The 57671-nt window shown below is 41.1% G+C and carries 48 protein-coding genes and 1 pseudogene (1 of these 49 running past the window's edge); 18 read left to right on the top strand and 31 right to left on the bottom strand.

The window, feature by feature from the left end; all coding sequences use genetic code 11:
* Together V7K32_RS13085 and V7K32_RS13080 are read right to left on the bottom strand one after the other, a co-directional pair.
* Positions 1-150: the beginning of an EcsC family protein gene (locus tag V7K32_RS13085; protein WP_334993796.1), read on the bottom strand. It extends 1017 nt beyond the left edge of the window; only the first 150 of its 1167 coding nucleotides appear in the window; it begins with the start codon at positions 148-150; its stop codon lies beyond the left edge, outside the window.
* A gap of 156 nt (positions 151-306) precedes the next feature.
* Positions 307-489 (bottom strand): type II toxin-antitoxin system PemK/MazF family toxin, encoded by a 183-nt coding sequence (locus V7K32_RS13080; RefSeq protein ID WP_334993794.1) that lies wholly within the window; start codon positions 487-489, stop codon positions 307-309.
* A 290-nt stretch (positions 490-779) separates the two neighbouring features.
* Between V7K32_RS13080 and V7K32_RS13075 the strand changes: the two genes are divergently transcribed.
* The 4 genes from V7K32_RS13075 to V7K32_RS13060 all read left to right on the top strand — a co-directional run bounded on the left by V7K32_RS13075 (position 780) and on the right by V7K32_RS13060 (position 5794).
* Positions 780-1028 carry a helix-turn-helix domain-containing protein gene (locus V7K32_RS13075; protein ID WP_334993792.1) on the top strand — a complete coding sequence of 83 codons (249 nt, stop codon included), beginning with the start codon at positions 780-782 and terminating at the stop codon, positions 1026-1028.
* Between the two features lie 104 nt (positions 1029-1132).
* Positions 1133-3115, top strand: coding sequence for a tubulin-like doman-containing protein (locus V7K32_RS13070; RefSeq protein ID WP_334993790.1), 1983 nt, complete (start codon positions 1133-1135; stop codon positions 3113-3115).
* A gap of 605 nt (positions 3116-3720) precedes the next feature.
* The gene (locus V7K32_RS13065) at positions 3721-4665 is read left to right on the top strand and encodes a hypothetical protein (protein WP_334993789.1); all 945 of its coding nucleotides are present in this window, start codon (positions 3721-3723) and stop codon (positions 4663-4665) included.
* A gap of 10 nt (positions 4666-4675) precedes the next feature.
* Positions 4676-5794, top strand: coding sequence for a substrate-binding domain-containing protein (locus V7K32_RS13060; RefSeq protein ID WP_334993788.1), 1119 nt, complete (start codon positions 4676-4678; stop codon positions 5792-5794).
* A gap of 66 nt (positions 5795-5860) precedes the next feature.
* Here V7K32_RS13060 and V7K32_RS13055 read toward each other — a convergent pair whose 3' ends face one another.
* Positions 5861-6682: an alpha/beta fold hydrolase gene (locus tag V7K32_RS13055; RefSeq protein ID WP_334993950.1), complete on the bottom strand. Its 822-nt coding sequence runs from the start codon at positions 6680-6682 to the stop codon at positions 5861-5863.
* Positions 6683-6847: 165 nt separating this feature from the next.
* Positions 6848-7573 carry a lysophospholipid acyltransferase family protein gene (locus V7K32_RS13050; protein ID WP_334993787.1) on the bottom strand — a complete coding sequence of 242 codons (726 nt, stop codon included), beginning with the start codon at positions 7571-7573 and terminating at the stop codon, positions 6848-6850.
* Between the two features lie 374 nt (positions 7574-7947).
* On the opposite strand from V7K32_RS13050, the gene metG reads away from it, so the two are divergent.
* From metG to menH, 5 genes are all read left to right on the top strand, one after another.
* Entirely contained in the window at positions 7948-9552 is a 1605-nt protein-coding gene (gene metG, locus V7K32_RS13045) for a methionine--tRNA ligase (protein ID WP_334993786.1), read from the top strand.
* A gap of 166 nt (positions 9553-9718) precedes the next feature.
* Positions 9719-10348: a LabA-like NYN domain-containing protein gene (locus V7K32_RS13040; protein WP_041565095.1), complete on the top strand. Its 630-nt coding sequence runs from the start codon at positions 9719-9721 to the stop codon at positions 10346-10348.
* Complete coding sequence (gene lptC / locus V7K32_RS13035; protein ID WP_334993784.1) at positions 10348-11559, top strand: LPS export ABC transporter periplasmic protein LptC; 1212 nt, start codon at positions 10348-10350, stop codon at positions 11557-11559. Before V7K32_RS13040 ends, lptC begins: the two co-directional genes overlap by 1 nt.
* 276 nt (positions 11560-11835) lie before the next feature.
* Positions 11836-12237 carry a metal-sensing transcriptional repressor gene (locus V7K32_RS13030; protein WP_334878485.1) on the top strand — a complete coding sequence of 134 codons (402 nt, stop codon included), beginning with the start codon at positions 11836-11838 and terminating at the stop codon, positions 12235-12237.
* A 137-nt stretch (positions 12238-12374) separates the two neighbouring features.
* Positions 12375-13181, top strand: a complete 807-nt coding sequence (gene menH, locus V7K32_RS13025) for a 2-succinyl-6-hydroxy-2,4-cyclohexadiene-1-carboxylate synthase (protein WP_334993782.1) — start codon at positions 12375-12377, stop codon at positions 13179-13181.
* A 14-nt stretch (positions 13182-13195) separates the two neighbouring features.
* Here the strand turns inward: menH and V7K32_RS13020 are convergent, their stop codons facing one another.
* The gene (locus V7K32_RS13020) at positions 13196-13849 is read right to left on the bottom strand and encodes a glycoside hydrolase family 24 protein (RefSeq protein WP_334993780.1); all 654 of its coding nucleotides are present in this window, start codon (positions 13847-13849) and stop codon (positions 13196-13198) included.
* Positions 13850-14379: 530 nt separating this feature from the next.
* On the opposite strand from V7K32_RS13020, the gene V7K32_RS13015 reads away from it, so the two are divergent.
* Positions 14380-14844 (top strand): DUF29 domain-containing protein, encoded by a 465-nt coding sequence (locus V7K32_RS13015; RefSeq protein WP_334993778.1) that lies wholly within the window; start codon positions 14380-14382, stop codon positions 14842-14844.
* A gap of 319 nt (positions 14845-15163) precedes the next feature.
* Here V7K32_RS13015 and V7K32_RS13010 read toward each other — a convergent pair whose 3' ends face one another.
* Positions 15164-15820, bottom strand: a complete 657-nt coding sequence (locus V7K32_RS13010; protein WP_334993776.1) for an NAD(P)H-binding protein — start codon at positions 15818-15820, stop codon at positions 15164-15166.
* Between the two features lie 178 nt (positions 15821-15998).
* Here V7K32_RS13010 and V7K32_RS13005 point away from each other — a divergent pair, with 178 nt between their 5' ends.
* Complete coding sequence (locus V7K32_RS13005) at positions 15999-16673, top strand: DUF1997 domain-containing protein (protein WP_334993774.1); 675 nt, start codon at positions 15999-16001, stop codon at positions 16671-16673.
* Between the two features lie 58 nt (positions 16674-16731).
* On the opposite strand, the gene V7K32_RS13000 is transcribed toward V7K32_RS13005, so the two are convergent.
* Complete coding sequence (locus tag V7K32_RS13000) at positions 16732-17202, bottom strand: DUF4079 domain-containing protein (protein WP_334993772.1); 471 nt, start codon at positions 17200-17202, stop codon at positions 16732-16734.
* Between the two features lie 267 nt (positions 17203-17469).
* Here V7K32_RS13000 and V7K32_RS12995 point away from each other — a divergent pair, with 267 nt between their 5' ends.
* Complete coding sequence (locus V7K32_RS12995; RefSeq protein ID WP_334993770.1) at positions 17470-18750, top strand: ankyrin repeat domain-containing protein; 1281 nt, start codon at positions 17470-17472, stop codon at positions 18748-18750.
* A gap of 471 nt (positions 18751-19221) precedes the next feature.
* Here the strand turns inward: V7K32_RS12995 and V7K32_RS12990 are convergent, their stop codons facing one another.
* Together V7K32_RS12990 and ftsY are read right to left on the bottom strand one after the other, a co-directional pair.
* Positions 19222-20613 carry a PP2C family protein-serine/threonine phosphatase gene (locus V7K32_RS12990; protein ID WP_334993768.1) on the bottom strand — a complete coding sequence of 464 codons (1392 nt, stop codon included), beginning with the start codon at positions 20611-20613 and terminating at the stop codon, positions 19222-19224.
* Positions 20614-21474: 861 nt separating this feature from the next.
* Positions 21475-23127 (bottom strand): signal recognition particle-docking protein FtsY, encoded by a 1653-nt coding sequence (gene ftsY / locus V7K32_RS12985; protein WP_334993766.1) that lies wholly within the window; start codon positions 23125-23127, stop codon positions 21475-21477.
* Between the two features lie 18 nt (positions 23128-23145).
* Between ftsY and V7K32_RS12980 the strand changes: the two genes are divergently transcribed.
* On the top strand, positions 23146-23310 hold the full coding sequence (locus V7K32_RS12980) for a hypothetical protein (RefSeq protein ID WP_334993764.1): 165 nt from the start codon (positions 23146-23148) through the stop codon (positions 23308-23310).
* Between the two features lie 93 nt (positions 23311-23403).
* Here V7K32_RS12980 and nusB read toward each other — a convergent pair whose 3' ends face one another.
* The 16 genes and pseudogenes from nusB to metH form a co-directional block, all read right to left on the bottom strand.
* Entirely contained in the window at positions 23404-24045 is a 642-nt protein-coding gene (nusB, locus tag V7K32_RS12975; RefSeq protein ID WP_324985420.1) for a transcription antitermination factor NusB, read from the bottom strand.
* Positions 24046-24251: 206 nt separating this feature from the next.
* Positions 24252-25016, bottom strand: coding sequence for a DUF502 domain-containing protein (locus tag V7K32_RS12970; protein ID WP_334993757.1), 765 nt, complete (start codon positions 25014-25016; stop codon positions 24252-24254).
* 304 nt (positions 25017-25320) lie between these two features.
* A complete protein-coding gene (locus tag V7K32_RS12965; protein ID WP_334993755.1) occupies positions 25321-26229 on the bottom strand; it encodes a glycosyltransferase family 2 protein in 909 nt (302 codons plus the stop codon).
* Positions 26230-26355: 126 nt separating this feature from the next.
* Complete coding sequence (gene hpsJ-B / locus V7K32_RS12960; protein ID WP_334993753.1) at positions 26356-27198, bottom strand: hormogonium polysaccharide biosynthesis protein HpsJ; 843 nt, start codon at positions 27196-27198, stop codon at positions 26356-26358.
* A 421-nt stretch (positions 27199-27619) separates the two neighbouring features.
* Positions 27620-28267 carry a TIGR04282 family arsenosugar biosynthesis glycosyltransferase gene (locus V7K32_RS12955; protein ID WP_334993751.1) on the bottom strand — a complete coding sequence of 216 codons (648 nt, stop codon included), beginning with the start codon at positions 28265-28267 and terminating at the stop codon, positions 27620-27622.
* Positions 28268-28299: 32 nt separating this feature from the next.
* Entirely contained in the window at positions 28300-28542 is a 243-nt protein-coding gene (locus V7K32_RS12950; RefSeq protein ID WP_442938731.1) for a hypothetical protein, read from the bottom strand.
* 170 nt (positions 28543-28712) lie between these two features.
* Positions 28713-29048: pseudogene (locus V7K32_RS12945) on the bottom strand (prepilin-type N-terminal cleavage/methylation domain-containing protein); the annotation flags it as partial.
* Complete coding sequence (locus V7K32_RS12940; RefSeq protein WP_334993749.1) at positions 29014-30093, bottom strand: glycosyltransferase; 1080 nt, start codon at positions 30091-30093, stop codon at positions 29014-29016. The pseudogene V7K32_RS12945 and the gene V7K32_RS12940, both read right to left, overlap by 35 nt.
* Positions 30094-30095: 2 nt before the next feature.
* Positions 30096-31088 (bottom strand): hormogonium polysaccharide biosynthesis glycosyltransferase HpsE, encoded by a 993-nt coding sequence (hpsE, locus tag V7K32_RS12935; protein WP_334993747.1) that lies wholly within the window; start codon positions 31086-31088, stop codon positions 30096-30098.
* Between the two features lie 24 nt (positions 31089-31112).
* On the bottom strand, positions 31113-32072 hold the full coding sequence (gene hpsE / locus V7K32_RS12930; protein ID WP_334993745.1) for a hormogonium polysaccharide biosynthesis glycosyltransferase HpsE: 960 nt from the start codon (positions 32070-32072) through the stop codon (positions 31113-31115).
* 185 nt (positions 32073-32257) lie between these two features.
* Positions 32258-32944, bottom strand: a complete 687-nt coding sequence (locus V7K32_RS12925) for a pilus assembly FimT family protein (RefSeq protein WP_334993743.1) — start codon at positions 32942-32944, stop codon at positions 32258-32260.
* Positions 32945-32981: 37 nt separating this feature from the next.
* Positions 32982-34004: a hormogonium polysaccharide secretion pseudopilin HpsC gene (hpsC, locus tag V7K32_RS12920; RefSeq protein WP_334993741.1), complete on the bottom strand. Its 1023-nt coding sequence runs from the start codon at positions 34002-34004 to the stop codon at positions 32982-32984.
* A gap of 462 nt (positions 34005-34466) precedes the next feature.
* Positions 34467-35219, bottom strand: coding sequence for a hormogonium polysaccharide secretion pseudopilin HpsB (gene hpsB, locus V7K32_RS12915; RefSeq protein ID WP_334993739.1), 753 nt, complete (start codon positions 35217-35219; stop codon positions 34467-34469).
* A 30-nt stretch (positions 35220-35249) separates the two neighbouring features.
* On the bottom strand, positions 35250-39914 hold the full coding sequence (gene hpsA, locus V7K32_RS12910; RefSeq protein WP_334993737.1) for a hormogonium polysaccharide biosynthesis protein HpsA: 4665 nt from the start codon (positions 39912-39914) through the stop codon (positions 35250-35252).
* 713 nt (positions 39915-40627) lie between these two features.
* Entirely contained in the window at positions 40628-40996 is a 369-nt protein-coding gene (locus tag V7K32_RS12905; protein ID WP_334993735.1) for an endonuclease domain-containing protein, read from the bottom strand.
* 186 nt (positions 40997-41182) lie between these two features.
* On the bottom strand, positions 41183-44710 hold the full coding sequence (metH, locus tag V7K32_RS12900) for a methionine synthase (RefSeq protein ID WP_334993733.1): 3528 nt from the start codon (positions 44708-44710) through the stop codon (positions 41183-41185).
* 735 nt (positions 44711-45445) lie between these two features.
* Between metH and V7K32_RS12895 the strand changes: the two genes are divergently transcribed.
* The gene (locus V7K32_RS12895) at positions 45446-46075 is read left to right on the top strand and encodes a DUF4126 domain-containing protein (RefSeq protein ID WP_334993731.1); all 630 of its coding nucleotides are present in this window, start codon (positions 45446-45448) and stop codon (positions 46073-46075) included.
* Between the two features lie 425 nt (positions 46076-46500).
* On the opposite strand, the gene V7K32_RS12890 is transcribed toward V7K32_RS12895, so the two are convergent.
* The gene (locus tag V7K32_RS12890; RefSeq protein WP_334993728.1) at positions 46501-46707 is read right to left on the bottom strand and encodes a hypothetical protein; all 207 of its coding nucleotides are present in this window, start codon (positions 46705-46707) and stop codon (positions 46501-46503) included.
* A 468-nt stretch (positions 46708-47175) separates the two neighbouring features.
* Between V7K32_RS12890 and V7K32_RS12885 the strand changes: the two genes are divergently transcribed.
* The gene (locus tag V7K32_RS12885) at positions 47176-48054 is read left to right on the top strand and encodes a peptidoglycan recognition protein family protein (RefSeq protein WP_334993726.1); all 879 of its coding nucleotides are present in this window, start codon (positions 47176-47178) and stop codon (positions 48052-48054) included.
* Positions 48055-48115: 61 nt separating this feature from the next.
* On the opposite strand, the gene ribBA is transcribed toward V7K32_RS12885, so the two are convergent.
* A complete protein-coding gene (ribBA, locus tag V7K32_RS12880) occupies positions 48116-49789 on the bottom strand; it encodes a bifunctional 3,4-dihydroxy-2-butanone-4-phosphate synthase/GTP cyclohydrolase II (protein ID WP_334993724.1) in 1674 nt (557 codons plus the stop codon).
* Between the two features lie 240 nt (positions 49790-50029).
* Here ribBA and argC point away from each other — a divergent pair, with 240 nt between their 5' ends.
* Complete coding sequence (gene argC / locus V7K32_RS12875; RefSeq protein ID WP_334993722.1) at positions 50030-51088, top strand: N-acetyl-gamma-glutamyl-phosphate reductase; 1059 nt, start codon at positions 50030-50032, stop codon at positions 51086-51088.
* Positions 51089-51155: 67 nt separating this feature from the next.
* Here argC and eno read toward each other — a convergent pair whose 3' ends face one another.
* Positions 51156-52445 (bottom strand): phosphopyruvate hydratase, encoded by a 1290-nt coding sequence (eno, locus tag V7K32_RS12870; protein ID WP_334993720.1) that lies wholly within the window; start codon positions 52443-52445, stop codon positions 51156-51158.
* Between the two features lie 238 nt (positions 52446-52683).
* On the opposite strand from eno, the gene gloA reads away from it, so the two are divergent.
* Both gloA and clpB read left to right on the top strand, forming a co-directional pair.
* A complete protein-coding gene (gene gloA, locus V7K32_RS12865) occupies positions 52684-53118 on the top strand; it encodes a lactoylglutathione lyase (protein WP_334993718.1) in 435 nt (144 codons plus the stop codon).
* A 468-nt stretch (positions 53119-53586) separates the two neighbouring features.
* Positions 53587-56229, top strand: coding sequence for an ATP-dependent chaperone ClpB (clpB, locus tag V7K32_RS12860; RefSeq protein ID WP_334993716.1), 2643 nt, complete (start codon positions 53587-53589; stop codon positions 56227-56229).
* 26 nt (positions 56230-56255) lie between these two features.
* Here clpB and V7K32_RS12855 read toward each other — a convergent pair whose 3' ends face one another.
* From V7K32_RS12855 to V7K32_RS12845, 3 genes are all read right to left on the bottom strand, one after another.
* Positions 56256-56411 (bottom strand): hypothetical protein, encoded by a 156-nt coding sequence (locus V7K32_RS12855; RefSeq protein WP_334993714.1) that lies wholly within the window; start codon positions 56409-56411, stop codon positions 56256-56258.
* A 238-nt stretch (positions 56412-56649) separates the two neighbouring features.
* Positions 56650-56871: a hypothetical protein gene (locus tag V7K32_RS12850; protein ID WP_334993712.1), complete on the bottom strand. Its 222-nt coding sequence runs from the start codon at positions 56869-56871 to the stop codon at positions 56650-56652.
* Between the two features lie 189 nt (positions 56872-57060).
* On the bottom strand, positions 57061-57671 hold a 611-nt coding region (locus V7K32_RS12845; RefSeq protein ID WP_334993710.1), incomplete at its 5' end, for a tetratricopeptide repeat protein.

The raw sequence follows: 57671 nt of genomic DNA, 5'->3' as shown, positions 1-57671 counted from the left end.
TTTGCCAGTTTCAGCAACAGTTTTGATAAAAGACTCTACTATAGACGGTTGATTTTCTACTGATGATTGAGCCTGGATTTTTACTTCTGAAGTTTCTCTGGGTGAATTAACTGATTTATTCACCTCTATTTTTTGGGATTTGTCTGTCATAGCTTGATACCATCTTGCTTGTAAAGCCTCTCTCTTTTAGTTGTAGCGAAAGTATGAGTGGCTTGACATCTGCCGACAAGTACAACTTTTCAGAGCTAATAGGAATTATTCTGAGCCTTAACTATAGACATGCGAATGGTGACATAGGTTCTAATTTTAGAACTGATAACCTAATGTCAACAATACTTTACCTTCTAAAATAGTGAGTTTTTCTAAAGTCAGAACGCCCAATTTTATTTGTAATCTTGTTTTATCAATTACCCGCAATTGGTGGCAAAGAGCAACTGAATCTCGTTCTAATCCACCTTCACCAGTTTCAATTAATAAACAGGTTGGCAAAGACGCACGACGTAAATTTGTTGTTAGAGGAATGGTGATGATAGTGGTGGAAAATTCCGTGCGATCGCACTTCAGTTATGGGAGAAGCTGAAGCAATGCCTACGGCGGTAAACTACGCTGTTTCCCAATTTTGACTCGCTTCAATTCAAATTTAACATCACTTAAAATTTTTACTATAAAAATAGCTTTTCAGTATATTAACTGATGAAATCTGCAATTTTGCATTGTTAGTATGTAACAAATAATATAGCATCAGCTATTTAAACTAGAAGGTAAAGATTCAAATCTAAATGACTATAAAAAAACCCTTGGCTATCAATCAGCCAGAGGTAGGGCAAATCATTCGTGATCTGCGACTTTTGGCTGGGCTAACGCAAGAACAGTTTGCAGCCACTCTAGGTGTTACTTATACTACAATTAACCGTTGGGAAAATGGACGTTCTAAACCCTCGCCGCTAGCGATGGGAAAAATTGAGGAGATGTTGGAGAAAATGGGCGCTCAAGGGCAGGATTTGTTGGCGAAATATTTGCCCTATTAGGTCAATAAAATACTTATTTTGTGCAATTTAAACGCAAAACAATACATAACACAATCAGGTTATTGATTGCTGAGATAACAAAAAATTATTACTAATTAAAGATTATGGCAGATTATGTAGGTATGACACCGACTGTAGTCATAGGACTAGGTGGAACTGGAAAAGAAATATTAATAAAAATTCGTCGGATGATTGTGGAGTCTTATGGCTCTTTAGATGCTTTGCCTATTGTATCTTTTTTACATATAGATACAGAGCAGAATGCCAAAGTTTCAGAAGCGCAAACTGTTCTCAAGCAAAATGTTTCTCTCAGACCTTCTGAGCAAGTCTGGGCTAAGGTAGAGAATGCTAAGGCAATGCTAAATCAACTTTCTTCCTATGATTATTTAGCAGAATGGTTCCCCAGCCAGTTAAGAGGCACAGATTCGATTTTGGCAGGAGCAGGGCAAATTCGATCTTTGGGCAAATTTGCCTTTTCTGTTAATTATCAAACTATCAAAAATAGTTTTAACAATGCTTTAGGAAGGATTGTTGGACATGAAAAATTTTTGTTAGATAAACTCGGATTACAGCTTGATAAAGGAGTGAACATTTTTATCGTTTGTTCCCTATCAGGTGGTACTGGTTCAGGAATGGTACTTGATCTAGCTTATAACTTGCGTGATTGGGTTCCACCTTCAGCCATGCCCCAAACATCAGCTTATCTAGTCTTACCTGGAGCATTTTCAGGATTAGGCGATCGCGTCATTGCAAACGCCTATGCTGCTTTGATGGAACTCAACCATTATTCTCGTAATGATACTCGTTTTGAATGCCAATATAGTAGTAACGCATCAGATCGGATCACCTCCCAAAGTAGCCAGGATGTACCTTTCAACTTCTGTTATCTTGTTGGTAATAGTAATGATAAAGTCACCCTACCTAGTTTAAATTCCGTATTGGAAATGGTGGCTCAAAATGTATTCTTAGATTTTAGTTCAGGATTTAGCCAGTACAAAAAATTGGTACGAGATAATATCCGTAAACAATGGGCAAGTCCTGACTCTCTTGGTTATCCCCAGAGTTTTATCGCTTTCGGATTAGCTAGTATTCAGTTTCCTATTCAACGAGTACTTCAAGCTTGTGCATCCCGTTTAGCAAGGCGTGTTGTCACATGGTTGCAAAATCCCACACCAGCCCCAGGAGCTATGCGGGATTTAATTCAAACAGAAATTCTGCCTAGTCTTAATTTATCTGAATCAGACAGCCAGCACCAACTTCTTGATAGCATTAGTCTAGGTAATAACATGAAACCCTACACTAAAGAAGTTGCTGATTGGGTAGCTGGTTTACGCAAACGTCGTAACGATTTAAATATTCCTTTTGAGAATTTACAACGCTTTGTCTCGGTTGAACAAGAAAAATACAGCCCTCACTTTAATGATGGCGATACCGATCCCAGGCGTTGGAGTGATTACTTTCAAAAGATGTGGGACAATCTGAATCACCTAAAAACTCAAAAGAGGCAAGAGCTTCGCCAGCTTGTGCGTCAGATGATTGAAGACCGTTTTCGAGGCCCTAAATTTGTTCGTCAATTTCTAGAAGTTCTGTTAAAAGTATTTAATAGTTATCGGAATCAGTTTGACCAAGAACGACAAAAAACTTTCCTTCCTAAAGAAGAGTCTGCGGCTAATGCATTACAAGTTTTATTGAAACAAATAGACAATCATGCTAAACAGTTTAATCCCCTGAATAAAAAGACAGCGATCGAAGAAGATTTCAACGGAATTATGCAAGCACTTCAATCTATATACACTTCTAAAGTAGAAATAAAATCCCGAACTTTAGGAGTTTTATTATTAGATGCTATGAAGGAAGAGATTAATAGCTTACTTGTAGATTTAACTGCTTTTGATCAGGTATTGGAAACACTGGAAAATAAACTAACTGATCGAGAACAAACTTATATAGGGGAAACTGGTACACTAACTGTTAATGGAATATTACTTTATAATCCTAAAGACGTAATTCAGGCATTTAACCAAGTCTTAGAACCCACATTCCGCACTTCAAAATGTATTATCTATCTTTTCAATAAAAATTCCTAATAATGTTCAAATTATTAAGTATTAATATTGAATACCATTGGCGATTTATGTTGTTGATTTAACCATTTTTTTCCACCTATGGGAAATCTACGCATATTACACGATGAAGTGCGGAAAGTCGGTTAGAAGGAAAAATAGAGACAATATTCCAGACAGTTTCTCAAGATGTATTACAAGATTTAGGGATTCACTTATTTGATTTATACTCATTCGACCCACTGAAAGTTAAAGATATATTTGAAAGACTTTTAAATCGTTCTGTTGATGAGTTTATTGATCAATCAGAATTACAAGTTTCAACTGCTCGAAAATTTTTAGAACACTATCCGACATTAGAACAGCAAGAAGCCCAGATAAAAACTACCTTTGAAAAAAGTGAGCCTTTCTTACGTTTTAGCCAAGAACAGGTAAATCTGGGATGGGAGAATAAGATAGAAAAACGTCAAACTCTAATTGGTATTCAAGGTGGTAATAAGCCAACTGATGTAGCTGTTGCTGCAATTTTACCTCAAATTCGTAAGTCTAGTACCCTTACTGATAAAGATATTAGACCTCTAAATGATCCCCATCATATTTTCTTTGTTCAAGAAGTTGGCGCTTTTCCCTTGCGATTAATTGAAGGGATGGAAAAGATGCGAGTTATTTATCGAACTATTTCCCAAGCTGATAAAAATCCTTTGCATACTCATCAAGATTACCGTCAGTTTCAAGACATTATGCCCTCAAGCCAAGAAGAGGTGCAAGTTAAGCAAAATCTGCTTTTAGCCAAAGCATTAGGATTAATAATCCAACATGAAAATAAAGTTACAGGATTTGATGAAATCCGTTTTTCTTATCAGGATAAACAAACAGGTATCGATAAAGTACAAGTTTTAGGGGAAACTTGGCAAAAAGCTGAGGAAAACCTTTTAAATGATCAAAATCGGAAAGTAAGAGATATTTTAGCCGATTCTCTGAAAAAAATTGGCGAAAATGCCACGACTAAACCACAAAAGCAGCAGTTATATCAAAAGTTAATCGGTTGTTTGAAAGAAATAGAAAATACGTTTATTGGTGGTAAAGATAATCCTGATTATTATAAGGGTGAAGTAGCACTTGAGGAATATATCAAGCAATATAATCTGATGATTATTTCTCCCTCACTGAATTCCTCAGTAGTAACGGAAACTAATACAATTTCAGCGATTCCCCAAAATAATGAAAAACTAGAGAAGTTTAGAAAGCTAGTTATAACTTGTTATAAAAGCGGTACTCCTTCTTCTACAGAATTACAGATTGTAGAGAAATTCCGTCAAAAATATGATATTTCTCAAACTATTTCCGAGCAAATTATTGCTGAATATACTCCTAAAAAAGATATAGAAAATGCAATTCAAGAATATAGTTTAATGTATCAAGCTTTCTTAGAAAATGATCATCAAATAGACTTAGAGGAGCAAGCACATTTACTTGATCTGCAAGAGGAATTAGGATTAAGTAATGAGCAAATTGCCAAGATTGAAGCAGGTATTAAAGCAGAATCTAATGTATTAAATAATCGTCAAAATTGAAGAGGTATTTATGACTCAAAACTATAGCTATAACAATGTTAAATGTTCTAAGTGTGGACACGATCAGAATGCTTCAACTGCTCGTAAATGTGAGATTTGTGGCAACCCATTGAAAAAATCATCAGTTCCTCCGTTTGTTTTTGTAGCTTTGGCAGGACTGATAGTTGTAGCAGGTGGATATTTTGTTTTTCAAATAATACCTAAAACTCCTTCCGTATCTACTATTGCTGTACCTAATCGTCCAGTTTCAGAGCCTTCTAAACCACAGGAAATAACTAATCAACCTAGCCCTCAGGAACCTCAATCAACTCCTACAAATACTATTGAATCTACTGCTGCGCCTATTGATATATCACTACCTAATCCAACTGTATTAACTATGGACGGTAGCACAACTATGGTTACTTTAATGCAGAAGTTGCGTAATGCTTATGCTCAAATTAATCCTAATATTCCTACTATTTATGGGCAACCTGATGGTTTTCCAAAAGGCTCAACTAAAGGTATTGAAGCCTTAATGAATAACTCTGTAATTATGGCAGCAACTTCTCGTCCTTTAAAGCCAAAAGAAGCACAAGCTGGAATTCAAGTAGTGGCGATCGCTCGTGATGCAGTAGCAGTTGTAGTAGGTGTTAACAATCCTTTTAAAGGCGGTCTTACTCAAGAGCAATTAGGTCAAATCTATCAAGGTAAAATTAATAACTGGTCACAACTTGGTGGTGCAGATGCTCCGATCAAAGTAATTAATCGTGGGGCTAGTAGTGGTACTAGAGACTTCTTTCAGAGTGTGGTATTGTTAGGTCAGCCTTTCGCAGTTGATAGTGCTAATTTCATTACATTTCCTAATGATGAAACTACAGGAATACTTCGGTTACTAGGCAACGATGGAATTGGCTATGCTACGGTTTCGCAGGTTGAAAACCAACAACTGGTAAGAGTTGTACCCCTTAATGGGGTTTCACCTGTGGACAAAACTGCAATTCAAGATGGCAAGTACCCCATTAGTCGCAATGTTTACTTAGCAATTCGGAAACAGAATAGTCCTGCGATCAAACAGTTTGTAGATTTAGCATTATCTTCTCAAGGACAAAAAATTGCACAGCAATCAGATTTCATCCCTTTGAAGTGACCTTTTTGGCGATTTGCACTCGTATAAATGCGTAGTCCCAGCCCACCGTAGGCATCGCGCCTCATCCTATCCTCTCACCTCTAGCCCTTTACCTATATCAGTATTACTTTCTAAAAAGTCGTTATCCTTAAGAATTTCATAGAGATTAATATCTTGCTCAAGCAAGCAAGCATGTCCACAATGGGGCAACACCACAATCTTGGTATTTGGTAAGATATTCCCTATCCGCTTCACTTCAGTTACAGAAGGTAAAAGGCGATCGCTACCACCGGCAATCAACAAAACTGATTGAGTCAAGCGACCTAACTGTTCGTTATCAATATCAAATTCTCGCAGTAAAGACAACCGCCAATGAACGGTTTCTGGCGGTACAGAACGCATAGTTTTTAGCAGTTCATGGCGATCGCTTTGAGAAATGCGTGGCAAAGATGCTAGAAACGGCAACAACCCCAGTGCGCCAACATCATACAACTCTGATGGCACCAAGTAAGTCAGTTGAGATGCCCAATTCAACCAGGGGCGAAGGCGAAAGGAGGAAGCTGGGTTAATTAAGATAATTCGCTTAAATAAATCCGGCGTTTGGATCGCTACTTTCATTGCCAAGCAACCACCAAAGGACTCACCACACAGATAAACTGGCCTCTGGGAGCTTTTTTCTAATTCGGCGTAGATTAAGTCCAATACACTCTTCGCTAGCACATCCCAACTGTTAAGGTCTTTGCGTGGGATCGCTAAACAACGGACATCAAAGCCAGTTTCTAATCCAGCCGTTTGCGATCGCAACAATTGACCAGTTCCATCCATTCCTGGCAAATATACCAACAAGGGATACTCTGGCTTTACTCTTTTAGGAGTCAGAAAACAAGGATTTAGCTCAACTTCTTCGATAGTCATTGGTCATTAGTCATTAGTCAATGGTATAAAAGTTTTGGATTGCTGATTGTTGCTGTTACGAGCTTCGGTACTTTTGAGCAAAAATAAAAAAGGTTTCAGAACAAGCTAACTGTTAGTCGTGCAGAGAATCCAAAATTAAAAATCCAAAATCGAATGGCTCTAATAGCAACCTTGACGCAGTAAATTGCTAATTTCACCATGACAGTGTTCTGTCAGTTCAGCCACAACAGTTCTGGCTTGCTTGCCATGATATTTTTGATGATGTTGGGGCGTAATCCAATAAGGGCGACCGATTAACACTGCAACCCGACGATAAAGTACCAACGGATGCCAACCGCCTTGGTTAAATAAAGGTTCTGAAGGGTCAAATAGACTCAAAAGCCTTAAGGGGAAGCCAGAAGTGTTTACTTCTTCTAAGGAGGCGATCGCGATCGGCAAAATTGCTAAATCCTGCACATCAGCCCGTAATGCCAAATGGGCAAATCCCCGTTGAAACTCACCTAGCATGTTTGGCACAGTAAATTTCACCATTGGTACAGTTCCTTCTGGAAATACTCCCACCATCTGTTTCGACTGCAATAGCGCCTGCGACTGCGAAAAAAAGCTTTGCTGACGGTTTTGAGTTTCTTCCAAAGGAAAACACCCCAATTGACCGGTGACAATCTCCCGCATTACTGGCACTTGTCCCATGTAGTGATGGCAAGCAAAGCGAATCGGACTCGATAACGCCGCCATCAAAATTAGTGCATCCATAAAGCTGCGGTGATTGCTAACTACCAAAACGCTGGCATCCTGGGGAATGCGATCTTCGTAATAACGAAACATTTGGGTTGAAAGGGCCGCCACCAAAGCGCGAGAAATCTCCAGTGGGCTATTTCGACTCATACCTAATCAATATATTTTTCCGGTGAATATGGCAGTTTATCTTAAATTAATTTTTACATTTCTTTACTACTGCCATGACCGTCTTAAGATAGAAATATCTAATCCACATAACTAGATAGATTTTCCGGATTCGGGATTATGTATTCTCAATCACAATAATTTCTAATATAAAGTATTCAAAAAAATTATAATTAGTTAATTTCGCTCTTGTAAGCAAAAATGAGTTGAATTGATGCATATTACAAAACAATTTTTGATTTGAAAAGTTTGCTACTATTAAGGTATTATTGGAAAAAATAGAAAAAATATTGTATAATTGCTTGGTTTTTACGACAAAAAAAGTAATCCGTTTTATAAGTTAATTTTTATTTTGTATGGATCTAGTGAATAAAAAAGAATTGACATTTGCACTAACAACACCCCTATATTATGTAAACGATGTGCCGCATATAGGCAGTGCTTATACGACGATCGCAGCAGATGTAGTAGCGCGATTTCACAGGCTCTTGGGGGATCAGGTATTACTAATTACAGGTACAGATGAACACGGGCAAAAAATTCAGCGATCGGCAGAAAGTTTAGGGAAAGCACCACAAGAGTTTTGCGATGAAATTGTCCCTAGCTTCGTTAATTTGTGGCAATTATTGGATATTCAATACGATCGCTTTAGTCGGACTACTGCACCTCGTCATGAAGCGATCGTTAAAGAATTCTTTGAGCGAGTCTGGGAATCTGGTGATATCTACCAAGGACAACAAAAAGGCTGGTACTGCGTATCCTGCGAAGAATTTAAAGAAGAACGGGATCTGCTAGAAGGACACCGTTGCGCGATTCATATTAACAAAGAAGTGGAGTGGCGAGACGAGCAAAACTATTTTTTCCGCTTATCCAAATATCAAACCAAGCTGACAGAATTTTATCAATCTAGACCGGATTTTATTCAACCAGAAAGTCGGCGCAACGAAGTTCTCAGCTTTGTAAATCAGGGGCTGCAAGACTTTTCAATTTCGCGCGTAAATCTAGATTGGGGTTTTCCCGTACCAGTTGATCCCAAGCACACCCTTTATGTCTGGTTTGACGCGCTGTTAGGTTATGTAACCGCATTACTCGAACCAGATGCAGAACCGACTTTAGCAAATGCTTTAGAAACATGGTGGCCAATCAACCTGCACCTAATTGGTAAGGATATTCTGCGCTTCCATGCAGTTTACTGGCCAGCAATGCTGTTGTCGGCCGGCTTACCTTTGCCAAATCGAGTATTTGGGCATGGTTTTTTGACCAAAGATGGTCAAAAGATGGGCAAAAGTCTGGGCAATACCCTTGATCCTGTGGCGTTAGTTCAGCGCTATGGTAGTGATGCCGTTCGTTATTACTTCCTTAAGGAAATCCAATTTGGCAAGGATGGAGATTTTAATGAAGTAAGGTTCATTAATGTTCTGAATGCAGATTTGGCAAATGATTTAGGTAATTTGGTTAATCGCACCTTGAGCATGGTGAAGAAATACTGCGCCCAGAATAATGTCCCATCAATCGGCAATGAAGGAATTCCTGACGAAAATCCTTTGAAAGCAATTGGTTTACGTCTAGGGGAACAGGTAAAACAAGCATACCAAGAGCTAGTTTTCAGTGAAGCCTGTGAGGCTATCCTTTCACTGGCGCAAGCCAGTAATAAGTTTATTGATGAACAAGCTCCTTGGTCATTATATAAACAGGGACAGCAGGAATCGGTGGAAAAAGTTCTGTACGCAGTTCTAGAATCGGTTAGACTAGCAGCTTATCTGCTTTCCCCAATTATTCCCAACATCAGTAGCGATATTTATCAGCAACTGGGCTTTGGAATAAACTTTAACGATCAAATACAAAGTTCAATTACCGCTCCTTTTACCACCCATGCAACATGGGGGATACTATCTAGTAAACAACAGTTGGGTACAGCCCAGCCGATTTTTAAAAAAATAGAACCCCCGAAAAACGATTAATCCTTATCAAACTCTGATTTTGTTCAATTTCTTATTTTCTCAAAAAATTTATCGGGGCTGAACTTAAATTAGTCCCGGAACATTATCATAAGCCGCTGTGACTAGCATCTAAAAGTTGGTAATTTGTATCAAAAATAACAGGGATAATAATTGAGGTATCACAATGATGTTGAATAATTTTGAAACCGATTCAATCTTTACGCCAGAACAGGTTTTGGAGAATCGGGGCCGAGTCGCTATATTTATTGATGGCTCAAATCTATTTTACGCTGCACTGCAACTAGGGATTGAAATCGATTACACGAAGCTGTTGTGTCGATTAACTGGAGGTTCTAGACTACTACGGTCTTTTTTCTACACTGGTGTAGACCGGACAAACGAGAAACAACAGGGGTTTCTCTTGTGGATGCGTCGCAATGGCTATCGAGTCATTGCTAAGGATTTAGTGCAGCTACCAGATGGCTCTAAAAAAGCTAACCTGGATGTAGAAATAGCAGTCGATATGATGGCGCTAGTAGATTCTTATGATACCGCAGTTTTAGTTAGCGGTGATGGGGATTTAGCTTATGCGGTAAATTCAGTCAGCTATCGCGGCGTGCGGGTAGAAGTGGTGAGCTTGCGTTCGATGACCAGCGACAGCTTAATTAATGTAAGCGATCGCTACATTGATTTAGAAGCAATTAAAGAAGATATTCAAAAAACCCCTCGCCAAAGCTATCCATACCGCCCGTTATCTGGTATCGGTTTTTTGGAAGACCCAAGAACTAGTGATGGACATCTAGAAATTCAAGAATAATGGCGTATCAATTTCATCAAAGGGGGAGACAGGGCGAGAGAAAAATTAAAAATTTCTCCTCTACTCCTCCCTTTCTTATTTTACCTTTAATTTTTTTCTTGATATTTGGTTTAGTAAGCTGTGGGGGGAAATCTCCCACAGCTTCTCAACAAAATACTGCGGCTTCATCTAACAAAGATAGCAATTTGACTTTCTTTGATGTCACCTTAGAACAAGCAGATGAAGTAGGACGACCGATTTGGAAAGTCAGGGCTAAAACCGCACAATACACCAAAGAAAAACAAATCGGTCAAGCTCAAAGTCCTTATGGTGAACTATATCAAGATGGCAAAGTAGTTTACCAAATTAAGGCAGATGTCGCAGATATTGAACAAAATGGGAAGCAGTTATTTCTGAAAGGTAAGATATTTGCCATAGATCCCAGTAATGGAATTGTATTGCAAGGTAATGAATTAGAATGGCGACCCCAAGAAGATTTGTTGATTGTCCGCAAGCAGATTAACGGTAGTCATAAACAACTACAAGCTGTGGCGCAGGAAGCGCGAGTCAAAACCCGCGAACAGCGCATGGAATTTTCTGGAGGGGTAATAGCAAATTCCATTGATCCCCAGTTACAACTAAGAACCGAACATTTAATCTGGAATATTAAACAACAAAAACTGATTGGCGATCGCCCTTTACAAATCGACCGTTACAAAGATAATAAAATTAGCGATCGCGGCAAAGGAAATTCTGGCGTAGTCAACTTAAAAACGAAAATTGCCACTATTCAACAAAATGCTCAATTAGATTTACTAGACCCACCAGTGCAAATAACTAGTAACTCTATGACCTGGAACATGAACGCAGAAAGTGTCACTACCAATTCCCCCGTGCGGATGTTCCAGCGTGCCGAAAATCTTACCGTCACCGCCAATCAAGGTGAAATGAAAATACCGCAAAAAACGGTTTATTTAACAGGTAACGTCAACGCCATTGGTCAGCGTCGCCAGTCTTTGAAATCTAATACATTAACTTGGTATTTAGACAATAAGTTAGTTGAAGCTCAGGGAAATGTAGTTTATCGACAAGTTGACCCCCCGTTAAATTTTACAGGTGAAACAGCCGTTGGTAATCTCCAAACAGAAAATATTGTTGTTAAAGGCGGCACTTCTAGCGGTAGGGTAGTAACAGAAATCATTCCCCAAGAAAGAGCCAATCGTCAGCAGTAGAGTTAGGGGAGTGGGGAGTGGGGGGATGAGGGGGATGAGGGAGTAGAGGGAGATGAGGGAGTGAGGGAGAAGAATTAATAATCAATAGACCTCTTGCAAAATTCCTTAATACCCCACCCCCAACCCTTCCCCAAAGCATCGGGGAGGGGAGACAAAGGTACGCTTTGTCGGGGTGAGGTTCTTATTTTTGATTTATGCAAGAGGTCTAATGCCCGATTCCCCACTCCCCACAACCACTAGGCTAGGATTTTAGTAATACATGTCTTTTGATAACCCATGAATGGATCAAAGCGATTAGGCAAGGAATCCTTGCCAATATCCCAACAAGCAGAACATTTGCACCATCACGATACAGACCACGAGCATACAGATCATACTCATGACGCTGGAGAATCGGCTCATGCTCACGTCCATAGCGAAGAGTCATTACGGCGAATTGCCAATCGATTATCGCGGATAGAAGGACATGTTCGTGGCATAAAAACAATGGTGCAGCAAAATAGCCCTTGTCCTGATGTTCTACTGCAAATTGCGGCAGTGCGAGGCGCATTAGATAAGGTAGCGCGAATTGTTTTGGATGAACATTTAACTGAGTGTATTGCTAGAGCTGCACAAGAGGGTAATATTGACGTTGAAATTAAACAGTTAAAAGCTGCTTTAGATCGATTTTTACCTTAAGAATTAGAAAAATAAAAAATTAACTAGCACCACTACGCATTTTGTAAAGATGCGAAATTTGGTGTATTGACTTAGGCAGAGGTTTATTTATGCCAAAATGAACATAAGTATCTTCCGTGTATTAGAAAGGCGACGTTTTGGCATTATCTAAGTTTAACTATTCTTTAAATGTCAATATAAACAAACCTCTAATTCTTTTATTGCACGGCTTCATGGGAAACATTAATGAATTTGATGAAGCTCTAAAAGTGCTAGATGAAGATTTTTCTTATCTCACCCTTGATTTACCCGGACATGGTAAAACCAAACTTTTAGGAAGTGATGAATACTATAAAATACAACCTACTGCTCAAGCAATAATTAATTTATTAGATGAATTAAAAATAGATAAATGCTACTTAATTGGTTATTCAATGGGCGGAAGATTGGCTTTATATCTAACTCTAGATTTTCCAGAACGTTTTATTAAAGTTGTATTAGAATCAGCTTCCCCAGGTTTAGCAACAGAAGCAGAACGATTAGAACGAGTTAGACGTGATGCTCAAATAGCTAGAAAATTAAGCAGAAGTATTATTCAAACTGATTTTGCTGCTTTTCTTTCAAATTGGTACAATCAACCAATTTTTGGTTATATAAAAAATCATCCAGAATACGATCGCATGATAGAAAGTCGGTTGCAGAATAATCCGTACGAATTAGATAAATCATTGCGCTTCATGGGAACTGGATATCAACCTTCTTTGTGGCAAAAGCTACAAGAAAATAAAATTCCTCTGCTCTTACTAGTGGGTGAATATGATAAAAAATTTATATCTATTAATACAGAAATGGCTCAACTCTGTGAAGCCCAAATAAAAATAATTAGTAATGCTGGACATAATATTCACTTTGAAAATACCTTGGCATTTGTGGATAATATCAAAGATTTTTTCTATGCAGCTTAAAAATTAGGATAACCTCACTGTGGCAACTTCTTTACTGCCTTACTAGAAGGAGTTGGCGATGGTGTTACCCTGGCTGTTGGATGATTAGCTGCGGTCAATTCCTCTTGCAGCATTTTCTGATAAAGTTTAGGTAAAGAGCTACTAACAGAATTATTTTCTATACCATATCCTAGACTTGTCCAGGTGGGAGAGAGCCGCCGCAAAACATCATTTAACTTTCCCTGACGCAACAGTTGAGAAATATCAGTTCCCCAAACTTTAGAATCATTTAACCAACGGTAAACTACTATATCTTGATATTCTGCTTCAAAACTATAGGCAGTCCAAAACATCATCTGCATCGGTTTTGGATGATAACGGGAAGCTAAACGATACCAAGTAACGTTAATAATTTGATACCTACCAGCAGCAGTGGAACAATTACCTGTGTTGGGGCCTGTGACAATTGTGACGCATATCTCAGGATGTCGGCTCAGGTCGTTGACTTGCTGTCCACCATACAACAGCGAATAGGGACGATTACCACTAGCTTCACTCGCCGAGATGGTTCGCATTAAAGCGCGGATATAGGGGTCGCCCTTTTTCATGACTAGAGGCGGTTGTTGAACTGCAAAGATGGGATCAGAAGGCGATCGCAAGTCTCCAATATACCATTGCAACAAATACACAAAGCCAAGAAGCGCGGCTATTGGCCCAATAAGTTTTTCAACACCTTTGAATTCAAAGCCTTTCAGAATCCAACTCCTTAAAATTTGCTCTTTTTGCTAACAAAAATCATCGACGAACTTATTCCAGTAAAGTTCACACCTGATTGTTAGTTATTATTCCCGATTTGCTCCAGATTTTTAAAATTAGGAAAAATGACCATAAATAAGTATAAAAAGCGAGATACTTATAACAATACCAACTAAGTCAGGACTTACGCACAGATAACGTAAAATCGAACCGCAGAGGACGCAGAGCGCACGGAGAAATAAGAGTTTCAGAGAGTTATTGCGTAAATCTTATAAGTATAAACTCAATTGCTTCTTATAGCATCCTACCTCCGGTAATAAATCGCTTCCTCGCTCAAATCGTGCTGTTTTCTAGTCGCACTTCTAAAACTGGTGCATTGCTAAATCCCTGCATTTTGAGTGTGGGATAGTGCGATCGCTGACCTATGTTATAATTAAATAATTAATTTTCTGAGTAATTAGCTATGACAACAGGAATATTAAAATCTGTTGAACCTACCCTTTACGAGGAAGATTATTATTTATGGGTAGAAACAACACTTAAACAATTAGAAAATAAAGATATTGGTAATCTGGATTGGCAACATCTAGCAGAAGAAATTGAAGCTTTGGGAATTGAACAAAGACGAAAAGTAGAAAGTTACTTAAAACAATTATTAATTCATCTTTTACTTTATCGTTATTGGGAAACGGAAAAAGAAGATTGTCAGCGAGGCTGGCAAATAGAAATAACTAATTTCCGTGATGAGCTAGAATTTTCTTTTCGTTCCAAAACACTTTATAATTATTCTCTTAACTGCTTAGATGCAGTTTATATTAAAGCCAGAAGACAAGCAATTCAAAAAACAGCTTTACAGCCTGAAGTTTTTCCAGAAAAATGCCCTTTTACTCCTGAAGATATTTTCAATAATGAGTACTTTCCAGAATAAAAGTGATTTTGTATCGCTTTTTATGAAGATAAAAGTAATAGACATCTCCAAAAAATAATCTCAAACCCTTATCCTGTCTAGGTGAAAACCTAATTTTTGGAGATGTTTAATAACAGAGCGATCGTCTATCATAAATCAGTGTAGGGGTTTAGCATTGCTAAACCCTTTTGCCTGTGGGATGGGATTAAGCCTTGCAGTTGAATCAAGGGGCGGTCAATTTAAATGAAGCAAAGCTATTTGACAAAGCGCGTAGGCATAGGCATCGCTTTTCCATGAAGATTTGAGCCGATAATTTTGAGGAGTAGAATCCTGTGGAATATCAGCATTGTTGAAATAATTCCCCAAAAGTTTTGGAAGTAGCTTCCGGTTTGGCAACAATTTCGACAATTTTATTGCGTGCATCTGCTTCAAATAACGCCTCAACAGCAACTTGGGCGACTTTTTGCCTGGGTATACTACCGTCAAACAGTGTATCAGCACTCTGCATCACGATCGCGTCGAGGTTATCTTCATTCTTCAACCCACCAGGTCGCACAATCGTATACGTAAGACCACTTTTTTGGATATACTCTTCAGCTTGCTTTTTCCACACTAAAATCAACCAAAACAAGTTCAGTGGATGGAATAACTGCGAAGTACACAAAGAAGAAACTAAGACAAAATGCTCAATTCCCTTTGCTTTAGCAGCTTCTACTAAATTTTTAGTCCCTTCAAAATCCACTTTATAGGGGCCAGTGGGATCAAAACTAGGTTTTGCACCAGTAGCAACCAACAGAACTGTGCTATCTCCCAACGCAGCAGTTAAACTTTCTGGTTGTAATACGTCGCCTACAACTAATTCCGCTTCAAGAGAGAGAATACCCCTAGCTTTCTCTATATCCCGCACCAAAGCGCGGACGGGAATATTCCGCGCTATCAATTCTTGCACAATCCGGCGACCTGTTTCACCCGTTGCCCCTGCTACAAATGCTTTCATGAGAAATGCTATCCTGGGAAACTATTGTGTGCTTGTTCAGTTCTTTATTTTAGTAATTCTATGGAGTTGATGGTAGATTAATGAGGTTTCGGTAAAAATGGAATATTAGTGTGAAATGACCCAGGAACATGGGGAATTATTAATATAGACGAACGCTAAAATATACATTAATCCATTTATGCTTTCAACAAACAGCGAATATAAATCCTGGGAAATAACAGAAGCAGTTTTACCTGTAGCCTCCAGCCAAGAAGCAGCCGAGGACAAATTAACAGAAGGAAATGTAGCACCGGTCACAAAATTTTCCGGACGTTATCAAGATTTTATGGAAATGCTTGCCCCAGCAGAGAAGGTTGCCCAGTATCTTAATAATCACGCCTCATGGTTTTCGCGTTGCGCTGAACCCATGAAGGTGCAATCACTTGGGGAAAATGGCTACGCTTTAGTAATTGGTCGTTTTGGTGCTTTTGGTTATGATGTAGAACCTAAAATTGGTTTGGAATTGTTGCCTCCAGACGAGGGTATTTACCGCATCCGTACAATCCCCATTCCTGATTACCAACCGCCTGGTTATGACGTAGACTATTGGGCATCTCTACAGTTAATAGAAACCGATGCTTCCAGTAGTATTGGTGAAATTACCAGAGTTGAATGGGAATTGGATTTAATAGTTGATTTGCACTTTCCCAGGTTTATTCAGCGATTACCCAAGTCTATAATTCAATCTACAGGCGATCGCTTACTTAACCAAATTGTCCGCCAAGTCTCTCGCCGTTTAACTCGCAAAGTTCAGGAAGATTTTCATAAATCTTTAGAAATACCCTTTCCTGCTAATTCTAAGCAAAAGCGGTAAGTCAACAGTTCTTTGTCATTTGTCAAAAATTCATAACAAATGACAAAGCACTACTTAACTATGCTTTAGTGAGAATTCTTTGGACAATTTGCACCCCGGTGACAGCCTGCCAAGCAAAAAGCCCCAAAAGGGTAAAATTCACCAGAATGTGAGTTGCCCGCGCCCAATTTGCCCCTTTTTGCATATAAGGCGACAAAGCAGCAGAGAATGCAATCATAGCCGTCATACCCAATCCTGCCAGCAGGTGAGGCCCGACAAATAACTTTTGATTATTGATGTAAGTCACACCCATCCCGCCAATTGCACCTACAACCATCAAAGCTAGGAGTATAGACCCGATTTGGTAGTGTCTGACGTTATATTTACCTTTAATCAGTTCTTTCTTTTCTTCCCCCTGAGCATTTCTGGTACGCTGTAGTTTTAGCCCCAAGTAGGCAGCATAAATTGAAAGTACTAATAGCGCCCACATGAGCACCGGATGAAAGAAATTTAGCCAATATTTCACCGACGCAGAAAGTTCCAGACTCATCGTGTTCTCGCCCAATTATTAAATATTCATAAAAATTAGCATAATTCTATTTTCTGTGCTTAAAGTTGCACAAACTAAAAGAGGCTAAGAAAGAGAAGAATTTTTATCAAGCCAATAGCCAGAATGTTTGCCAAGACTGCTTTTATTGAATTTGAATTTAGAATAAGTGAATTTTGAATTGCATAACCCTCTTGCCAAAGTGGATAAACAATCTCAGACTAAATTTTGAGGGTAGACGAACAAAACCCCCTGTGTGGGATCTCATCCATGACTGAAAACAACGATACTTTGCTGCTACAAGCAGCTAAAAATGGGGATATTAAGCATCTGAGTGCGTTACTGGCTGCTGGTGCGAGGGTAAACGCGGGCGATCGCCTTGGCACGACGGCGTTAATGTTTGCTGCCAATTTAGGCTACACCGAAATTGTGCGATCGCTGCTAAATGCTGGGGCAAATATCAACTTGAAAAGAAAACTCTATGGTTTGACGGCTTTGATGTTGGCGGCTAGTGCCAAACAGCTTGACATTTTGCAGCTTTTACTATCTAAAGGTGCTGATGTCAATGCCACTAATGAAGATGGCAGCACAGCTTTAATGGCAGCTGTAGTTAAAGGTCATGTCGATGTAGTGCGAGTTTTATTGGCTGCTGGTGCAAAGGTGGATATCGCAGATAAAGATGATGATACTGCCTTGAAACTCGCCGTTAAACAGGGACAAATAGAAGTTTTACAAGCAATTCTCCAAACTGGTGTCGATGTCAATATCCGAGATGACGAGGGTGAGACACTCTTAACATTAGCGGCAGATTTGGGACATCTAGAAGTTGTGGAAACACTGCTAGCGGCGGGGGCTGATGTGAATCTGAAAAACGCTGATGGTGCAACTGCCCTATCGGCAGCAGCAGCTGGACACAGTGCGATCGCAGCAGCTTTACTAAATCGAGATGCCCAAATTAATCTTCAAGACCAAGATGGTGAAACAGCCTTACACCTTGCCGTTGTGGAAGGCTACATTGATGTTGTGCAAGTGTTACTTAACAGGGGTGCAGATGTCCAAATTAGGAACCACCTGGGTGATACGCCACTGCTTGTAGCAGCATTGCAGGGACACAGCCATATCGTCGAAGCATTGTTGCGTTCCGGGGCAGATATTACTGAGAAAAACCTCGGTGAAGTACCTTTGACGCTGGCTGCATCACAGGGACACACCCAAACAGTGAAAGTGCTGTTAGATTATGGTGCTGATGCCAACACTCCGGGCGATGATGGCAAAACTGCTTTAATCAAGGCAACCGAACGCAAGCACACAGAGATAATACATTTGTTGCTGGCAAAGGGGGCAGATGTGAATTTTCAAGACTCAGCGAAGGCAACAGCATTGATGTGGGCTGCCTCAGCAGGTTACGGCGAAATTGTGCAGTTATTACTGCAAGCTGGGGCAGATGTGAATTTGAAAAACCGGGGTGGTTATACTGCTTTAATGATTGCAGAATTTAATGGTTATAAAAATGTGGTGCAGAGTCTGCAAAAAGCTGGGACGCAAGAATAGGCATTTAAAAAATCAAGTCCGGGGGCAAGAAACGAAGAAAGCAAAACTCCGTCGTAGCTGTTGTAAACTTGCTACGGCGGAGAAAGGAAAAATTAAAACGCTAAGAAGTAGCAGGCGAAATGCTTGCGTCACAAGGATAGAAAGAAAGCAAAAATGAAGAAATAAATTTACCTTTTACTTTTTACCTTGTACATTTTACCTAGTTTCCCCCTTGGCGTTTCCTACTGTGCTAGATGTGCAAAATATATAGTTTTTAGTTGAAGATAAAAGTATTCTAAGGATCATTTTTGATGTATTATCTTAAAGGCTAAATACAAACAATTCACCAAAAAAGGTTGATGTGCGACCATTTAGGCGATCGCTACGGCAAGTTAAATAAAAAATAAAAAATTAAATTTAGTATAATAACTCTGGTGAATCCCCAACCACATCGGTTTAATCATGACTTGAGCAAGCAAAAATCGCTAATGACTATAAAATTTGCAGAACAACTAGTGTCATATCATCAGTATTTTGCTTATCAGCACCAATGAATTGCTCAACTTGGTCAAATAAGTAATCCACAATCTCCTCTGGGCTATTGCAGTACTTGCAAGCCGTATTGAAGCCAGCGACAAAGTTATCTTCATCGAAGCGATCGCCACTAGCAGCAGCAGCATCGGTCAAACCATCTGTATAGTAAATAATTGTATCCCCAGGCTCTAACTGTGCCTGGGCATCTTCATATTGGCTGTTAGCATCCAAACCGATTAGCATCCCTAGAGTATCTAAACGGCTGACAGTTTTTGTGGCTGCGTGCCACCACAAGGGAGGATTGTGTGCCGCATTGCTATAAGACAAAATTCGGCTATGGGGATTATATTCTGAGTAAAATAGCGTTATAAAGCGGTGGGAATTTTCCAAATCCGCATACATAACTCTATTTAAGTTTTGCAGAATTCCAGATGGAGAATTACCATGTAGCACTTCTCCCCGTAACATTCCCCGCATCATCGTCATAATCAGCCCAGCCGGAACACCTTTACCCATGACATCTCCAATAACCAAACCCCAGCGACTCGTTTCCGTGCTGTCTTTGGTCTTGGACTGAATCTTATTGTGATTGGTAGCAATAAAGTCATAGTAATCTCCGCCGACACGGTTGGCAGGTTTACAACGTGCCGCCAAGACTGCACCAGGGATTGTCGGGCATTGACGTGGCAAAAGTCGCCGTTGAATTTCTGCGCCAATTTCTAGTTCTTGGTCTAGACGTTCTTTTTTTCTTAGTTCTACAGCTAGTTCATCGTTTTCGATGGCAACGGCTGTTTGGTCTGCTACTAACCTAACTAACTTTTGCCTAGTTTCTGTCCAACTATATTCTGGATCGCGGCTCAAAACATAGAGCCATCCCCGTTCTGTATGCTTCACCAGAATCGCCGTACCAAAGATTTGCACATCTGGCCCCAAATGGCGATGCATTTGGTCATCCAAAATCCCCGTCGCATTAGCTAGAGGGGCAGCATTGGGTAGAAGCGTGATTTGACTGCTGGCTATTTCTAGTGCTTTGCGGATATTTTTTCGCTGGCCACTATCTTGCCAATGTAACTGCTCTAATCTTACTTGACCGTTAGGTTTGTAGAGAAACAAGGCGCTGCCGTCTGCATCTGTCACTCTTGTTGCCATCAGGGGGATCAGTTCCAAAAACTGATTCAAATTATTGAAACTTCTTAGGGCAAATCCTAAAGAACTGAGCAAATCTTGAATTTTGTTCTGTTCCCGGTGCAACCTTGCCACGAGTTCTTTGAGTGCTACGACTGGTGTGACATCTGTCGCGGCACTACTATTGTTGTCAATGGGTTGAGAGGGCAGTTGAGACACAGGCACAGGTACTATTGCACTTTATATTGGCAGATTTTAGATTACTTATAAATCTTTTGGCTAAGGCATTGCTAAACCATATTTAGACAAGACTTGTCACTTTAGCAAGAGTATAAAGACGTAACAGGTAACTTTTATCAGTATTTTATTTGCTTATTGTATTTATGATGGAATATTTGTAATTTCAAATCATGGATTTTTAGCCAAAAACCAATCTGTAAAAATTACTATTTTCAGTCAGAGTTAAGAAAGCTTTTGATTTTTTCATAACTTAATTACCAAAGCATATCTCTACAGTCATAAAAATACTTTATTAAAAGAATAATTCATAACCCTTTCAGAGTAACTGTTTGGGCAGAGGCAACTAGGAGACTGGAAGTTTTTTGAGTGAAAACCTTGATTTACTAGAGAAAATATTTGTAGATACTTTCGCAAGTAGGAACTGAGAATACACCTGGGAGTGTTGAATCAGCTTACTTACACCAATTCGTTTTTTGAGTCCATAGTGGACGATTTTCCGAAATTGCGATCGTCGGAAGCTTAATTGTGAGGTGCCAGCACCCCAAAGCACTGCTAACCGCTCAGACTGCTGTCAATCTTGCATTTGCGGGGGTGAGCGTCTCGCTTGCCCTTTAAATTACTGCAAGATGGAAGCTTCCGGGGTTTTGTGTGTTGCAACTAAATCCCCATTCAGAGCGTGAAAAAAGGCATTAGCTTGAGATTTTAGCAAAACTTATCCATTTATTGTGACAAACTTATGATTTAGAGGATTTGATCTGTTTCTAATGAGTTCAAGTGATAATACCAGATCGGTGATCCCTAAATTTATCAGTTGTCAAGAAAAATATTTAACTCCAAATTTTTAAATTAGCCACTCAAGAGAGCTTCGACAAACTCATAGCTAGAAAAGGGGCGCAGGTCTTCAATTCCTTCACCAGCACCAATAAACCGAATGGGTAAACCTAGCTGTTGCACAACGGCCAGGGCAACGCCGCCTTTGGCTGTACCATCGAGCTTAGTTAAAACAACGCCGCTTAATTGGGCAGCCTGGGAGAAAACTTCGGCTTGCCGTAGTCCATTTTGCCCTAAAGTGGCATCTAGAACTAAAAGAGATTCTACTTTGGCATTTGGGGCTTTTTTGTCGATAATTCGCCGGATTTTGCTAAGTTCGTCCATTAAATTTTTCTTGTTTTGCAGTCGCCCAGCTGTATCTACCAGAAGTAATTCGGTTTGACGCGCTTGGGCGGCTGCGATCGCATCAAATACAACTGCTGCCGGATCTGTATTCTTTCCCGGATTGGAAATTACTTCCACACCGCTTCTACTACCCCAAACCTTCACCTGTTCCACGGCGGCGGCGCGGAAGGTGTCTGCTGCGCCAATCAAGCATTTATAACCAGATTTTTGTCCCAGATGGGCAATTTTGCCGATGGTGGTGGTTTTACCGGCACCATTCACCCCAGTGATTAACCAAATATTCAAGGTTTCTTTTTCTAGGGTAAAGGTAGTTTTGTGGGATGCTTTACTTGGCGCATCCAGCATATCCCGAAGGATTTTTTTCAGGTAAGCGATCGCTTCTTCTGGTGCAGTAACTTCTTCTCGAAGTTTGGTCTGTAGGGCATTGATAATAAAGTCTGTCGCCTCTACACCCACATCAGCTTGCAGGAGCAATGCCTCAATTTCTGTCACAGCAGCTTGGTTTAGCGGCCCTTGACCAACGATCGCCTTCAGTTGGTTAAGAATGCTACGACGAGTTTTATCTAACCCTTGGCGGAGCTTTTTCAGCCAGGTAATTTCCTCAATAGAAACGTCTTCTGCACTTCTACCTTGAGCAGCTAAAACTTTCGCCGACCAGACAAACCCATCATCAAATACCAGTCCAGGAATTTCCTCTCCTGTCTCTGAAGTTGCAGCTACTGGCTGTAATACCTCCGGTGGAACTTCAATAGCGGTGGCCATTAGTTGTTCTAGCTTGGCTTGCCGTTCTGCCGCCGCCCGTTCTAAAAACGATAGTGCTGGCTGTGTTGCCTCTGGCGTAGCTACTGGTTCGGTAGGCGTTGGTTCAGCTTCATTTGCCGTGAGTTCTGGGCTTTTGACATCTTGATCGGCAATTGCTGCTACTGAGGAATCTTTTGTACTTTCTTCTTCAGTAACAGCTTCAATAACTTCTGGCTGTGATGTTTCTACGGTTGTACTAACAGGTTCCTCAATTGCTTCTGGTTCGGTAATTTCCGCAATTGCCGTTTCTGTGGGTTCAGGTTGTGCTGATGCTATTGAGGCATCTGCTGAATCACCTGGGGTTTCTACTACCTCGGCTTGTTGTTTTTGCTGAATATTTTTGTAAGCAGCTTTAGCAAACGCTAACAAGTCTGTCGTTGTGTCTGAAGCAGTTTCAGCAGTTGGTGTTAACGTTTCCGCTGCCTCTGGGTGAGGTTCTTGTGCAGGAATTTCTTCCTGTTTATTATCAGAGGGAGTGTCAGAGGAATCGTTATATTTACGACGGAACCAATTAAAAACCATTGCAGCAGTATTGGTTATATGAGTTTAATAGTTATAAGTTATGAGTTTAATTTAACTTGGGGCATTGGGCATCCCAACTCTTGGAGACGCTACGCGAACGGCTTACCTCGGCTCCGGCTCCATGTCCGCTTTTTCGAGATGCTCGGCACGAGTCGCTCAGGGCAAGTGGGCATTGGGCAATAATCAATAGTTCTTCTTCCCCTGCTCCCCCTGCTTCCCCTGCTCCCCCTGCTCCTCCTGCTTTCTCATCCCCCTCACTTTGGCAAGTAAAAAAGGCTATGCTGTCTTTTTCTGCTCAGTGACTCGGCGCAAAACACCGTTAATAAACCGATGACCATCGTCTCCACTGTAGCGTTTGGCTAGCTCCACAGCTTCGTTGATGGCAATACTGTCTGGAACTCCTAAGAACTTCATTTCAGCCACAGCGATTTGCAAGATATCGCGGTCAATTTGGGCAAGGCGAGTTACTTGCCAATCTACTAAGGCAGTAGAAAGGAGTTCATCTATAATTTGTCGATTTTCGTTGACGGTAATTACAAGCTCTTTAGCGTAATTACGGACTCCCTTATCCTGATTAGCTAACTGAATCAATACGGGGAAATCAACTGCCGTACCTAACTGATTGATTGCTGTCTGGGTACAGGCGATCGCTTCTTGAAGCATTGTCCTGGCAGTATTGAGGTCGGAAGCCCTAGTTTGGCTACTTAAAAGGCGATCGTTGCTGCGTTGCAGTTCACCTGCGGCATTATCGAGGGTATCTTGCACTTCTGAAGTCAGTGTGCGTACTGCTCCTAGCACCAACTTGGATACTAGTTGATCGTCTTCCAACTTATCTAATTTCTTTGGGTTGACTGGCAATTGGCTAAGGCTTAAAAGCGCCAATTCACGAGCAATTTGCTGGGGTTTACGAGGTTGCATAAAACTGAGGGGTGATAGGGCCAGAACTGATTAACTAGACGCGACAAACTTGCAATTATATCAACTTTGGTACAGTCAAACAACATTACGCTAAGAAGGTACTAGATACTAAAGAAGAAATTCTTTTAAGATTTGCTTAGGGTATGAATCCACATACTCATCTTCCCCAGTACCCAGTTCCTAGTCCCCAATAAAGAGTCACCAATTTAATTTTCTTCAACGGGAATAACCTGCTGCTTGATTTCGTTGTGTTTCACTTCCAATGTTGTGGATTTGGGGAAAACCAAGGGCGTATTGGGGGCGACAATGCCACCTGATACAACTATTTTAAAGGCGTCTTCAATCGACATGGAGAGGTTCACCACCTCATCTTCAGGAACTACTGCGTACCATCCGGTAGTCGGATTGGGCGTAGTGGGTATAAAAACACTTAGCACGGGGCGAGGCATCTGGACTTGGATATCACTGCTGATTGCACCAGTAACAAAGGCGATCGCCCAAATTCCTCGGCGGGGATACTCTACCAAAATTACCCGGCGAAACTTGCCATTAGAATCTTTTAGGATTGTTTCTAAAAGCTGTTTGAGGGTTTTGTATACCTGTCCCGCTAAGGGAATTGCTTGTAATAATCGTTCACCAAAATCTAACAACCACCTGCCAGCAATATTGCGAGCCATCAAGCCCATCAATAAAATACTTAGTAGTGGTACAGCTAACCCTACTAATAAATTCAGTAAATTTACTAAAATTGGGTTTAACCCATCAAAGGGATTCAGTTGTTTGGGAATTTGGGTGAGGAAGTTGATTACCCAAGTAGCAATGGTAATCGTTAGCCAGATAGTAGTTGCTAGGGGAATTACTACCAACAAACCAGCGATCAGGTCGTTTTTTAAGTCCTGTTTTAGGCGATCGATTACCAAGCCCCGATTCTCCTGTTTTAAGCTAGAGGAACTTTTGTTATTGGTATTCATACCAGCAGATTGTCAAACTCCGAAGACTTTAACTTTAGGCAGTTTCTACCGCAAGTAACTGTCCAAAACGCTAGCAGCTTGGCTGCTGACGCCAAAACACGTTACTTGTTGCTGGAAATCAGCTATTTTCCTACAAGCATACACATAGACATTAACCAATCTGATGCCGACTGGTTATTTTTAAGGGATATTATTTTTCTTTTTGACTCTCCCACGGCTTCAAAGCGTGAGATTCTTGGTTCATCCTAGCCGACTTATCTCAACTTGTTTCCAAGTTTAGACATAGCGATCGCTGCTTCAAATTTTACACCACATCAGCCTGTGTCGTTTCCGAATCCGCGCGCTGTAAGTGTTGTGTACTATCCTGTGCCTGAATTGCTGTTGCATCTAAATTAGGTTTTGGTAGATACTTCATTTCCCAGACTTTGAGCAAAATCAGATATTCGTAGAATGCCTGCAATGTACACCAAGCAAATCCGGCGCGTCCATCTAAACAACCGCCTAAGATAAAATACATATATACAAACCTTAGCAACGGTCTCGCGGGTAAACGCAAAGACAAATCTTTCAAGGCGCGGCGTTTTTCGACTTCCGATTTGCCAAAGAATAAATCTTGCCAGTTGACCTTTCCCTGTTCTAATTGATATAGCGTTTCTTGAGCTTCGTCTGTAGAATAACGGTTATGCTTGTCAATCCAGCGACTCAAACCTTTGCTAGAAGTGTAGTGTGGGTATGTCTCTTTTAGAAAGCTAGTTGAACCCTCACAAACTTCCCGTTCAGTATGACCGTAGTCTGTAAACCAGACCTTACCGTGGCAAAAGAGGCGCATTTGGTAACGGGGATACTGTGTGCTATAACGAATCCAACGATTCATGAACATGACACGTTCAGCCACGTAGTAACCGATGTAGTCAGGACTCTGACTTGCCTTTTCGCATTCCGCGAACAGTTCTGGTGTCATGCGCTCGTCAGCTTCAAGGATGTAAACCCATTCGTGGTTCGGGGGGATAGACTCTAACATCCAGGTGCGTTGGCGTCCGTGGCTTTCAAAAGGGTGTTGAATGACACGGATGGGATAGCGACTGGCGATTTCCACAGTGCGATCGCTACTGCATGAATCCACAACAATGATATCATCCGATAGCATCGCCGATTCGATACAAGCAGCAATATCTAACTCTTCGTTATATGTCAGGATGTAAATTGAGAACATTACCCAAGTTTTATAGCGATTTTATTAAGTGATAATTGCCTTTTTATTGTTATTAGCTATTAGGCGCATGGCAGTATCAGCCGTCAATAATTTTTGGATACCTCTTACTGCCATGCCAATAATAGATTAGCGTGCAGCTGCTCTAGGTTTACTACCTTGTACAGCACCCCTACCTCTTAAGCCTGTCCAACCGATGATAATGTAACCAATCGACAACAGCAAACTGCTAATCCCAATCCGCAGCCCAGACTTCCAAGCAGTATCTTTAGCTTGTTTCTCGGCTTCGTCTCTGCGCTGGCGAACTTGGCTCAGTTGTTGAGTTCGCAGCGTCTGAATATCTGTTTGTTGTTCAATAGCTTTGTCAAGTAATTGGGGATTTGTTTTAGCCTTCGTCAGCAAATCTTTGATATTTGCGGGAATTTGAGAGCTTTCAAGCGCTTGCTTATATTTTTGATCGTCTTTGAGGATTTCACTAAACTGAGCTTTGGTTTGGGCTCGCAGTTGATCTAGTTGAGCTTTTCCTTGATCAGTATTGAGTTGTGCTTGCAATTGCGAGAACCTATTGTTGAGTTGAGTTTCTGCCTGATCTGCTTCTTGGCCAATGCGATTAAGTGTTTGAGTCTTAGCTTGATTTACGTTATTAAGGTGCAAAGGAAAAATCAGCAAGAACATCAACCCTAAAATACTTGAGAGGATGACGGCGGGAAATCTTAAATCGATCCCTTGGGGGCGATCGCTTGCTGCATCAGCACTATCAATCCAATAGGCAGCAAACAGCAGCCCCAAACCGACTAGAGGCACAATTCCGCGATCAACTAGCGCTGTTGCCAAGTTGATTTGCCATACCCTATCAGTCGGTTGAAAGGGTAACAACAGAATGAAAAAGTCAACGAAAAATGACAAAATGCAAATTATTCCAACTACCTTAAGTGTGAGGGTAGTACTCACGGAAGTAAAACGGTTGACCATAGTTTTTTGAACTGGCGGTGAATACGAGTGATTTTCATATTTCAAGCTACTTGAATATTGTGCCTATGACCGTGACTCTTGTATAGAAACACAAAGCAGATTCAATATTGGTAAAGGCTATCTGCCTCTTGGTTTTCAACTAGGCCAGAGTAACATTTGTTATGTACAGTGTCTTCAGGAAATTCTTGGTGTTTTAAGATACGAAGCTAATGCGGCGCTGGGGACTACGGCTTATTGATTACCTCACATATTGCACCAAGCGACTTCCAGTCACAGCTACACAGACAAAACCCGCCTACGCGGGTTTCAAATTCTTGATTTTACATTAGTTTGCGCCAGTAAGTGCCTTAGTTTCTATACCTGTGATTTGTAATCGCCAAGGCTAAGTGCAATATCTGAGTTACTATCTTCCTCATCTCCCTCATCCTCCCACCTTTCCCTCAAGGGCTTGTTCCCAAATCGGCAGATCCTCCGGTCGGTCAACATCAGCTAAAGGTGACAAGTTCACATGAGATAAATTAAGTTTCTGGGCAATGTCCACGGTTTTCTGGAATACTTGAGCAGTTCCCCACTCGATGTTAACGAATAACTCCGGGATGGGTTGGCGCAAGCCAATTAAGTAATATCCACCGTCGATCGCAGGACCAAGTACTAAATCAAAGGTGTGTAACTTCTCAAAGGCTGTCTCTAGAATCTGGGCATTGACTCCAGGACAATCTGTACCGATGATAATTACTTTTGTTGCATCAGATTCAAAAGCCTCGAAAAGCGATCGCGCCATCCGCGAACCTAAATCCCCTTCACCTTGAGACTGGTAAACTAAATCCAAGCCCAGCCAGTCTTGCATAAGTTGCAAATCGCCACCTGCAAATCTCACTTCCACAGATATGGCAATGGCTTTTTGCAATTCTTGAACGTGAAATATTGTATGTTCAGTCATTTCCCGTTGAAGATTGGCAGCACCAACAGTTCCCAAAGCAGGTATCAGTCTGGTTTTAGTCTTCCCTGGTTCTGGATAGCGAGTAAAAATAATCAGGTGCTGTTTTGAGCTTGTTGGTAAGTTCAGCACACAATACCTTATTTGAATAAACTAAAAATATCTTAATAGCAATACTTATCGTTTTCGGCTGTGGCATGGTCTTTTTCCATTCGCATTGCCCCTAAAATCGTAGAAACAACAACACAACGTTTAGCTTTACCACCATACTTGCTTGATAGTGTTATCCGTCCTAGTGGCGGTTGTCTGACATTACCTCTGTGATCAAATTGGATTTGTCTGATGCCATTTGACTCTGAGAGGGTTGTTTCTTCATCTAAGCGCACATTAGAATTTAGATCCCACATTCCGCACTTCAAAATGTATTATCTATCTTTTCAATAAAAATTCCTAATAATGTTCAAATTATTAAGTATTAATATTGAATACCATTGGCGATTTATGTTGTTGATTTAACCATTTTTTTCCACCTATGGGAAATCTACGCATATTACACGATGAAGTGCGGAAAGTCGGTTAGATTATTCCAGTTAGCGTCAGATGGGTTTACTGTAGCAGGATGAACCGCCCATTGAAGAATACTGTTTTGTTGGCGAAAGCTAGCTTGCCAAGTCAATTTTTCCTTACTAGCTTGGCTTTGGGCTTGGCGCATAGCATAATAAACCTCGTTTTGGGCAGTGTTGAGGTGGCGAGTCTGCACAAAACCTAGCCAGTTGGCTATTGCCAGCGTGGCTAATATACCAATTAATAAAACAACTACTAAAGTTTCTAGTAGGGTAAAACCACTATTGGAGTCTTTATTCAAGAGATTTTTGGAATTAACTAGAAACAGTAACTGCACCCGAATATCCATTTTTGTCTTCTAATCGCTTTTTAACTACCCAGCCGTTGAACAATGTTTCAGTTTCTGGCCTTTTTACTTCGCCGTGGTTAGTAATATTGTCTAGCAACGTAGGCACTATAAAGATTATGAAAATTTTCAGTGAAAGTTTTAAGGTGAAATTTATATTCTGAAGTCTTGAAGGGTCATAAAAAAAATACTTCCACAAAAATATAGCAGCTGCTAGACCTTTTTTTTTGTTAAATGGCTTTTGTAGCGCTTTACAGGTCAAGTATTTGTATAAATTTGCTAGGCTTATATTCCAATTATGTTTTAGTGTCGAACGGGCAAAAGCGTGTCGTAAAGCGTGCTTTTCCTTGTAAGCTCTCTTGAGTACTTGCAAGCAGGATTTTTCCTGTCTGACAAGATTGGAAGAAACTGAATTAGCACTTATGCGATATAAGATTTGTACAGATGGCACACATATAAAATCAAACTTAGAAGCTAATCGCAGCCACATATCCCAATCCTGAGCCGCACTTAGAGATTCGTCAAAGCCACCTAATTTAATTAAAGATTTTCTACAAATTAAAGGATTGGAGCCATTCTCAAGAAAGTTATTTAACAATAAATTTTCATCAACATTTCCATTTAGATTAACGCGCTTGCCTGAAAGTATAAATTTACCATTTTCATCAATATAATCAGTCCAACTGTAAGCAACTTTTGCACTAACGTTTTCTTGCAAAGCTTTTAACTGAGACTGAAGTTTATCAGGTGTCCAAAGATCATCTGCATCTAAGAAACTAACAAATTCTCCAACTGCAAGATTTAGTCCTCGGTTACGGCTGACGTTACCGCCAGCATGAGGGTAAGAAAATACTTTTATTCGTGAGTCTTTAATTTCTGCAATAACTTCTATTGTTGAGTCTTGCGAACCATCATTAATTATAATTAATTCTAGGTTAAAAAAAGTTTGATTTAAAACAGATTTAATTGTATGACTAATAGTGTTTTCACTATTATAGGCAGGTATAATTACAGAAATTTTTGGTAACCTTTGGCTGGATTTAATCATAACTATAAAGCCATTTTATTTTTTAGTACTCTGCCTAAATTACATTTTAAGTAGTAAAAAGGACTCATCATACTAGCCAAATAAAACTCCATCTCAAAAACTGTAATTAGATTATTTTTAAATTGCCCTCTATACTGAATGAGATGTTGTAATACTCGGCGTAAATTTCCTAAGACAGTTTTTACAAAAACTATCGGTTTTTGCCACTTTTTAGTATTTATCAAACGTAGTTGGAAAATACACAACCCACAGCCACGTGCCAAAGTTAGGAGGTAATCTTTCTCAAGTCGCCAATGTGGTATTTGATGATAAGTATGCATGGTAGGGTTATACCAAATTGGCCAGCCTGCATAATGTATATAAAGTAATGGTTCATAGTCATCACCCTGCACCAAAATACCAGGTAACTTACCACTTAAATTAGGTCGTTGTGGTACATTTTCAAGCCATGCTTTTTTCCTGACAACAAGCGCTGCACCAGGAGGAAGCCTTAATTTGTCTGCATCAAATAAATATGGATTTGAGCCATGTTCTCTGATAGCTAAAAAAGCTTGAATTTTTTCAAAATTCTCTGGCGGCTTTACTTCAAAATCACCATGAATTTGTCCACTCCAAGCCCCTGCTTCAGGATGCTGCAATCCAAAGCTATATGCTTCTGATAACCAATCAGGTGCAGGTAAGTTATCATCATCTAAAAAGGCGATTAGCTGCCCTCTGGCTTCACGCACTGCCCGCAGTCGGGCAAAAGCTGCTCCCTGTTCGGTTTCTAAAAAATATCTTAAATTGCAGTTTTCCTGATATATTTTTTGGTAATTCTGGATGATTTCAGATGTGTTATCAGAACTATTGTTATCTACAATAATAATTTCCCAGCTAATTTGTTCTACTCCTATCTGGCTTAAGAGTTTATCTAAAATTTTAGGTAAGCGAGTTGCTCCATTATATGCAGGAATGGCTACGCTAATATCTAAACTTTCAACTGCTAATTCGGTCATACATAATACCTAATATTTGATAATTTATTTTTTAAAATATCCATTTTTCCAAAGATAAAAAGGGCTAATAAAACTACTTAAAAAAAGCTCCATTTCGCAAGCAACTACCAAATCTTGCTTTAGCTTAGTTCGATATTTGAGTAAGTGTAAAATGATTTTACGCAGGTCATTTATCATATAAGTTAAAAGAGCAACTGGTCTATACACATGTTTTATATTTACCATTCTAGTTACATAACGGCTAAGTCCAATACCTCTAAAAAATGGAATTAAATAGTCTTTTTGTAACCGGAAGCCTGGGATTTTATGAAAAACTTCCATTTCAGGGTTATACCAAACCTCCCATCCTGACTTTTGGATATAAGACAACATTTCTAAGTCTTCACTGGTCAGCATATTGCCTTTAACTCTACCGGTTAAAATAGACTTATCTGGTACACTTTCTAACCAGGCTTGTTTACGGACAACAAGTCCAGCAGATGGGGGTAGTAATTTTTTAGCTGCTTCATATAATAGCGGTAAATTACCTCGCTCTGTAATTGCCAAAAATGGAGCAATTCGCTGAAAGTTTTCTGGTGGATCTACTTCCCAGTCAGGGTGAATTTGGCTCCCATAAGCTCCCGCATTCGGATATTTTTCACCAAAAGTATAAGCTGCGGATACCCAATTGGATACTGGGTAGTTGTCATCATCTAGAAAACCGATGAATTTACCTTTAGCTTCTGCAACTGCCCTTTTTCGGGCATAAGCTGCTCCCTGTTGCGCTTCAAAGCAATACTTTAAAGGGTAAGGACACCGCCAATTTTGTTGAGTTTTTTGAACAAGTTTAGCTGTGTTATCAGTGCTGTTGTTGTCTACAACTATAATTTCCCAAGATAAATTTTCGGTGTGAAGTTGGCTTTGTAGCCGTTCTAGTAGTTCAGGCAAACGACTTTCACCGTTATAAGTTGGAATAGCTACAGTAAAGTCAAGGTTTTCAGTCATTTGACAAAAGGAATATTTTGACTAGGACGCTTTTATCTGCTCAACCAATGGCTAAGTTATCAGCGACTCTGAAATAAATCTATCAAACATTAAAACTGTACCTGATGTTTTAATTTTGCGATCAATGTGCAGTTTTATATACAGTATTATTACGTATTTTTATAAAAAATTACTATAAAAACGACTTAATCGCAGTTGGGGGAGCCTTTTGCTGCGATCATTGAGCCTAAAAGAGTTCTCACAATGACGCATCGCTTTACGCTACTAGCCAATGTAGAATTTGTAGAGCTTGGTACTGCTACCACTATTTTTAACCCAGGTGGCTCTGTTGCACCTGTTGGAACTGTTCCAAAGTTTGGAGTTGGTAAAGTCAAAGCCCCCATATAGTCAAAGGTAATTTTTGTTGGCGTACTTGAAGGAGGGTAGGATACAGGAGAATTAGTAGTAGAATTGGCAGTATTTTCGCCACTGAGATTTGCACCTAGCAGTAATTTATCAGAGCTAACGCCTACATCCACCCCTAAAGGTTTCCATGTAGGGCTTCCAGCATTGGTATTATAAACAGCAACCTCTACATTTTGGGTTGTGGGATTTTTCTGAAAGCTGACAGTGTAGCTAAGTTTTTTGTTTTTAGCTTCGCGCTGTGCTTCTTGCAGTGCGGCTAAAACAGCATCGTTAGCCTTATTTACCTTCTGTCTATTTACAAAAGCAAACCAACTAGGAGTTGCGATCGCACTTAAAACTCCGATCATCACCACTACTGTAAGCACTTCAATTAAGCTAAAACCAGCATCCTGTTGAGAATGAAGCCGCTTTTTGATGTTTTGATTACACATCCTAGTGTGGAATAACTTGAAAGTTAGGTTGCCCATAATGCCCCATCATTAGTTGTGCTGTGTATTATCAAGTTTATTTTGTAAATAAATATCCACGTCCCTGCACGCGGACATTTGCAGTTGGAAAGTAAGTTTGGTTATTTGAAGAGTAATCAAAATTGCTAGTTTGCAACCGAGCTAGTGCATTGCCTCGTAAAAACACCTGTGCTGTCGTGTTGGCAACATCAACGCAAGTATAAAAGCCCATAAAACTACCTGAGTTAAGCGTTCCAGTGGGGCAAGTAAGAGTTGTCGAACCAATAGAGGTTTGATCGATATAATCAATTAGTACTACAGGTTGTTGAGTGTAAGCTGTTGAGGCTGTTTTCCATGAATTCATTTTCTCCTTTAGACCTGCGGCACTTGGTAAATTTAGGTTAAAACGCTGAAAACCTGGATTGGGGCAGTGGCTGGTGTCAGTATACGTATCATTCGGATAGTCAGTACCACAATTACCAGTAGTACCAGTAGTAGTACCACTAGCACCGAGAACTCCATCGTTAATTTCAAATCTGGCAATCCGAGCCGCATTTGACCAAGTAGTACTACTATCTTTGATTAAATAGTAGGCAACTAAGGAGTAAACAAAAGTGTCATCTGTTGTGTTTGTTGTAGTGCTACTGGAAAGTGTAATCGCACCTGTGAGAAACTTGCGTTTCCAAAACACGAGAATTGGTTTACAAGTAACAGTAGTATTAGAAGAATCACAAATACCAGCTTTTTTAACAGGGGGTATTTGGTCTTGAATTCCTGAGCTTGCTGGGACAGTGTTTGAATTGGTAGTCAGTGCTGTTTGATCGTATATGTAGACAGCTTGTTGTAAATCATTGGCAATGTAATCAATTGCTGTCTGGATTTCCTGTTCAGAATTTGCCTTTGCTTGCTCCTTCTGATCTGTAGTGAGAATATTAACCATAAATCCTAGTAGTGGTGTAAGCACGAGGAATGCCAGCAATAAGGCTACCAAAAGTTCTATCAGGGTAAAACCATTAACTTGCTGAACCAATTTAGAGTGTTTCAGCTGAATGCTGAGAAGAAATTTGAGTCCATTCTTCATAACTACGGTTTGTCCCTTATTGATAGAAATAGATATAGCGGATGGTGGTGTACAGTTATAAGTAAGTCGGCGCAAATAATCATCACTGGTTTGTAGTTGCGCTAAAGCGCAAGACAGCGCAACTACGAGCCAAATATAGAGATTTTACTTTTCGTTACATAGTTTGCTTTTTTCTCGCCGACCTACTTACTATGTATTCACAAGGTTAACGATTACAGTTAACTAAGTAAGTGGGCGTGAAGAACTAAAGATTTGTAATAAGGGCTTGAAGCCCTTGACAACTTTACAGGACTTACGCAAAAAGGTAGTGAAAGCCCTGATTTCCCGTAGGGGCAATTCATGAATTGCCTCTACATTTCGTACCTAATGCGTAAGTCCTACTTTATATAGAGCATATAGAGCGATAAATCGCTCACTACGAACAAAAGTTTAGTTATATCTTTCAACCTCACTGCGTAGGAATTAATTACAAGTGTTGTTACTAGAAGAAGGAGTAGTACTAGCAACAGCAAGACGCTGACACAGAGCATTGAAGGAAGTGTTTTTAGAAGCAATTACAGTGGTCATTTCCACTAGTGGAGATTGGATATTGCCTAAAGTCCCAGTGAAAGTGTTTTGTCTTTTCTTGTTACTACTGTCGCTAACATTGACAGTTTTAGTAAAGTCAATATCTGACCGATAAACTCGAATTCCCAAACCGTAACCATCGATTGGTTGACCTGTTGTAGTATTAGTTGGAGTACTTCCTGTTGCTATAATTTTTACAACCTGAATGTAAAATAGGTTGGTTGTGTTGCTTGTACAGTTTGGGGGACTAATAGCTAGGTTATTGTTTGGATCTTTTGTCACGCAATATAAATATTGCGATGTTGATGTTGTAGGAACTGGCATATTTGTGGTGGTAAGTAAATTGTCAGCTAAACTCCTGCTTGTAACGGTTGATTGAGGCAATGTAATAGTGATATTGGTATTAGTGTTAGCGGGATCAGGGGTAGTCACTGCTCCGGTTTTAACACCATCAATGAAAGTTCTGGCAGCTTGTGTGGCTAGTTGCACACGTCTTGATTGGACGCGAGTTGCTGTTGCAATTATGATTGTAGGCGCGATCGCTGCCAGTAAAATAGCAACCACGATTATTGCTACTAGCGACTCAATTATCGTGAAACCAGACTCACTAGATGGGTGACTTACTTGCTGTTGTTTGTGCTTAATCATAGTTACTCACCAGTTTCTAAGAATTAAAGATTAACTACAGCCAGAGGTAGGACGTTGATCGGCATCGATGGCATTAGTACTGTCTGAGGCTTTTTTGGCACACAACAATGTTTGCACCCATGTATCATCTCGACCAACTTCTCGGAAGTACTCATTGGGTTTGTTATCTGGCGTTATCGCTAACTTTTGCGAAAATGCATCTGGGGATTGCGACAGCAAGGCGACATCATAACCCCACTGCCGATAGGGAGGCTGGTAAAAAGGTACTCGCCCACCGTTATTATTAATCGGATATGTTTGGAGAGCTGAATTAGTTAAGAATGCTGCCAAGGGTGCAGTAGCATAGGCACTACGAGTTCTTTGGATAAAAGAGCCGTTAATTGTAGCTACAACAGCATCGGTTCCGGCGCCAGTTGGGTTCCAATTTTCTAATAAGCGGACAAAGTTGTGTAAGCCACCATTATCTTCTGTAGGACGAGCTGGCGTGTCTGCCCCTGCTGCGGCTAAGTTAAAGGTGGTAACTGTTGCCCATTGTAGCCAATTAGAATTCTGTTGGCTGCCAGGACCCAGTACGTCACTTGCATTTTCATCACTAGTGCTGAAAGCAACTTTAGTTTGTAACACTGGCGATAACATTGGTTGGCTTTTTGCAGTAGAAGATGCTGTTAGTGTAAATGTTGGCGGATTATTATTACTGTTGTTTGATTGGAACCATAGAGCATTAGCTTTGGGATCTGGACTACTAGAACTAAAATTACTGAATGGAAATGAAGTTATTTTCCCACCCTTGATACCTATAATGGTTGGTTTATTACTAGAATCAAGCGCGAGTTCTGCATTTGTATAAGTTGTTGGAGATGCTGGAGCTGCTGGAGGTGCTCCCCTTGTTACAGGATTTGATATTGTCCCACGGAGAAAGGCAACACGCCGAGCATAGCGTAGATATTTAGAATTAGTCGGTGATTGTGCTGTTGTACCTGCTAAATGGGTAGTCAGAGAAAAAGTCTGTCCAATACTACCAGTAGCATCCGAGGCTCTTAGACCTGCTGGATATGCAGTAACATCACCGGGTAGTGCTACCCACCAATCAGCACCCGGATCGCAAGCTGAAACAGGTAGTTTCGGACATACTTCCATTAAATATTCTGGTTTTAAATTACTTGTATCATTTATCCTTCGCTGGATGGGTGTAACAAAGTTATTCAGGTAAGAACTACCTTGAATACTACTAAGTGTAGTATTAAAATCTTTGGGCAAGCCATCACTACCATACCAAGCAGCATTGATGACATTGGCGTTGTTGGTAGCAAACCCATTGTTCTGAAATGCGGTAATAGAATTAGTATCACCCAAGTTATTATTTAGGTCATAGTCTCCATCACTGCGGTAGCTCAACAAATTAAAGTTATTAGACAAAAGTGTGATGGCATCTGATAATACACTGGCAGGTCGCCAGTCGTCCCCAGTGGTACAGTTTGGTAATCTAGGGTCACCAGTACGACAAGCAAAGTTTGGATTAAAGTCTGATGAGGTTGCACCGCGAGAGTAAAAATTGCCCCAATCACTAGCTACAGCTGTATTAAACTCTTGTTGGGTATGTACATTAAAGTCGCCTTTAATATATACAGGTAAATTAGAAGCTAGAACCAAGCCTTTTTCTGCATCTCTGAAAGTCTGAACACGCCAGATTGGGTTGCCATTGATTAACATAATGGCGTTGGGACGACGAGTTGGGTCAAGTTTGAAGTCTACAGGGCTAGTTGTTTTTTGTGCATCTGGGCCATTACTAGAACTGGCACTTAAATCCAAAAGTGCATCATCACGAGTAGCGTAAATAATACCGCTATTGGGAATTAAGTATTCTTGCGGTGTTGCTGTGCCATAGCTCTTTCCCCGCAACAGATTAATGTCTAATACAGTGGCACGAATTTCTAGAGGTTGCCGATTATCTTTGGCGAGTTCATAGTCTGATGCCGAGGGAACGGCAGATGGATCTGGTACGTTTGCTACTGTCCCAGTTCCATCTCCATTTACACCATCAGCGTTGGTGAATGTTTCTACACCCAGTGTTGATGCATCTTTATGAATTGCCTTAATCTGTCTGGCATCTAAAAAAGCAGTTTCGTAAATTGCGCCGTGAGGGATGACGCTATTACTTGGAGAGCCGATGGTACCATCTAATATTTGGATGGCACAAATAGCAGCATCAATAGCAGACTGCTCTGAGAGTGTCCGAGAGGAAGCTGCTTTTGGCAGAGCGGTTCTCAGTATTTCATTTACCAACCGCCCATTCGGATACCTTAAACTACCTTGGTAGGTTAGTAAAGCTGAATAGTCAGAAACACCCTTTGTTGGAGCTGCGTAGACAATACCATTATGGGAGTTGCCACCCGTAGTATTGTTATATGGAAGAGTTGTTAGATTCTTAGCTGTAGTGCTACTAGTGGGGTCGTAATAACTACTTATACAAGCAATGGGTGTAGGGGGTGTAGGGGTTGCACCAGTGTAGCTGTAGCCACTAGCTTGGTAGTGATACACTGCTGTAGCCCGCATCCGTAAATATGGTTGATTTAATAATACTTGAATTGTTGTGTAGTCAAAACCGCCTATTATACCTCTAGTATCAGCGCTTATTCCAACGGTAGCTGTTCCCGAAGGAACTGGCATCATATCTGACCAGATTCGGGTTCCAGCTGCGGCAAAACTTGGACTACTAACAATCAAATTACTAGGCAAATAAATTCCTGCACCAGTGACTACCCGTAAGCCGCCCACCGGAGAGCTTACAGTAGTTGGTACTGTAGCTGCTGCTGATTCCCAATCTCCATCTCGAACAACAGTTCCTAAATCAGCTAGTTGCTGTACACGACTGCTGCGAGTGCGAGCTGAGGTTGACGTTGACGGGGCATCCCAGTTAATACCTGTAATATTTTGGGTATCTTTGGTAGCATCTGGACCAACAAATGTCGTTCCGTTCCACCACAATGCAGGTAGGTTATTGCCAAGCAAAATGCGATCGCCAATGTATTGTTCTTTACCTAGTTGTTGTTGTGTAGCTGGTTGTGTAGCACTAGGTAGCAGGTTAGAACTACTAATGTTAAGTGTTAAATTGGAATAATTAGTTTTAGTTTTACCATCATTAGGGTTAAAGGGATAAACCCAAGTGTCTGGTGGACGAAGTGACTTACCACTTCCTTGTAAGACTGTACTAGTCGTATAATCTATATTAGTCGTAGGATTTATTATTCCATCTGCACCAAAAGCAACTTCACCATAGGGTACACGGCGGGTACGTTGTTGAAAGTAAAGTGTTAACTGGTTATTACGGACACTAGTTAGTTGCGCTGTAGTGGCAGTAGCTGTAGTTAATTTTAATAGTTGTAGTTGCTGTGTAATGCCGTCTTGGACTTGTTGTGGGTCAGTAGATGCAGCGTTAGCCATCTGTGCTTGCACCAAAAGATTGATGCGATTTACATAAGCTAGGCTATTGTAGGCAATATTATTCGATCCCTCAGTGACTGATATGTTAGTGCTAGTATTACCATTTTGACTAGGAGTAACTCCTTGTCCTTGAAATAAATCCACTAGAGTACCGTTACTTGCATTACCAGTGAAACCACCAGCTGCTAAATTGCCACCTACAATAATTTTGGCATTATCCTCACTGTAGAAACAGGAATTTTGACTACTAACCTGATAAAGTTTCACATTATTGCCACCAGTGAGGAAGTTACTATTAGTCAATATCCGTCCATTTAGATTAAATTTGGGACCAGGGGTAAGTTCTATATCATCGTTATAAACCACCGCATTGTTAACTAGCGGTAGTTGTACACGGTCTTGTTGATATTCTAAACTTGAAAAACCTTTATTCCCTGTAAAAGTTTCGTAATTACCAGTTGCTGTTGTGTTAGTAATGGGAACATTAGCAGTGTAGACAAAAAAGCTTTTTTGGAGCTGACTAGCAATACTAACCCAGCCCGTACTCCCCACCAAAGTAGCACTTGTTCCCTGACTATTTTTACAAGTGCTGCTTATACTACCAGAAGTCATGGGTGGAGTTCTTGCCTCTAGAGGATTTCTAGGGCGGCTGTATGTGCCACTAGTTATAGGCGGAGTTCGGAAGTAAATTCCATAAAGAGTATAGGAGTCAAACTTCCCATTGTTATTTGTATCAATGGGGAACATCCATGCAGTTGTCATATCTGCTGGCTGATTTGTTTCTCCTGTTGGTAGAGTTGTATAGTTATAATGTAGTTTTAGTGGAGTTTCGTCTCCAAAAGTATATTCAGGCAAATTAGCAGCACTACTTAAGGTACTCTCTAAAACTTTATCTGAAGGTACGGCTCGTGGTAGTCGGCTATCATTAAATAGCTTGTCTAATTTTGCCCTAGCTCTATCAAGGGCTGGTGCTGCGGCGTTAAGTACAGACTGATTAACTCGGACATTACTGGCATTTTTAGAGCGTTCAAAAGAGCGAAATAAAATGGCGGCTGTCAATAATACGACTACTATTAATACCATTGATACTGTCGGCAATAAAAACCCAGCGTTGTCTGATCCGCGTCTTTTTCGAGTGCCGAAAACAGCCCGTAGGAACCAAATAATTTGCTTGTTAATTGCAGATAAAAACTGCTTGCTAATTTGCTGGAAGGTTTTTTTAATTGCCTTGACTAGCTGAGGTTTTCGAGACATAGCTGCTTCCCTGTCAACTGGTTTATAGCGGATTTTTTACTTTTTCATACATCTTAAACTATGCCTGCAAAGGTTTTTTATAGGCAGAGAGTGAGGCTATATTTATTTAATTACTACATCTTGTTTCACTAACAAAGTAGTTATAATAACAGACAATTTATTAAAGTTATACCATTGATTAAGTGTTAAAGTTTATCCGGTAAATACTGATTTTTTGATAATTATTTAATCAAAATACGAGAAAGGTAATAGCATAATTTCACAGTAAATTTGCGGAAATGTATCTTATCTAAAAGCAAATTTATGAAGATGTTGTTAAGAGAGTAAGCTTATAATACCCATCTGTTAAAGGAAAGATATCAGTTAGCTGCAAAATAATTAGATATAGGGGTTTTCAGTTCGGTGCAATACTGTCAAAAGCTCACCCTATCTTGACTTTAATCCCTCTCTTTAGTAAGGAGAGGGACAGGTTTTGCATAGTATAACCAGGGTGAGGTTTTCTTGGGCTATTCGATAAACCGTAAATTGCGTCGAGAGAGACTTGTGTGTACACGGTAGCTGCTTTCATAAGCAGAAGGGCTGGGGGTGAAGTTGAACTACTAAGTAAGTGGGTCAAAATATAAAACCTCACCCTCAATCCCTCTCCTTAGCAAGGAGAGGGAAGCTGGAGGCAGGGTGAGGTTTTATCTTATTATTTAATTACGCCTACCTACTTATCCCCTTAAATTTCGTATATTCTGAGCAATACTTTCCAGCACCGCAGGCAAATTAGCATACACATGATTATTCGTAAATCTAATAAACTTAATTCCTGCTGATTCAATAAATTCTTGTATTGCCTGATTATATTCAGCAGCATGTTCTTGAAAATGGCTTTCGCCATGAATTTCTATAGCTAACTTTAATTCAGAACTATAAAAATCTATAACAAATTTATCCACACTATATTGTCGGCGAAATTTACAGTTTTCCAACTGTCTATCTCTGATTTTATCCCAAATCATTTTTTCGGCTTTTGTTATATTTTGGCGTAAGTGTCGCCTTTTATCTATTTCACTATTTTTGTTATAAAGTTTAGTCATTTTTATTTCAAATTCCAGTCCCCTCTCCTTTATAAGGAGAGGGTTAGGGTGAGGTCAAGAGATAACTGTAAATGTTTATCCAGCCTTGATTGCATTGTTCACAATATAGTAACCTCACCCCGCCCTTCGGGCACCCCTCTCCTTATTAAGGAGAGGGGGATTGAGGAGAGGGGGAGGGGATATAGACTAAGCGCTAAAGTATTTTGCTAGTGGGTGGTAAGTAATAATTGCAGTGGTAGATTGTTCTGGATAAAGTTGTTCACTTTCATCCATATACAAGTTAATTCTGTCAGTCTGCAATAACTCCAGTTGCTTGTATTGGTCTTGGATATTCGGGCAAGCGGGATACCCAAAGCTATACCGTGAGCCACGATAGCGTTGTGCTAATATATCCCGAATATTGTCGGGTTCTTCAGCAGTAAAGCCTAACTCTCGGCGGATTCTGGCGTGTGTCCATTCAGCGATCGCCTCTGCTACCTGCACCGCCATGCCGTGGAAATACAGATAATCGGTGTATTGATTGGCAGCAAACAACTTTTGGGCGAACTCTGTTGCAATTTCCCCTACAGTCACCGCCTGCATGGGGAACACATCAATAATTCCTGACTCCTTTGGTGCGAAGAAATCTGCTATACACAGCCGCCTTAAAGATTTCTGTCTGGGGAATTCAAAAGTTGTAACCTGTTGTGAGTGGTTCTCTGAATCATATATATGTAGAGAATTCCCCTCGGCTTGACAAGGGAAATAACCATAAATGACCTGCGGATGCAACAGATTTTCTTCAAGAATTCGCTGTTTCCAAGTTTCTAAAACTGGGTAAACTTTCTCAGCTAAGAAAGCCTGATATTCTTCCTTGGATTGTTCCTTTGGTTTGCGGAATTGCCATTGTCCTGCAACTAAAGCTTGTAAATCCAAGTGCCAGAATATTTCCTCAATGGGAATATCACTAGGCTGCAATAACTGCGTTCCCCAGAAAGGCGGCATGGGACGTTCAATATCTATTGCCACTGCATCTGAACGTCTTGTATCTACTTCTTTTAGTTCGGCAGATGTTTCTTCCGCAGTTCTAGCTTTTGGTTCTTTGTGACCATTTGTTGAAACTTCAGCAGTTTCAATTTCGTTTAAAAATCCTTGCAAATCTTCCCAGTTACCAGTGGACTTTGCTGGCATTAATTTATCCATGAAGTGCAAGTCTGAAAAGGCATCTTTGCCATAAACAACTTTACCTTTATAGGTATTTTGGCAATCTTCATAGACAAACTTGGGAGTTAAGGCTGCACCGCCTAAAATTACGGGGACACTAATTCCCTTTTCGTTGAATATCTCCAAATTCTCTTTCATGAAGGCGGTGGATTTAACCAGCAAACCACTCATGGCTATACAATCAGCTTTGTGCTGTTCGTAAGCGTTGATGATGTTTTCTACCGGCTGTTTAATTCCCAGGTTAATCACTTTGTAGCCGTTGTTGGATAAGATGATATCCACCAAGTTTTTACCAATGTCGTGGACATCGCCTTTCACTGTGGCAATGATAAAGGTTCCCTTGGCATTATTGCCTGATTCTGATTTTTCCATGAACGGTTCTAGAAACGCAACCGCCGCTTTCATGGTTTCGGCAGATTGCAAGACGAAGGGTAGCTGCATTTGTCCAGAACCGAACAATTCCCCGACAACTTTCATGCCATCTAGCAGGAAGGTGTTGATAATTTCTAAGGGGGGATGTTCTTCTAAGGCTTTTTTCAAATGTTCTTCTAAGCCAATGCGTTCGCCGTCGATGATGTGGCGTTTGAGACGTTCTGGGATGGGGAGACTTTCATCTAAAGAGCGATCGCGCTTAGTTGTAACTCCAGCAAAGGCTGTGGTAAGCTCTCCTAATGGATCGTATACGCAAACGTTACCCTCAAACTTGCGATCGTCATAAATCAACTGGCGACAAATTTCTTGATGGCGTTGGTCAATCTTCGATAGCGGTAAAATTTTGTTAGCACTGACAATGGCTGCATCCATTCCCGCCGTCGTCGCCTCGTGCAAAAACACTGAGTTTAGCACCATCCGCGAGGCTGGATTCAAACCAAAGGAAATATTGGAAACACCCAAAATCACATGACATCCAGGCAATCCTTCACGAATCCGCTGGATGGATTCAATTGTGGCTTTACCGTTTTCTCGGTCTTCTTCAATCCCGGTGGAAATTGGTAATGCTAGGGTATCAAAGAATATTTCTGTGGGTGGTATGCCATATTCTACAGCTTGACGGTAAGCGCGCCCGGCGATCGCAAACTTTTTGTCTGCTGTCCTTGCCATGCCATCTTCATCTATAGTACCAATGACTACACCAGCACCGTATTTTTTCGCTAATTCCAGCACTTTCAAAAAGCGCGGTTCCCCATCTTCGTAGTTGGTGGAGTTCAGCAAACACTTACCACCGGCAACCTTTAAACCCGCCTCCATCTTTTCCCATTCGGTGGAGTCAAGCATTAAAGGCAATGTCACATTATTAACAATGCGCGAAACTAGTTCGTGCATATCACTTACACCATCACGTCCCACATAATCGACGTTGACATCAAGAATATGTGCGCCTTCTTTGACTTGCGCCCTCGCCATTGAAACCAGTCCATCCCAATCTTCGGCATTTAGTAAATCGCGGCACTTTTTGGAACCACTGGCGTTAAGACGTTCGCCAACTATCAAGAAAGAATTATCTTGGTCGTAAGGCTGAGTGGTGTAAATTGATGCTGCTGCCGATTCTAAACTAGGATGTCTAACTTTTGGCTTCAAGTCTTTAGCAAGTTCTGCCAATTGTTGAATGTGTTCTGGACGCGTCCCACAGCAACCCCCGATCACTTGGACACCCAAATCTTCAACAAAATGCATCAATGACATCCGTAATTCCAACGGTGTCAGGCGGTAGTGCGCTTGACCGCCGACGTTCTCAGGTAAACCCGCGTTGGGGATACAGGAAACGATGAAAGGTGAATGTTCTGCCAAATACTTAATATGTGGTTTCATCAAGTCTGGGCCTGTGGCGCAGTTTAGACCGAGAATATCTATTGGGTAATGTTCCAGAATTGTCACTACAGCGCTGATTTCTGAACCTACCAACATTGTCCCCATGCTTTCCATTGTCACAGACACCATCAACGGTCGGCGATCGCCTTTTTTAACAAACACCTCTTCAATAGCATTTAGCGCCGCTTTAATTTGCAGCACATCTTGGCAAGTTTCCACTAAAAATAAATCCACACCACCATCCCACAGCGCTTCTGCTTGTTCAGCAAAAGTCCCTTTCATGGTGTCAAAGTCAATATGTCCCAAGGTAGGGAGTTTCGTTGTGGGACCGATGGAACCTGCCACAAACCGGGGTTTTTCTGGCGTGGAAAATTCCGCAGCCACACGCTTGGCTAATTCTGCGGCTGTCTTGGTGAGGTAGTAAGCTTGGTCTCCTAAGTCATATTCTGCCAGCACCAGGGACGTACTGCCAAAGGTATCGGTTTCAATGACATCAGCACCAGCAGCGAGAAAGTCACGGTGAACCTTAGCGACAGCTTCGGGTTTTGTATGGACTAGGTATTCGTTACAACCTTCATACTGTGGGCCGCCGAAGTCTTCAGCAGTCAGGTTTTGGGTTTGTAAGTTGGTTCCCATCGCCCCGTCGAAGACAAGGACTGGGCTATCTGGACTACGCAGGCGTTCAAGGAAAGGATGAGTCATATTTTCCTAGAAGAAATGAGGATATCAAGTGAGTCTTGCGATACTCGACTTACTTTATTATTTTCCAAAATTGTGATATTTTTGGCATCTTTTAATAAAATCTGTTTTGCTGAAACTGATCAGTCGCTCATTTTGACCTGATTTCTGAAGATTGGCGATGACAGAATTATGCAAAAGCGTCCTCATATCATGTCGCTTGAGTGCTTATTAGACTCGAAAAACCCCGCCAAAGCTATGCTTTGTCTCCCCTCCCGAAGAGGGGGGTGGGGTGTATACACAATGCCGCAGCCATATCTTTATTAATAAATCTCGATTAATAAATCTTGCACTGCGTTTCTATCCCGCCTCGGAATGAATTCCGAGTCTCATAGCTAAAGTCCACTCAAGTGGACTAAGGGATTTTCAAGAAAGAAATTATCCAAATATACGAACCACAGAGACGCAGAGAACACAGAGAGAGAAGAAATAGAGAGAATTTTTGCGTCAGTTTTGGGATGTTTTTTTACTTGGACGTGTCTAATGATCAATTCAGTCCACTTGAGTGGACTTCAGCTATCAGCCCTGAACTTCAGTTCTGGGCGGGATGTCGGTGAGTGTGACAGTTTCACTAAATTCTACACATAGTAAGATGAAATATTTTCGCCAAGTTTATTATCTTAGAATCACAGCTTAGAGTTGTTACTCCCTTCAGCTCAAAGATGGAAAAAACATTAGGAGTATAACTTGAGTCTTACTATGGATTTAAATTCTTTGTTCAATCTAAATACATTTATTGAATTATTACTGGGGATTAGTTTGAGCGCGGCGGCTGGCTTTCGAGTATTTGTACCACTGCTAGCATTGAGTGTGGCTTCAGTTTTTGGACATTTAGATTTACCGACTAACTTTGATTGGGTGGAAACACCTCAAGCTGTAATTGTTTTTGCAGTCGCTTGTTCGCTGGAAATTATCGGTTATTACATTCCTTGGTTGGATCATCTGCTGGATATTGTAGCCACTCCTGCGGCATTTATCGTCGGGACAATCGTAACAGCATCTGTTGCTCCAGAGATGAATCCCCTGGCGCAATGGACGTTAGCTTTAGTTGCTGGTGGTGGAACCGCAGGATTAACTCAGGGTTTAACAAATATGTTGCGGATAAGTTCTACTGGCGTTTCCGGTGGATTAACCAATCCTGTTGTGTCAACCATTGAGTTGCTCATCGCAATCGGACTCTCTGTGTTGGCGCTAGCTTTCCCAGTGGTAGCAGGAGTGATTGTGATTGGTTTTCTAATAATAGCTATTCAAAGAATCTGGAATTTCTTTTTGAATAAATCATTTTCTCAAACTAACGAAACCGTTTCTCCATCAAGAGAATTGGGATAAGTAGTTATGGATTTGTTTTAAAAGTGCGACGCCGAATAGCCCGTCGTAGACATCGCAATTATAAAGCGATCGTAGTCTTCGGGTGTGTTAGCGCACCCTTTGATACTCGTGAATGAGTCTTTGAGCTTTATTAATGAGTGAGCGTTTTGGGAAAGTTAGCGATCGCACTCAGCTAATTTGACCATTAAAAGCGATCGCACGCTGCTAATTTAAACATTACAGCCCTTTTTATGCACATGAACTCACTAATTCAGTCTCTAATGCTTAAGTAGATAGGCAAGATAAAACCAAACTATGTAACGAAAAGTAAAATCTCTGTATTTGGTTCGTAGTTGCGCCCTCTTGCGCTTTAGCGCAACTACGAACCAGTAATGATTATTTGCGCCCACTTACTTAGTTGCAACATACTACTTTAGTAAATATTGCTACAGAGTTAGTAAGGTTTGCAGGTGAGAAACGAAGAACTGTTGCAAATTATTGAAGAAACTCGGTGAAGAGTTACGCGACAAGTACCACCAGGTTATCGAACACTGTAAAATTAGCTCTAAAATCAGCTTTAACGTTAGAGAACTTCGGTAGGCGATCGCAGAATCAGCCACTAAGTTACTTATGACTATGCGAACACCACGCATCGGAGTATAAATGCTAACTATTTTAAATTGTCATCTTGAATTGTAGAGACGTAAAAATTCGCAGTGTCCAGATCCCCGACTTCTTAAAGAAGTCGGGGATCTAACTTCACCGTGGCAATGGTTTTGAGAGCATTTAAATAAATCCCTAGACAGAGGAAGCATCTAAAACAATTACTTAGCATTCCAACATATACTAATAACGTATATTTAACTAGAATTAAGGTGTTATGGTGATTCTCGTTTGAATACCTTCTGCGGTATGGGTGTACATAAGTGCGCCTCTACAAAAGACAAGCACATTTAGCTATAACGGACTTCCAACAAATAAATTATCCAATCTTGTGGGGTGGGCGTCTCGCCCGCCCGTAGCCAAGGGCGGACAAGATGTCCACCCCACAAAAAGTAGTTGAGTCTTTTTTATTTGGAAGTTCCTAAATTAAAATCTACCGTTTTACGGGTATTAGAAAAATGAGGTTTAAAGACTGGGCGACTAGGGTGCTACTAATCTCGCTGATGTTCATGGCTTTAATTGTAGTATTACTAATTGGACGAACGACAAAATTACACAATAATCCGGCAATATCCCATACATCCAATCCCCAGGTTACAGCCTGGAGTCAATATCCCCAAGCGCAATTTCAATCAGCGAAATACCCAGAGAATAAATCTCTAAATGTTATCAAGTCCCCAGTCAAGATTAACAAGCCTGTAGCAAGGTACGTAACGACTCAAGCTTTTGCACAGTACAGACCTAATTATCAAGTTGCTTCGGTTGACCCAAGTAACTATGGAGAACGATACACCCAAGATGTTAACGGCGTTATTGTCAACAATCAACCAATTATCGTCCTCCATGAAACTGGTTATTCTGCTTCCAGCGCCGTTAATTTCTTTCAAGTAGCCCATACTGATGAAAGTGTACAAGCAAGTTACCACGCTTTAATTAAGTTAGACGGAACAGTGGTTTATCTAGTACCGCCAGAAAAGCGGGCTTTTGGTGCAGCTAACTCAGTATTTGAGACTCCACAGGGAGTGGAAACTGTGCAGACTAATCCAAATTTACCTGCGTCTGTGAATAATTTTGCTTATCACGTCTCTTTGGAAACACCGCCAGATAGTTATGATGCTAGTAGCCAACAAAACCATAGCGGCTATAAGGAGGCTCAATATAATTCTCTTGCTTGGTTAATTGCTCAAAGTCAAGTCCCAGACGATCGCATTACTACGCACCATCTAGTAGACCGTTCTGGTAAAAAAGTTGACCCGATAAATTTTGATGGGAATAAATTTATCAGCTTACTTAATACTTATCGTCAGGTTAGACCAATATATAGAGTAAGTAAATAAAAAATGGTGCGTTACGCTTTTGCGTTAACACACCAGGGCAAAATTTATTCAACCAAGCTATTTATTTGCTAAAGCTATAAATTTGCTGTGTCTCCAGGCGATCGCTAATCGATGAAGGCAGTATACCATCTGAAAATGTCTGTCGATCCAGTTGGACTTGTAAATTACTCAAAGGATCGCTACCAGAAGAAATCAGAAATTCTATTTTCTGGATGTAAGGCAAAGTTGCGAGGTTATCCAAAATTTGGAAGATAGCGTGTATATAAGGATGACCACTTTGTTGATACCAATCAGAGCTAGCAACTTTTGGTTGATCGAAACCCAAGTGTACTGTTAAAGATGGCTCGTCAAATATAGCGATCGCTAATGGACGCGCTTCTTCCTGCAACAATAAATCATTACTTTTCGCTAAGTGTCGCAGTTTCTCCAAGCGTTCATAACGTTCTGTCACAACTTCCGGGTCATCTTGCCAATGAATTGCTACTGTTGCCAGATAAGTCTGTAACAGCATGTGACCCAGTTTTTTCGCCTTTGTCGCCAGATAATAGGAATTGTAGTCGGTTGCTTCAATCAACAATGGAACGCGATCGACTACTTCCAACCCATAGCCCTTAACTCCAGCAATTTTACGGGGATTATTCGTAATCAAACGTATCTTTTTAATGCCCAAATCCATGAGCATTTGTGCGCCCATGCCGTAGTCTCGCAAGTCAGGCGGAAATCCTAAACGCTCGTTTGCTTCTACTGTATCCAGTCCCATATCCTGCAATGAGTAGGCTTTCAGCTTGTTAATCAAGCCGATTCCCCGTCCTTCTTGGCGCAGGTATACAACTACACCTTGACCCGCAGACTCAATCATTTTCAGTGCTGCTTGTAACTGCATCCGACAGTCACAGCGCAAAGAACCCAAAGCATCACCAGTTAAGCATTCTGAGTGCATCCGTACCATTATTGGCTCATCTTTAAAATTAGCTGGATCGCCCTTGACAATTGCGACGTGTTCTGTATTGTCTAAGGTGTGGCGATAGGCGTAAATTTCAAACTGGCCAAATTGACTAGGCAGCTTAGTAATCACCTCACGATACACTAAGCGATCGTGCTGTAGGCGATAACTGATTAAATCCGCAATACTAATGATTTTTAAATTATGGCGTTTCGCATATTCGACTAACTGCTGCAACCGCGCCATTGAACCATCGGAGTTTTGAATTTCACAAATTACTCCGGCTGGATATAGTCCTGCTAGCCTAGCTAAGTCCACAGCCGCTTCCGTATGTCCTGCGCGTTTGAGTACGCCTCCAGCTTTAGCCCGAATCGGAAAAATATGACCAGGACGACGTAAATCGGTAGGTTTGGTGGCTGGGTTGAGAGTAACCTGGATAGTGCGGGCGCGGTCTTCTGCTGAGATGCCTGTGGTTACACCCAATTCTGGGCCAGCATCAATGCTGACAGTGAAGGCAGTTTGGTTAGTATCTGTAATATTGCTTACCATCAAGGGTAAGTCTAGTTCGTCTAAGCGATCGCCTGTCATTGCCAAACAAATCAGCCCTCTAGCTTCCACCGCCATGAAATTAATCATGTCGGGTGTGGCAAATTGGGCCGCACAAATTAGGTCGCCTTCATTTTCTCTATTTTCATCATCTACCACTACAATGACGCGACCAGCTTTTAGGTCTGCTAAGGCGGCATCAATCGAATCAAATTTAAAAGCTTGGTTAGTATTAGGCTGTGACACAGAAAGATTTCCAGCTACCAACGTAAATTTTTTTAACAATTTCTTCTTTTAGATTGTAGCTCCTTTATAAGGCAGAGAAGTAGACTAGCAATGATTTGATAAGGTGGCAACAATTTTTGCCATTATAAAGTGCAGCGACAGTAAAAGATGAGGGGGTATTTTGTCCGCTGTGCATCTAGTCGCTGATATTGTTGATAGCTGATAACGAATTCACCATTCATGGGATAAGGATTTCAGATCATGGGCAAATTTAGACGCGTACCCGTTGGGATTGTTGGCGCGTCGGGCTATGGCGGAGTACAGTTGGTAAGGCTACTGATGGATCATCCAGAAGTTGAACTGGTTTATTTAGGCGATCAGAGCAGTATTGGAAAATCCTTTGGGGATCTCTACCCGCATCTGACTCATGCAGCTAACTTGCCAATAGAGGCGGTAGAACCAGAAATAATTGCTCACCGTTGTGAAGTAGTTTTCTTGTCTTTACCAAATGGTCTAGCTTGCCAAATCGCGCCCAAATTATTAGAAAAAGGATGTAAAGTACTAGATTTAAGTGCAGACTATCGGTTCCGTAATTTGACAACATATACAGATTGGTATGGCATTGAGAGAAGCGATCGCACAATTGCAGCTACAGCAGTTTATGGATTACCAGAACTTTATCGCGATCGCATTGCCGAAGCTCAACTCGTTGGCTGTCCTGGTTCCTATCCCACCGCTAGTCTCCTTGCACTTTCGCCACTATTAAAGCAAGGCTTAATCAGGCCAGAAACAGCTATTATCGATGCCAAAGCTGGTACATCTAGCAGTGGACGGCAAGCTCAAACTAATTTATTACTAGCTGAAGCAGACAACTCTATAGCAGCTTTCAATATCGGCCGTCACCGTCATACCCCAGAAATTGAGCAAATTTGCAGTGACTTAGCTGGTCACGAACTCCTGATCCAATTTACACCGCACCTTATCCCAATGGTACGCGGTATCTTGGCAACGGTATATGCCACAATGAGCGATCCCGGTCTAGAGCGAGAAGATTTAATTACAATTTTCTCAGCCTTCTACCGCAACTCTCCTTGGGTGAGAGTCTGCGGTAGCGGCATTTATCCCCAAACCAAGTGGGCAAGCGGCAGTAATCTTTGTTACATCGGTGTAGAAGCTGACCCGCGCACAGGTCGCGTGATTGTCATGTCAGCAATTGACAACCTAATTAAAGGACAGGCAGGCCAAGCAATTCAGTGTCTAAACCTGATGATGGGCTGGGATGAAACCTTGGGGTTGCCCAAGTTAGGGTTTTATCCATAAATCAGTTAGGAGTTAGGAGTGATGAGTTATGAATTAAAAACTCCAAACTCCAAACTCCAAACTCTCTCTACTTCGGCCCTAACCCTACAGCACCAGCATAAACGGCGCGATCGCCAAGTTCATCTTCAATTCGCAGCAAGCGATTGTATTTTGCTACCCGTTCGCTGCGACAGAGAGAACCTGTTTTAATTTGACCGGCACGGGTTGCTACGGCTAAATCAGCGATCGTTGTGTCTTCTGTTTCACCAGAACGATGGCTAATTACTGAACGAATGCTGTTGCGAGTTGCTAAATCAATTGTTTCTAAGGTTTCGGTGAGAGAACCAATTTGATTGAGTTTAATCAAAATGGCATTAGCGGCTTTTTCCTGGATGCCTCTTTGTAAGCGCGTGACGTTGGTAACAAACAAGTCATCGCCTACCAATTGCACCCGTGAACCTAATTTCTGGGTGAGCAATTGCCAACTTTGCCAATCTTCTTCGTGCAAACCATCCTCAATTGATACAATTGGGTATTGGTCAACCAATTGTCCTAAATAATCAATAAATTCAGATGGGGCGTGAGGTTTACCATCGTAAACATACTGACCATTCTTGTAAAATTCGCTAGCTGCCACATCTAAAGCCAAAGCTACTTCTTCCCCTGGCTTGTAACCAGCCTTCTTAATGGCAGCAACGAGCAATTCCAAAGCCACCTGATTAGACTCTAGGTTAGGGGCAAAGCCGCCTTCATCGCCCACGCCAGTCAGCAAACCCTTTTCATCTAATACCTGACTGAGGGTAGCAAACACCTCTGCCCCCCAGCGCAACGCTTCCCGAAAGGAAGTTGCGCCAATTGGGACAATCATAAACTCTTGAAAATCTACGTTATTTGATGCGTGTGCGCCACCGTTAATCACGTTCATCAATGGCACTGGGAGCAAATTCGCTAAAGGGCCGCCCAAATAGCGATATAGAGGAATATCTAGAGACTCAGCACCAGCTTTAGCTGCTGCTAGGGAAACTCCCAAAATCGCATTAGCCCCCAAATTGGATTTGTTAGCAGAACCATCTATAGCGATCATTGTCCGGTCTAGCAGTTCTTGGTTGAGGGCATCCAAGCCTAACAATTTTGGTGCAAGTGCTTCTTTGACGTTTTGTACTGCTTTGAGTACACCTTTGCCCCCATAACGGCTTTTATCGCCATCACGCAGTTCGTGAGCCTCAAAAGTGCCAGTAGAGGCACCACTGGGAACCTGTGCTAGTCCGACAACACCGTTGGCTAAATGCACTTCGGCTTCAATTGTCGGTCTACCGCGTGAATCAAGAATTTCACGGGCTGCGATCGCTTCAATTGCAGTATCTAGAAATTTACTCATCTGTACTTTATCCTTTATTTGAGTCTGTTACGCATTCAGTCCAGTTGCCTAACCCAATCGCTAGCTTATGCTGTTAAAAGACTTTATTGGCTGAGATTAAAGAAGATTTTCATTATGGAGATAGGGATCAATGCCAAAAATTGTCTTTTTCCTTGATGGCATTTTTACCTTCAGATTTTGAGCTAGGTAAAATATTGGTAGAGAATAACACTAAATCAATTACAGAGAAAAGGTCAATATGCGATTACTACACACAATGCTACGGGTGGGCAGCCTGGGAGAATCCTTAAAGTTCTACTGTGAAGTTCTAGGAATGAAATTACTGCGCCGAAAAGATTATCCAGGGGGAGAATTTACCCTGGCTTTTGTTGGCTACGGCGACGAAAGCGACAACGCGGTAATCGAACTAACCTACAACTGGGGGGTGGAAAAGTACGAATTAGGTAATGCTTATGGTCACATTGCCCTTGGCGTTGATGATATTTACGCTACCTGCGAGGAAATCCGCAATCAGGGCGGTAAAGTCGTGCGCGAACCAGGGCCGATGAAACATGGTTCCACAGTAATTGCTTTTGTGGAAGATCCAGATGGGTATAAAATTGAACTGATTCAACTGGTCACTCAAGGTTCACCAGTCAAACAGGAATCACTTGAGCAACTTGTGACTCAGTAATTCTTAAATAAGCTGGAATTAGATCCCCGACTTCTTGAAGAAGTCGGGGATCTGGGCAAGATACAGGGAGATTGATTCTTCCCGGACATTGGCATTTCATGCCGATAAAGCCAGATGCGCGAAAGTTTTCTGGTTTTGCCTGCCCTTTTTAGGCGGGTTAAAGGATCTCCTCTGCGTAAATTCTATTAATATCAGCAACATTAAGAGTATAGGCGTAGCTCGTCCTAAATATCACTCCAATAATACCGTCTGGCAAAGTCCGCTCAGAACAGTGTTTTAGTTTTAAATTAAGAAATAGGTTATGGATTAAACTATCACCAAATTACCAATTTTAAATTGCCACCGGAGATACACGCGGATATTCGCCCAGAATGTTTGACTAATTAGTGACTAGGGAAGAGTTTTTCCAATCCCCAATCCCCAAGCCACAATCCGTAAACTAAAAATTCAAGTTCCAAAATTATAAAGATGCAACCTACAGATCCAAATAAATTTACTGATAAAGCCTGGGAAGCGATTGTTAAATCTCAGGATATAGTCCGTGCTTATCAACAACAGCAACTAGATGTTGAACATTTAATTATTGCCCTGTTAGAAGAACCCACTAGTCTAGCAATACGTATCCTGGCTCGATCTGAGGTCGATCCAATCCGCTTGCAGCAGCAGCTAGAAGCCTTTATCCAACGTCAGCCGAAAATTGGTAAAAGCGATCAACTTTACCTTAGCCGCAATTTAGATATTTTACTAGACCGAGCCGAAGAAGCTAGAGTCAGGATGAAAGATTCCTACATTTCGGTGGAACACATACTTTTGGCCTTTGCTGAAGACGATCGCATTGGCCGAAAGATCCTCAAAGGCTTTAATGCCGACGCAGCTAAACTAGAAGCTACTATCAAAACCGTTCGCGGTAGCCAAAAGGTAACAGATCAAACCCCAGAATCGCGCTATGAAGCCTTACAAAAATTTGGCAGAGATTTGACAGAACAGGCAAAAGCTGGAAAACTTGACCCGGTGATTGGGCGGGATGACGAAATTCGGCGGGTAATTCAAGTATTGTCTCGTCGGAGCAAAAATAACCCTGTATTGATTGGTGAACCTGGGGTAGGTAAAACTGCGATCGCCGAAGCTTTAGCGCAGCGAATGGTAAACGGTGACGTTCCCGAATCTCTGAAAAACCGCAAGTTGATCTCGTTAGATATCGGTAGTTTGATTGCTGGGGCAAAATTACGAGGTGAATTTGAAGAACGCCTGAAAGCAGTCCTCAAGGAAGTTACAGAATCTAACGGTGACATTGTACTGTTTATTGACGAACTGCACACCGTAGTTGGGGCAGGTTCCAGCCAACAAGGGGCAATGGATGCCGGAAATTTACTCAAACCAATGCTGGCGCGGGGAGAACTGCGTTGTATTGGCGCTACTACCCTCGACGAATTCCGCAAACACATTGAGAAAGATGCTGCCCTAGAACGCCGCTTTCAGCAAGTATTTGTCGATCAGCCAAGTGTGGAAAATACTATTTCCATTCTGCGGGGGTTGAAAGAACGGTATGAAGTGCATCACAACGTTAAAATTTCTGATTCGGCTTTGGTAGCAGCAGCAACTCTATCAGCACGTTATATTAGCGATCGCTTCTTACCAGATAAAGCTATTGATTTGGTGGATGAAGCAGCAGCACAGTTGAAAATGGAAATTACCTCCAAACCAGCCGAATTGGAAACCATTGATCGCCGCCTCATGCAGTTAGAAATGGAAAAGCTGTCATTAGCTGGCGAAGAAAAGGGTATTCCCCAAACGAAAGAACGTTTGCAGCGCATTGAGCAAGAAATTGCCAATCTAACCCAAAAACAGCAAATATTTAATGAGCAATGGCAAGGTGAAAAGCAGATATTGGAGGCGATAAGCGCCTTAAAGAAAGAAGAAGATGGGCTGCGGGTGCAAATTGAACAGGCGGAACGTGCTTATGACCTAAATAAAGCTGCTCAATTGAAGTATGGCAAATTGGAGGGAGTGCAGCACGAGCGCGAAGCCAAAGAAGCGAGCCTTTTAGAAATTCAAAACCAAGGTTCCACGTTGCTGCGAGAACAAGTCACCGAAGCTGACATTGCCGAAATCGTCGCCAAGTGGACAGGAATTCCCGTCAATCGCCTATTGGAATCAGAACGGCAAAAATTGTTGCAACTAGAAAGTCATTTACATCAACGAGTTATTGGGCAAGAAGAGGCTGTAGAAGCGGTAGCAGCCGCAATTCGTCGCGCCCGTGCGGGGATGAAAGATCCCTCGCGTCCAATTGGGTCATTTTTGTTCATGGGTCCTACAGGTGTGGGTAAAACCGAACTCGCCGCTGCTTTAGCTCAGTTTCTCTTTGATTCTGATGATGCCATAATCCGGCTTGACATGTCGGAATATATGGAAAAAAATTCTGTTATGCGAATAGTTGGTTCTCCTCCAGGCTACGTAGACTCTGAAAGAGGAGGACAACTCACTGAGGCTGTTCGCCGCAGACCTTACTCAGTAATTTTGCTAGACGAAGTTGAAAAAGCTCACCCAGATGTGTTTAACATATTTCTGCAAATGTTGGATGATGGTCGCATTACTGACGGACTAGGGCGTACAGCTGATTTTCGCAACACCGTTATTGTCATGACCAGTAACATTGGTAGCGAATATATCTTAGATGTATCTGGTGATGATTCCAAGTATGAAACAATGCGGAAACGGGTAATGGAAGCGTTGCGATCGCATTTCCGCCCCGAATTTCTCAACCGCCTTGATGATATTATTCTCTTCCATGCCCTCAGTCGCACGGAACTGCGGCATATCATCCGTATTCAACTCAAGCGGGTAGAAAATCTCCTCAGAGAGCAAAAAATCTTCTTTGAGATATCCCAATCAGCTTGCGATCATCTTGTCGAATCAGGCTATGACCCAGTTTATGGCGCCCGTCCACTCAAACGGGCAATTCAGCGACAAGTAGAAAACCCCCTTGCTACCAAGTTATTGGAAAATACTTTTATCTCTGGAGACACGATTATCATTGATAAAAATGAAAATGGTCTGTCTTTTAGTAAAAAAGCGTTGGTGAAGGTGTCAGTACCACAGATTGCTACATAGTTGTAGAAGGCGATTAGAACTCGCGGCTACACAGATAAAACCCACCTGCGTGGGTTTATTTTTTTATTCTCTACGAGATGCTGTGCGATCGGAGAAGCGCTAAAGAGCGATCGCTGCATCTGAATTGTATTTTTCTCAAAGATACTCTTTTTCAGTATCTCGCCTTTTTTGGGATTAGTCATTCTCAGTTTCCCAGTCTTCACCATCCAGAACCGCAAACTCTGTTAATTCTGGGTCATTCAAAAAATCTTCGGCTGTGGCGGCGATAAAAGGTTCTAGTATTTTGTGACGTTCTGCTACAGGTAGTTGGGCAATTTCTCGGTTAGATATAGCAGTCCTAAATCATTCGTGAAAATTATATCTCTCTTTCTTCTTTCTTTCCTTTGCGTCCTTGGCGTCCTTGGCGGTTCGTTTCCTAATCTATATTTTTTTTTCACAACTCAAATAGGATTGCCATAGCCGTTGTTCCTGTTGGAGATTTGATGAAATACTAGAATCTGAATCTTCAATATCTAACTGTTGATGATTGACTGTTTTTTTTACAAGAACCTCAACAAAATCTAGGACTTCTTGTTGCTTGTCATTCGATAGAATTCGCAGATTATCTAATACCGCTTGTTCAATATTGATTGTTTCTGACATTTTGTTTTTGTTCTTTAAGATAGGTTAACTTTTTAATTTGTTATAATGAAATAACGAACCGCCAAGGACGCCAAGGACGCCAAGTAAAGAGGTTTATACAGGGTTTTTCTGCCAGTCCTGTGCCTTTTGGCAAAATTGGGATGCTCCCGTTTTTATAAGTGAGATTGTAATCCAATCGCTACTCTTAAATCAACGCCTAAAACTGAGCAGCCGCAAAAATCCTGTCACAGCCTGAGTTAATTTTTGCCATTTCAATTTTATGACGGCAATTTTCCTGTTGTTCCAAGCTTGGTGGTCATCAGGTTTAAATTTCAGTGCTTGGTCGTAGGATGCGATCGCTTCTTCATTGCGTCCTAATTTATCTAGCGCATAGCCCCGAATCTTCCAAGCTTGGTGGTCATCTGGTTTAAATTTGAGTGCTTGGTCGTAGGATGCGATCGCTTCTTCATTGCGGACTAAATAAAATAGCGCAATGCCGCGACCGTACCAAGCTTGGTGGTCATCTGGTTTAAATTTGAGTGCTTGGTCGTAGGATGCGATCGCTTCTTCATAGCGGACTAATTGGCGTAGCGCATAGCCGCGATTGTACCAAGCTTGGTGGTCATCTGGTTTAAATTTGAGTGCTTGGTCGTAGGATGCGATCGCTTCTTCATCGCGGACTAAATAAAATAGCGCATAGCCGCGATTGTTCCAAGCTTCGTGATAATCTGGTTTAAATTTGAGTGCTTGGTCGTAGGATGCGATCGCTTCTTCATCGCGGACTAAATAAAATAGCGCATAGCCGCGATTGTTCCAAGCTT

The sequence above is a fragment of the Nostoc sp. genome, assembly GCF_036917635.1.
GTDB lineage: Bacteria > Cyanobacteriota > Cyanobacteriia > Cyanobacteriales > Nostocaceae > Nostoc.
This window is presented reverse-complemented; position numbering and strand designations above follow the sequence as displayed.

Coding starts and splice junctions, on each gene's coding strand:
- V7K32_RS12950 (WP_442938731.1), bottom strand. CDS start 28,542: ATGTGGGATCTAAATTCTAATGTGCGCTTAGATGAAGAAACAACCCTC.
- eno (WP_334993720.1), bottom strand. CDS start 52,445: ATGAGTAAATTTCTAGATACTGCAATTGAAGCGATCGCAGCCCGTGAA.
- hpsA (WP_334993737.1), bottom strand. CDS start 39,914: ATGTCTCGAAAACCTCAGCTAGTCAAGGCAATTAAAAAAACCTTCCAG.
- hpsE (WP_334993747.1), bottom strand. CDS start 31,088: ATGACCGAATTAGCAGTTGAAAGTTTAGATATTAGCGTAGCCATTCCT.
- V7K32_RS13005 (WP_334993774.1), top strand. CDS start 15,999: ATGCTTTCAACAAACAGCGAATATAAATCCTGGGAAATAACAGAAGCA.
- V7K32_RS13015 (WP_334993778.1), top strand. CDS start 14,380: ATGACAACAGGAATATTAAAATCTGTTGAACCTACCCTTTACGAGGAA.
- V7K32_RS13050 (WP_334993787.1), bottom strand. CDS start 7,573: ATGAGTCGAAATAGCCCACTGGAGATTTCTCGCGCTTTGGTGGCGGCC.
- V7K32_RS12980 (WP_334993764.1), top strand. CDS start 23,146: ATGAGTTTAATAGTTATAAGTTATGAGTTTAATTTAACTTGGGGCATT.
- lptC (WP_334993784.1), top strand. CDS start 10,348: ATGGCGTATCAATTTCATCAAAGGGGGAGACAGGGCGAGAGAAAAATT.
- metG (WP_334993786.1), top strand. CDS start 7,948: ATGGATCTAGTGAATAAAAAAGAATTGACATTTGCACTAACAACACCC.
- V7K32_RS13040 (WP_041565095.1), top strand. CDS start 9,719: ATGTTGAATAATTTTGAAACCGATTCAATCTTTACGCCAGAACAGGTT.
- clpB (WP_334993716.1), top strand. CDS start 53,587: ATGCAACCTACAGATCCAAATAAATTTACTGATAAAGCCTGGGAAGCG.
- V7K32_RS12890 (WP_334993728.1), bottom strand. CDS start 46,707: ATGCGTGGTGTTCGCATAGTCATAAGTAACTTAGTGGCTGATTCTGCG.
- V7K32_RS12895 (WP_334993731.1), top strand. CDS start 45,446: ATGGATTTAAATTCTTTGTTCAATCTAAATACATTTATTGAATTATTA.
- V7K32_RS12970 (WP_334993757.1), bottom strand. CDS start 25,016: ATGAATACCAATAACAAAAGTTCCTCTAGCTTAAAACAGGAGAATCGG.
- V7K32_RS12995 (WP_334993770.1), top strand. CDS start 17,470: ATGACTGAAAACAACGATACTTTGCTGCTACAAGCAGCTAAAAATGGG.
- V7K32_RS13000 (WP_334993772.1), bottom strand. CDS start 17,202: ATGAGTCTGGAACTTTCTGCGTCGGTGAAATATTGGCTAAATTTCTTT.
- V7K32_RS12905 (WP_334993735.1), bottom strand. CDS start 40,996: ATGACTAAACTTTATAACAAAAATAGTGAAATAGATAAAAGGCGACAC.
- V7K32_RS13070 (WP_334993790.1), top strand. CDS start 1,133: ATGGCAGATTATGTAGGTATGACACCGACTGTAGTCATAGGACTAGGT.
- V7K32_RS13075 (WP_334993792.1), top strand. CDS start 780: ATGACTATAAAAAAACCCTTGGCTATCAATCAGCCAGAGGTAGGGCAA.
- nusB (WP_324985420.1), bottom strand. CDS start 24,045: ATGCAACCTCGTAAACCCCAGCAAATTGCTCGTGAATTGGCGCTTTTA.
- hpsB (WP_334993739.1), bottom strand. CDS start 35,219: ATGATTAAGCACAAACAACAGCAAGTAAGTCACCCATCTAGTGAGTCT.
- V7K32_RS12965 (WP_334993755.1), bottom strand. CDS start 26,229: ATGTTCTCAATTTACATCCTGACATATAACGAAGAGTTAGATATTGCT.
- argC (WP_334993722.1), top strand. CDS start 50,030: ATGGGCAAATTTAGACGCGTACCCGTTGGGATTGTTGGCGCGTCGGGC.
- hpsC (WP_334993741.1), bottom strand. CDS start 34,004: ATGAAGAATGGACTCAAATTTCTTCTCAGCATTCAGCTGAAACACTCT.
- V7K32_RS13060 (WP_334993788.1), top strand. CDS start 4,676: ATGACTCAAAACTATAGCTATAACAATGTTAAATGTTCTAAGTGTGGA.
- hpsE (WP_334993745.1), bottom strand. CDS start 32,072: ATGACTGAAAACCTTGACTTTACTGTAGCTATTCCAACTTATAACGGT.
- V7K32_RS13030 (WP_334878485.1), top strand. CDS start 11,836: ATGAATGGATCAAAGCGATTAGGCAAGGAATCCTTGCCAATATCCCAA.
- V7K32_RS12885 (WP_334993726.1), top strand. CDS start 47,176: ATGAGGTTTAAAGACTGGGCGACTAGGGTGCTACTAATCTCGCTGATG.
- V7K32_RS12850 (WP_334993712.1), bottom strand. CDS start 56,871: ATGTCAGAAACAATCAATATTGAACAAGCGGTATTAGATAATCTGCGA.
- hpsJ-B (WP_334993753.1), bottom strand. CDS start 27,198: ATGGTCAACCGTTTTACTTCCGTGAGTACTACCCTCACACTTAAGGTA.
- V7K32_RS12925 (WP_334993743.1), bottom strand. CDS start 32,944: ATGGGCAACCTAACTTTCAAGTTATTCCACACTAGGATGTGTAATCAA.
- ftsY (WP_334993766.1), bottom strand. CDS start 23,127: ATGGTTTTTAATTGGTTCCGTCGTAAATATAACGATTCCTCTGACACT.
- gloA (WP_334993718.1), top strand. CDS start 52,684: ATGCGATTACTACACACAATGCTACGGGTGGGCAGCCTGGGAGAATCC.
- V7K32_RS12940 (WP_334993749.1), bottom strand. CDS start 30,093: ATGATTAAATCCAGCCAAAGGTTACCAAAAATTTCTGTAATTATACCT.
- V7K32_RS12855 (WP_334993714.1), bottom strand. CDS start 56,411: ATGACTAATCCCAAAAAAGGCGAGATACTGAAAAAGAGTATCTTTGAG.
- V7K32_RS13010 (WP_334993776.1), bottom strand. CDS start 15,820: ATGAAAGCATTTGTAGCAGGGGCAACGGGTGAAACAGGTCGCCGGATT.
- metH (WP_334993733.1), bottom strand. CDS start 44,710: ATGACTCATCCTTTCCTTGAACGCCTGCGTAGTCCAGATAGCCCAGTC.